Annotated in this window: 33 protein-coding genes; 26 read left to right on the top strand and 7 right to left on the bottom strand. The window is 42.2% G+C overall.

Annotation, left to right across the window (positions count from 1 at the left end; translation table 11 throughout):
* Positions 1-268 precede the first annotated feature (268 nt).
* The 6 genes from COJ96_RS27575 to COJ96_RS27550 all read left to right on the top strand — a co-directional run bounded on the left by COJ96_RS27575 (position 269) and on the right by COJ96_RS27550 (position 7,334).
* Positions 269-955, top strand: a complete 687-nt coding sequence (locus COJ96_RS27575; protein ID WP_098576824.1) for a response regulator transcription factor — start codon at positions 269-271, stop codon at positions 953-955.
* On the top strand, positions 930-3,041 hold the full coding sequence (locus tag COJ96_RS27570; RefSeq protein ID WP_098576823.1) for a HAMP domain-containing sensor histidine kinase: 2,112 nt from the start codon (positions 930-932) through the stop codon (positions 3,039-3,041). The genes COJ96_RS27575 and COJ96_RS27570 overlap by 26 nt, the downstream gene beginning before the upstream one ends.
* Before the next feature lie 169 nt (positions 3,042-3,210).
* On the top strand, positions 3,211-3,537 hold the full coding sequence (locus COJ96_RS27565; protein WP_098576822.1) for a hypothetical protein: 327 nt from the start codon (positions 3,211-3,213) through the stop codon (positions 3,535-3,537).
* 137 nt (positions 3,538-3,674) lie between these two features.
* Positions 3,675-4,364 carry a phosphotransferase gene (locus COJ96_RS27560; RefSeq protein ID WP_098576821.1) on the top strand — a complete coding sequence of 230 codons (690 nt, stop codon included), beginning with the start codon at positions 3,675-3,677 and terminating at the stop codon, positions 4,362-4,364.
* A 327-nt stretch (positions 4,365-4,691) separates the two neighbouring features.
* Positions 4,692-5,726 (top strand): UDP-glucose 4-epimerase GalE, encoded by a 1,035-nt coding sequence (gene galE, locus COJ96_RS27555; protein ID WP_098576820.1) that lies wholly within the window; start codon positions 4,692-4,694, stop codon positions 5,724-5,726.
* Positions 5,727-6,224: 498 nt separating this feature from the next.
* Positions 6,225-7,334: an FtsZ/tubulin family protein gene (locus COJ96_RS27550; protein ID WP_098576819.1), complete on the top strand. Its 1,110-nt coding sequence runs from the start codon at positions 6,225-6,227 to the stop codon at positions 7,332-7,334.
* 48 nt (positions 7,335-7,382) lie between these two features.
* Here COJ96_RS27550 and COJ96_RS27545 read toward each other — a convergent pair whose 3' ends face one another.
* The 3 genes from COJ96_RS27545 to garR all read right to left on the bottom strand — a co-directional run bounded on the left by COJ96_RS27545 (position 7,383) and on the right by garR (position 11,220).
* Positions 7,383-8,702, bottom strand: coding sequence for a gluconate:H+ symporter (locus COJ96_RS27545; RefSeq protein ID WP_098576818.1), 1,320 nt, complete (start codon positions 8,700-8,702; stop codon positions 7,383-7,385).
* Between the two features lie 184 nt (positions 8,703-8,886).
* Positions 8,887-10,323 (bottom strand): four-carbon acid sugar kinase family protein, encoded by a 1,437-nt coding sequence (locus COJ96_RS27540; protein WP_098576817.1) that lies wholly within the window; start codon positions 10,321-10,323, stop codon positions 8,887-8,889.
* A gap of 3 nt (positions 10,324-10,326) precedes the next feature.
* Positions 10,327-11,220 (bottom strand): 2-hydroxy-3-oxopropionate reductase, encoded by an 894-nt coding sequence (garR, locus tag COJ96_RS27535; protein ID WP_098576816.1) that lies wholly within the window; start codon positions 11,218-11,220, stop codon positions 10,327-10,329.
* 310 nt (positions 11,221-11,530) lie between these two features.
* On the opposite strand from garR, the gene COJ96_RS27530 reads away from it, so the two are divergent.
* A complete protein-coding gene (locus COJ96_RS27530) occupies positions 11,531-12,151 on the top strand; it encodes a GntR family transcriptional regulator (protein ID WP_373561753.1) in 621 nt (206 codons plus the stop codon).
* A gap of 61 nt (positions 12,152-12,212) precedes the next feature.
* Here the strand turns inward: COJ96_RS27530 and COJ96_RS27525 are convergent, their stop codons facing one another.
* The 3 genes from COJ96_RS27525 to COJ96_RS27515 all read right to left on the bottom strand — a co-directional run bounded on the left by COJ96_RS27525 (position 12,213) and on the right by COJ96_RS27515 (position 14,014).
* Entirely contained in the window at positions 12,213-12,401 is a 189-nt protein-coding gene (locus COJ96_RS27525) for a hypothetical protein (protein WP_098576814.1), read from the bottom strand.
* Between the two features lie 59 nt (positions 12,402-12,460).
* A complete protein-coding gene (locus COJ96_RS27520) occupies positions 12,461-13,318 on the bottom strand; it encodes a dimethylarginine dimethylaminohydrolase family protein (protein WP_098576813.1) in 858 nt (285 codons plus the stop codon).
* A 192-nt stretch (positions 13,319-13,510) separates the two neighbouring features.
* A complete protein-coding gene (locus tag COJ96_RS27515; protein WP_098576812.1) occupies positions 13,511-14,014 on the bottom strand; it encodes a hypothetical protein in 504 nt (167 codons plus the stop codon).
* Positions 14,015-14,629: 615 nt separating this feature from the next.
* Between COJ96_RS27515 and COJ96_RS27505 the strand changes: the two genes are divergently transcribed.
* From COJ96_RS27505 to dgoD, 4 genes are read left to right on the top strand one after another with little or no spacing between them, the layout of a single operon-like run.
* A complete protein-coding gene (locus COJ96_RS27505; protein WP_098576810.1) occupies positions 14,630-15,379 on the top strand; it encodes an IclR family transcriptional regulator in 750 nt (249 codons plus the stop codon).
* 15 nt (positions 15,380-15,394) lie between these two features.
* Positions 15,395-16,348, top strand: coding sequence for a sugar kinase (locus COJ96_RS27500; RefSeq protein ID WP_098576809.1), 954 nt, complete (start codon positions 15,395-15,397; stop codon positions 16,346-16,348).
* A 25-nt stretch (positions 16,349-16,373) separates the two neighbouring features.
* Positions 16,374-17,003, top strand: coding sequence for a bifunctional 4-hydroxy-2-oxoglutarate aldolase/2-dehydro-3-deoxy-phosphogluconate aldolase (locus tag COJ96_RS27495; RefSeq protein ID WP_098576808.1), 630 nt, complete (start codon positions 16,374-16,376; stop codon positions 17,001-17,003).
* 28 nt (positions 17,004-17,031) lie between these two features.
* Positions 17,032-18,180: a galactonate dehydratase gene (dgoD, locus tag COJ96_RS27490; protein ID WP_098576807.1), complete on the top strand. Its 1,149-nt coding sequence runs from the start codon at positions 17,032-17,034 to the stop codon at positions 18,178-18,180.
* Positions 18,181-18,330: 150 nt separating this feature from the next.
* On the opposite strand, the gene COJ96_RS27485 is transcribed toward dgoD, so the two are convergent.
* Positions 18,331-18,765, bottom strand: a complete 435-nt coding sequence (locus COJ96_RS27485; protein WP_098576806.1) for a CBS domain-containing protein — start codon at positions 18,763-18,765, stop codon at positions 18,331-18,333.
* Positions 18,766-19,129: 364 nt separating this feature from the next.
* On the opposite strand from COJ96_RS27485, the gene COJ96_RS27480 reads away from it, so the two are divergent.
* From COJ96_RS27480 to COJ96_RS27410, 15 genes are all read left to right on the top strand, one after another.
* Entirely contained in the window at positions 19,130-21,799 is a 2,670-nt protein-coding gene (locus tag COJ96_RS27480; RefSeq protein ID WP_257148655.1) for an endo-beta-N-acetylglucosaminidase, read from the top strand.
* A gap of 282 nt (positions 21,800-22,081) precedes the next feature.
* Entirely contained in the window at positions 22,082-24,787 is a 2,706-nt protein-coding gene (locus tag COJ96_RS27475) for an alpha-mannosidase (protein ID WP_098576805.1), read from the top strand.
* A gap of 11 nt (positions 24,788-24,798) precedes the next feature.
* Positions 24,799-26,118: a glycoside hydrolase family 125 protein gene (locus COJ96_RS27470; RefSeq protein WP_098576804.1), complete on the top strand. Its 1,320-nt coding sequence runs from the start codon at positions 24,799-24,801 to the stop codon at positions 26,116-26,118.
* Positions 26,119-26,142: 24 nt separating this feature from the next.
* Entirely contained in the window at positions 26,143-26,754 is a 612-nt protein-coding gene (locus tag COJ96_RS27465; RefSeq protein WP_098576803.1) for a YesL family protein, read from the top strand.
* A 197-nt stretch (positions 26,755-26,951) separates the two neighbouring features.
* Entirely contained in the window at positions 26,952-28,832 is a 1,881-nt protein-coding gene (locus COJ96_RS27460) for a beta-N-acetylhexosaminidase (RefSeq protein ID WP_098576802.1), read from the top strand.
* A 25-nt stretch (positions 28,833-28,857) separates the two neighbouring features.
* A complete protein-coding gene (locus tag COJ96_RS27455; protein ID WP_098576801.1) occupies positions 28,858-31,968 on the top strand; it encodes an alpha-mannosidase in 3,111 nt (1,036 codons plus the stop codon).
* Between the two features lie 495 nt (positions 31,969-32,463).
* Positions 32,464-33,393: an ABC transporter permease gene (locus tag COJ96_RS27450; RefSeq protein WP_098576800.1), complete on the top strand. Its 930-nt coding sequence runs from the start codon at positions 32,464-32,466 to the stop codon at positions 33,391-33,393.
* Between the two features lie 159 nt (positions 33,394-33,552).
* Complete coding sequence (locus tag COJ96_RS27445) at positions 33,553-34,431, top strand: carbohydrate ABC transporter permease (protein WP_098576826.1); 879 nt, start codon at positions 33,553-33,555, stop codon at positions 34,429-34,431.
* A 23-nt stretch (positions 34,432-34,454) separates the two neighbouring features.
* Complete coding sequence (locus COJ96_RS27440; RefSeq protein WP_098576799.1) at positions 34,455-35,912, top strand: ABC transporter substrate-binding protein; 1,458 nt, start codon at positions 34,455-34,457, stop codon at positions 35,910-35,912.
* A gap of 108 nt (positions 35,913-36,020) precedes the next feature.
* The gene (locus COJ96_RS27435) at positions 36,021-37,823 is read left to right on the top strand and encodes a sensor histidine kinase (RefSeq protein WP_098576798.1); all 1,803 of its coding nucleotides are present in this window, start codon (positions 36,021-36,023) and stop codon (positions 37,821-37,823) included.
* Positions 37,816-39,324, top strand: a complete 1,509-nt coding sequence (locus tag COJ96_RS27430; protein ID WP_098576797.1) for a response regulator transcription factor — start codon at positions 37,816-37,818, stop codon at positions 39,322-39,324. The genes COJ96_RS27435 and COJ96_RS27430 overlap by 8 nt, the downstream gene beginning before the upstream one ends.
* Before the next feature lie 17 nt (positions 39,325-39,341).
* Positions 39,342-40,754: a glycoside hydrolase family 1 protein gene (locus COJ96_RS27425; RefSeq protein WP_098576796.1), complete on the top strand. Its 1,413-nt coding sequence runs from the start codon at positions 39,342-39,344 to the stop codon at positions 40,752-40,754.
* Positions 40,755-40,756: 2 nt separating this feature from the next.
* A complete protein-coding gene (locus COJ96_RS27420; RefSeq protein ID WP_257148654.1) occupies positions 40,757-41,704 on the top strand; it encodes an ROK family protein in 948 nt (315 codons plus the stop codon).
* A 17-nt stretch (positions 41,705-41,721) separates the two neighbouring features.
* Complete coding sequence (locus COJ96_RS27415; protein WP_098576795.1) at positions 41,722-42,588, top strand: ROK family protein; 867 nt, start codon at positions 41,722-41,724, stop codon at positions 42,586-42,588.
* A 285-nt stretch (positions 42,589-42,873) separates the two neighbouring features.
* Positions 42,874-44,299 (top strand): ABC transporter ATP-binding protein (locus COJ96_RS27410; protein ID WP_098576794.1); only part of this gene is annotated, 1,426 nt, incomplete at its 3' end.

Below are 44,299 nucleotides of genomic sequence, written 5' to 3'. Positions count from 1 at the left end.
TTAATCGACAGTCTCAAATCTCCGCTTATTACATTTGCTGGTTACTAGATGAAGGATAAGACTCTTATTTAAAAAGGAATGCAGCTCTATAAATAAAACTCGCCAAATTTACTTTGGCGAGTTTTATTTATATACCCATACCACTAATACACGTGTTAAGAAAATCTTAAGATTTTCATCATGTGTTTGTTAAGATTTACTTGATATGATTCTTTTTGCAGGCATACTAAAAGGTAATAGTAAAGGCCAGAGTGGGGGGTGAATTTCCATGAACGTGTTGGTTTGTGATGATGATAAGGAGATCGTCGATGCGATCGGAATTTATTTAGAAAATGAAGGATATCAACTATTTAAAGCGTTTAATGGTTTGGAAGCCATGAATCTCATCAAAGATCATGAGATTCATCTGATTATCATGGATATTATGATGCCAATGATGGATGGGTTAAGGGCCACGATGAAGATTAGGGAAGAAAATAATATCCCGTTGATTATGCTTTCTGCTAAATCGGAGGATTCGGATAAAATTCTCGGTTTAAATTTAGGGGCAGATGATTATCTCACCAAGCCGTTTAATCCCCTGGAGCTGATTGCAAGAGTTAAGTCGCAGCTGCGGAGATATACCACATTGGGAAGTCTTGAAACGAAGCAGAATGTCTTTCGGACGGGGGGGCTGGTCATTGATGATGAAAGTAAAATCATCACAGTCGATGGGGAAGTGGTCCATCTTACACCGGTGCAGTATAAGATTTTGAAATTGCTGACGGCTAACGCCGGAAGAGTTTTTTCGATTGAGGATATCTATGAAAGGGTATGGAATGAAACCTCATTTAGTCCGGAAAATACCGTATCCGTACATATTAGAAAAATAAGAGAGAAGATTGAAATCAATCCGAAGGAACCGAAATATTTAAAGGTGGTGTGGGGAGTTGGATATAAAGTTGAAAAAATATAGCCACTTATTAACAACGAAAATCATTGTTTTGATGATTGCAGTCGTTTGTTTGACAGGGGTCATCAAAGCGGTGATTCAGGTGGAGGTAGTCCATGATGGTTATTTTGGCATGGTGATGGAAGAGGACTATCTTTCAAGTAATGCATATATTCGAGAAAATGAAAAGATTGTGGACAATCTTACCACCCTTCTTAGGGAATATAAGAGTGAGGACAATATTTTAAAAGGCGGGTCGATTGGTGAAGAGAGGTTAAGGATGGAGACGATGGAGTTATATTCCGATTTTGAGCTCTCTTCTAAGGACTATCGGCCGGAATTAAGGGAAGCGGAGAACTATTCCACCTTTCAAACAGAGTATGCTGACAAGATTGCTCAGGTTAAGGAAAGATTGATAAAGGAAGATTTAAGAACTTATCATAGATTATTGCAAGAGCTCACGGAGCAGAGAAATCCGTTGTTTTATGCAAGTGATGGTGTAAATGTTTATACGAACACGACAATGAAAGAAAAAAGCCAGTTTAAAGAGTATCCTGCATATCTGGTGTTTGGGGATTATAAGAGGGAGGTTTATCCGAGCGAAATCGAAGAGAATGAGCAATTTCGATTTATTACAGATCCAATTGAGGAATTGAACCAAGACAAGACGGTGTTATATATTGCGTTTACCGACGACCTTTTAAGCCGGAAAATAAACGAGTGGAATCAAGATAAAGCACTGGTCACAAAGAACCTTTCTATTCTAGCCGCATTTTTGCTAGGTTTCCTCCTTTCCTTTGGTTATCTCCTCCTCGTTACAGGAAGAAGGTCATTTAAAGATGACCATGTACATCTTCATACAGTAAACAGACTATACAATGATATCAATATCGCGCTATGTATTAGCTTAATGACCATTTGGGGAACATGGATGGATAATGTGGCACAACAAAACATTGATAAAATCGCCATTCCTATCACGATCCCGATTTCAGCCGTCGTATTTGTGCTGATTCTCTCATTGGCTAAACATATTAAAAATAAAACGTTCTTTAAACATACCTTGATTTTTGCGATCATCCATAAGCTTATCACTATTGTAAGAAATGTCTATGAGTCAGGAAATGTCGCGGTTAAGACGGTATTAATCGTCATTGGCTACCCATTATTGGTTGCGGTAACGTTTTTTATGTTCCCGGTTACCATTGGTTTGGCAGCCTGGTTTGCTTATAAAAAAGTGAAGAGTTTTCAAGTGATCCAGGATGGAGTGGAAAGGATTAAGGCGGGAAATCTTCAGCACCGAATCGATGTGGCGGACCGTGGGGAGTTTAAAACCCTTGCGAGCAACATCAACAGCATCACGGATGGATTAACTATGGCTGTCGATCGTGAACTCAAAAGTGAACGTTTAAAGACGGAGTTAATCACCAATGTATCTCATGATATTCGAACACCGTTAACCTCCATCATTACGTATGTGGATTTACTGAAAGGGGAGGAGGTCACGCCAAGAGCTGCCGAATATATCGAGATCTTGGATCAAAAATCAAAAAGACTAAAACTACTAACGGATGATTTATTCGAGGCGGCTAAAGCGACGAGTGGAAATATTTCCGTTGATTTTGAAAAAATTGATATTGTGTCCTTAATTACCCAGGGGCTTGGCGAAGTAAATGATAGAATTGAAGCCTCCCACTTGCAATTCAAGCTGAATCATCCCAAGGATAAGATGTATATTAAAGCGGATGGAAAATTACTTTGGCGATCAATTGAAAACTTATTATCGAATATCTTTAAATATGCGCTCAGCGGTTCCAGAGTCTATATCGATATCGAGGCTGACGATCGTGAAATTCAGCTTAGCTTTAAGAATATTTCCGCCTATGAGTTAAATATTTCAGCAGAAGAATTAATGGAACGTTTTAAGCGGGGAGATGAATCCCGATCCAGCCAGGGCAGCGGGCTGGGATTATCAATTGCAAAAAGCCTCATCGAAGCTCAAAAAGGTAAATTTAACATCCACGTGGACGGAGATTTATTTAAGGCTGTGATTACTTTCCCTATGGTGCCTGACACCCACACGAAAGATGTGACCGATCATCCTTTTTAAACCGTTTTACAGCAAAACTCTGTACTTGTTACAGAGTTTTTTTATTAAGGGCGCTGCGGTGGCCTATGGTTACGCGTTGGGGAGACTTAGGTTAGGTACCCTGCCATCGGTCAATACATATAATAAAACCTACAGGAAGTTTATTGATTTAATAGAAGGAGAAAATTTTATGCTTACCGAAGCGGATGCATTTAGAAAAGACGGCTTTATAACTGTAGTCCTCTTTGGGCGATTGCCCACACCGTGTGATGAAGTAGTAGTACTCGGATATTATCCAGCAAACGAATTTGGTCCTGCTCGAGTTTTTCTTAGAGAAGGCAGAAAACCTGGAATGGAAAATATGTTTTGTATACAGACATTAGGGAAAATATGGAGTATCAATCGGATCATTCCTGACCGATATTCTCCGATTGTTGAGATTTATATCAATGACCAACTGGTTAGGGAAATTCGGGTGATAGAATTTACAGAATTGGGATTCCATAACCTGCATTAAATGATATATTTAACACGACTGATGATCATTTAGTTTGTAACTACCTGAAGCCAAAGTTAAATCAGAGCTGCCGGTGTGCAGCTCTTTTTTGTACGAATGGGGCAGGATAATATTCAAAAGGAAGAAAAGGAGAACGGATGGAGATTAATAATAGGATTACTGCTATATTGAATGATAACTATGGAATTGAAGCAACTTCAATAGAACAACGACCAGGCGGCTGGTCGGCTTTAGCATTCTTCGTGGAAGATAAGTGTGAAAAGTATTTTTTAAAAGTATATGACAAAAGAAAGCCGTCCATTGTTCCGTGGATTGAGGCAATTGATAGATATACTCCCTTAGTAAAGTGGATGTATAACCATACTGATTTAAGAAACAATCTTGTTAATCCAATCTTAACCAAATTGAAAAATAATAAATGCGAGGACGAGCAGTACGTTTATTTACTTTCAGAATATATTGAGGGAACTACAGTTGCCGACCAACAGCTAAGTCAAAATCAGGTAAATGAGCTGGCTAAGATTCTTGGAATACTTCATAATAACACTTCTAACATCCCTTATGAATTAAAACAGCAACAAGTAAACGAAAGTTTCGACATAGATTTCTGCGAAAACTTATCTTCTTTTATTCATTACGATTTGGATCATACAGATGATAACGTTTTAGAAATTGTGAAGCCTTATACAGGCACTTTATTAGATAAGATTAACAAAATGAGGTATTTATCTAATAATTTGAAAAGAAAACCGTTTCTAAAGTCGGGCCTTGATTCCTGCACAAGAACTGAGAGCTTTCGGTCGGACATTCAAAAAGTCTTTAATTAAAAGGTAAACTAAATACTCTAGTTGAACTAGCGGTGCCTGACACCACCCCGTTTAAAGTTCACCTGAGTCATTAATAGATCAAGTGGAAAATCCCCTATCATGAGCAGATAGGGGATTTATTATGTAATTAATAAATTTTTTAAATAGTAACTAGTCTATGTTAGAGCTGATTTTTCAAAAAATTAACAAATTAGGAAGCCCTAATGAGTAATTTTTATGTATAATAAAATTAGAATATTCCTATTTTTGTATTTATTTAAGTTGAATTAAACAGCTGCATCTTATGCATTTTGAGTAAATAAGTGCTTATAAAAGGAGAGTTGGTCAATGGCGATTTTGGTAACAGGCGGTGCTGGATATATTGGAAGTCATACTTGTGTAGAGCTGCTATCTGCAGGCTATGAAATTATTGTTCTAGATAATTTATCAAATAGTAAACCTGAATCACTAAGTAGAGTGAAAGAGATAACTGGTAAAGACTTTTTGTTTTACGAAGTTGACTTGCTTGACCGAAAACGACTTGAGGATGTGTTTTCAAACCATTCGATCGAAGCTGTTATCCATTTTGCAGGACTCAAAGCGGTTGGGGAATCCGTTTCGATCCCTCTCCATTATTATCATAATAATATCACTGGAACGCTTGTTCTTTGTGATGTGATGAAGAAATATGGTGTGAAGAATCTTGTATTTAGTTCATCTGCAACTGTGTATGGTATGCCAGAACGGGTACCTATTTCTGAAGATTTCCCACTAAGTGCAACCAATCCATATGGCCGGACTAAGCTTATGATAGAAGAAATCCTTCGTGATCTACATATTGCAGATGATAGCTGGAGTATTACCTTATTGCGTTACTTCAATCCGATTGGAGCTCATGAGAGTGGCAGGATTGGGGAAGATCCCAATGGTATCCCTAATAATTTAATGCCTTTTATTACTCAGGTGGCTGTTGGGAAAAGAAAAGAGTTACAAGTGTTTGGAAATGATTATCCAACGGTGGATGGCTCGGGTGTAAGGGATTATATTCACGTCGTTGACCTTGCACTAGGCCATTTGAAAGCGCTTGAAAGAGTAAAGTCTTCCATTGGTGTGGATGCTATTAATCTTGGAACCGGAACTGGTTATAGTGTAATAGAAATGGTAACAGCTTTTGAAAAAGCAGCTGGTGTGGAAGTTCCGTATAAGATCGTGGAGCGCCGGCCTGGAGATGTGGCCGTTTGTTATGCCGATCCTTCAAAGGCAAAAAATGTACTAGGATGGACTGCTGTAAGAGGAATTGAAGACATGTGCAGAGATTCTTGGAGATGGCAGGAAAATAATCCGAATGGGTATGAGACGAATATAGTAGTAGAATCAAAGTGAATGTAAACTGAAGGAAACAGGTACATACCGAATATGGTGTGACTGTTTCCTTTTTTATGGGGAAAGTTGACATTTTTCTCAAGTGTCCTAGGGAAAAATCTAGGGATGATGGGAGCTGAAGTAACTTTTAATTAAACGTTTGTGTAGTTTCGAAAATGTGAGGTTTTAGTAGAATCATGTAAGTTGATGAGAAATCCATCTGATTTTGTTAAAAGATGGGTTATTTCCTGCGAAATAATAAATTATTTTCGACATTCTTTTTGTCCATTTTGCTGAGGGAATACATATATATCAGTACTTGTAGAAGTTTTAACCAAACGTTTGAATAGTATAGCCTAAATGGTTTTTTGGCGAAAGAGTGTCGGTTCACGGCGTTGGCCAAGACCCTGGGGACGGCTTTCATGACCCTCCACACGAAATTAAACACCATTTTTAAAATGAAAAAGTCTAAATTCATAAAACTTGAGTATTATCATATTAGGATAAGGAGGCGATCTGGTGAAATCAATTGGAATCTTGGGTGTAGGTCAAGCAGGCGGTAATATAGCTGAGATAGCAACAACCTTGGGCTTTCAAACTGCCCTCATCAACACGAACCAACGTGATGGGATAGTCAACACCAGGGTGGAAAGAAAGTATTTTGTCCCTGGTTATAATGGTGCTGGTCAAGATAGATCCATAGGATTAAGAGCTGTTAAGGAAAATTATCGAGAGTTGATTGACTTTGTAAAGGGGTCCTTTAAAAACATAAGGCTGTTATTGGTGGCCTTCTCAACTGACGGTGGTACTGGATCAGGAATGAGCCCTTTATTAATTGAGATGTTATTAGATCACCTGCCTGGTGTTAACGTTGGGGCGATTGCTATTTTACCTGAGCGAAACGTGTTAGCTGGAAACCGAATCAATGCTTCTGAATGTATTGAAGAGATTTCCAAAATTGAATCGATCTCTTCAGTATTCCTAGTAGACAATGATCAGATGCGTAAGCTTAACCCACAGTCCAGTAAACATCTAATCTACCTTTCTTCGAATCAACAAGTCATGGAAGCCATAAACAATGTCCTGCGAGTCACAAATAAGAGTTCATTTTATGGTAACTTTGATGAGTCGGACCTAATGAATATTCTTAATACCAGAGGAGTAACGATCATCTCTTCCGCCACGATCACAGACGCGAAGACGATGTCTGACGCATCTAGAGAAATTCACCAATCTTGGATTAACTCCATATTCTGTCCTGTTGAATCAGCAGGTGTCATTCGAGCTGGTTTAATCTATGAAGGACCAGAGAATATGTCGAAGCTCATTAATATACCATCAATCTTTGAAAGGATTGGAGAGCCCTTACAATTATTCGAAGGAACATATTTCTCAGAAACCGACCCTACGATAACAACCATTCTGGCGGGCTTTTCCTTCCCAACCCGGCGTCTGCTATCACTAGAGGATTCCCTCGAAAAGAACAAAGATCGTTTACAAAACCTAGTCATCAAGGAACAAAGTCAGCGGTATGAGTCTAAAGTATCCTGGGCATCCGGCCTAAAAGCAAAAAAACCTGATAAACAGGCAGGACCAGTGGCGTCCAAGTTTCCAAAGAACCAGAAATAACGAATCATGCAAAAAGACGAATCCGTGTGGATTCGTCTTTTTTACATGTTATATAAACATATCCAAGATTAGGACACCAGCAAGTCCAACTAAAGAAATAATCGTTACCATGATAGACCATGTTTTAATGGTTTTTCCAATGGAAAGATTAAAGTATTCTTTGTAAATCCAGAAGCCTGCGTCATTCACGTGTGAGAAGGTAACACTTCCCGCACCAGCAGCTAGTACCATCAATTCTGGGCTTGCACCAGTTGAAGCGACAAGAGGTGCAGCAATACCAGCGGCTGTCATACCTGCTACTGTTGCAGAACCTACAGCAATCCTTAGGATTGCGGCGATTAGCCAAGTTAGAAGCAGTGGTGAAAGATTAGAGCCAGCCATAAGATCGGAAATATATTTGTCAATGTGGCTGTCAATCAGTACTTGTTTGAACGCACCACCTGCTGCAATGATTAAAAGAATCATACCAATTCCACTTACAGATTCACTAAGAGATTGCATTATTTCCGGCATTTTCTTACCAAGATTTAAACCGAATGTAAAGATGGCTACAATCACAGAAATTAAAAGGGCAATATTAGCATTCCCAATAAAATCAGTTACCGGTGCAATGGCTGATTCAGGGGCAAAAATTTCTACAATCGCTTGTAACGCAATTAAAATAACAGGTAAAAGGGCTGTGAAAAGACTGATTCCGAATTTAGGAAGTTCTCCTTCTTTAAATTTCTTTGGATTAAATAGACCTTTTGGAATTTCAATATCTAACGATTCTTTTTTAAATAATTTTGTATAAACGGGACCTGCAAGAATAAAAGCAGGAATTGCAATGATGATTCCCAAAATCATCGTTAAACCGATATTTGCACCGAAAACGTTTGCAACCGCAGTTGGACCTGGGTGCGGAGGCACAAATCCATGCATGGTAATCAGGGCAGCAATTACGGGCATACCAAGATATAGTACTGGCACTCTAGCAGCTGTGGCAATGGTAAATACTAATGGAATTAAAACCACAACTCCAGTTTCAAAGAATAAGGCGATTCCAACAACAGCGGCCGTAATAACTGCAGCCAGTTGAACTCTTTTTTCTCCGAAGGCATTAATCAAAGTTGTCGCGATACGCTGCGCACCGCCTGAATCGGTCATTAACTTACCAAGAACGGCACCCAAGATAATAATCATGGTAAGATGTCCAAGTGTTCCACCTAGACCAGCTTCAATGGATTCGACTGCCTTAATCGGTGTCATTCCTTCAAGAATTCCTACCGCCAGCGAAACAATAATTAATGATAAGAAAGCGTTTAATTTAAAGGCCATCATTAATACTAATAACAGTGCAACCCCTATAGTAACTGAAATAATTGGCATTTTTTCTCCCTCTTCCCCTTTGTGGTTTCATAAAAGGAGGCCGCCTCCGTAAGGAGTTCACTCAAACTCTATCATCTGATTCTTGATGATGGTTCATTCTTGCTGAAAGACGACTATATGATGAGTGTTAACTCCTTACTTCAGGGCCAAACCATTTTTTAGAAAAATTGATTCTTTTTATGGATTACTTTTTACTTAGCATTTCAACAACTTCTCTTAAATCTGTTTTTGTTCCAACGTTTCCTGGGAAGATAACATAGGAAATTCCCGGGAACTTGCTCTCGCTGCCTGTTGTCCAGACAGGAATTCCAGGCCGGATTTGACCTGCTACTGTTGCTCTTTTCACTTCAAGACCGTTTGTCCCAATATCACTAGAGGTAATACCGCCTTTAGCTATAATATAGGAAGGTCTTACTTCTAACCGTTTTACGATACTTGTAACGGCATCGGAAATTTTGACAGCAAGCTTTAGTTCTTCTTCTTTCTTGCCTTCTCCGAGATCCAATCTTTCTCTTCTTGTATAAACAGCCACATTTTTTCCTTCAACAATGAGCTTATTTGTTGTCTGTATTACTCTATCAAGTTCTTTTTCGAATTTTTCAGGCTCAAGTACTAAATGAACATTGAATTCGATAAATGCAACGGCATTAGACTTTTTCAGTTCTTCAAACTGTTCTGTTGTCTTTTTAACATGGGATCCAATAATGACTAACCCGCCATTGTTGCTGTCTTCACTCATGATTTCCTCACGAGTGAGCAGATTTTTATCGCTTACGCCTCCGATTACTTTCGTTAGTGCGGCTGCGCTTCTGAACATGAAGTTCTTTCCTTTATTCATTGCTCTAATTAAAGCAATGGTAAAGATTTTGACATCCGCATAATCAACTGCATTCACAATGATTTTATTAAAGTCTTTCACTTTCAGAAGCTGCTGTTCAATGGTGTCAACATCCAGTGCACGCAGGCTTTCAAGCGAAATATAGGTCATATTCTCAGCTTGATATTTACCATTAGATTTTTCTTCGGCCCACTCGCCTAAATGTGATTTGGTATAACCGAAGGTGCGGTCTTTCGCAAATTCAGTTTCCCCTGCAGGGACAAGATACTCATCATATTGAACAAAGTGGATATTATCGATTGTGAAGCGTCCGCCTTCTTTAAAGAAGGGAAGGATTACCTCGCCATCAAATCTGTCATCTGAGTTTGCTTCAACCGTTTCTTTTAACACTTGAGTTTCTAGTGGATAATGGCCTCTTAATGTTGAATCACCACGGCTGATAATGGTGAATTGGCGATTGTTTCTTTTTGCTGCCTCCACAATATTAGCGGCAATTTCTTGATGCGCTTTTGTTGTTTCTGCGGCAGTAAATCCACGTGAATTTGTTAAGATAAAGAACATGGAGCTGTCTTCTTGGAAGCCTTTGTCGATACTTTCCAGAGACCAATCTGTATAAACAGAAACTCCATGAACGGTTTGAACTCCGGTTGGGTCATCATCGAGTACGATGATTTTTTTATTTAAATTCTTAAGTTCCTTTTCAATCATTTCATTCACAAGGCTTGTATCAACAGAAGGGATGCTGTTAAAAACTTCTTCTACTAATCTTCTATTTGAATTCATTGATTAAGAACCCCTTACTTCAACATTTGCTAGTTTTTCATAATATTGAACGATACCGCCGTGATCATCCATTAATTTTCCATCCACTTTTAATGCATGGAAGATTTCTAAAAGATGGCTCGATAATGGAAGCGGTACGCCAATTTCATGAGCTGTATCCATTACGTTAGTAATGTCTTTCATATTGATGGCAATGGTTCCGCCTGGCGCAAAGTTTCTTTCAAGAATTAATGGAACTTTTGCATCAAGCACTGCACTTCCTGCTAATCCGCCTCTGATGGCTTGATACATTTTTTCAATATCAATTCCAGCTTTAGCTGCCAATACCAGTGCTTCAGACATTGCTGCAATATTCAGGTTTACAATGATTTGGTTAGCTAATTTGGCTGTAACTCCGCATCCGCTGTCTCCAACTAATGTAACCGCACTTCCCATATCGAATAGAACTGATTTTGCCTCTTCGAAGACGTCTTCCTTGCCGCCAACCATGATCGCTAAAGTACCATCAATTGCTTTAGGCTCGCCGCCGCTGACCGGTGCATCCAAAAAGCCAACGCCTCTTTTTGCTGCATCTTCCGCTAGTTCCTTTGAAACAGCGGGAGTAATGGAACTCATATCAATAATAATGGAGCCTTCTTTAGCCCCTGCTAAAATTCCATTGTCACCTAAAACAACAGATTTTACATGTTTAGATGCCGGAAGCATAGTGATGATAATTTCACTGTTTTCTGCTACTTCTCTTGGTGAATGAGCTTTCTTTGCACCCGCTTCCAATAATGTTTGTAAGGCATCTTGATTAAGATCATTGACTGTTAATGTATGTCCTGCTTTAACAAGGTTTAATGCCATAGGTTTTCCCATTATGCCTAATCCGATAAATCCAATCCTCTTTGTCATGCTGTTTTCCTCCTAATGCATTATGTTATGAAATGCTGATACCCGCTTGAAAAATGATTTTCTACTTTTATCATCTTGATTGGGTCATCCGCTTTGAAATTGAAAGTTTGCAAGCAATCGCTTACATATGTGTTTACGTTTTAAATTGTATACTAAAAAATATTTTTTGTATACATTTTTTATTTAAAATGTATACATTTTATGAATTTCTGTATGCGAAAAGTGAATTTTACTTGTTACTTCAGTGATTTTATTAAAATAATTTGGTACTATGAATATAATTAGAAATTGAAAAACTGGGGTGGATTTTGTGTTTGAAAGTAACAGCTCACGACCGGCGTATCACCATTGTTATGAAATTCTTCGCGATAAAATTTTAAATGGTGAGCTTTCTGGCGGTACTAAGATCGTTGAGGAAAAAATTGCTGCGGAGCTTGGTGTCAGCAGAACACCGATACGAGATTCGATCCGAAAATTAGAATATGAAGGACTAGTAGTGAAAAAGAGAGTGGTAAATCCAACGGAGAAGGATTTACGAAATATGTTTAGTGTCCGGATCTTGCTTGAAGGGTACGCAGCCCGTTGTGCGGCAAACTTCTTAAAAGAACCTGAAATTGAAAAACTATACGAATATGTTGAGATTGGCAGAAAGGGCACCAAAGAAGAAATTATGTCTGCCAATGAAAGTTTCCATAATGATATTGTGAATGCAAGCAATAATCCAGTCATGATTGATATCATTGATCGGATGCAGGCAATTATTTATCTGTTTAGAAAAACGGTTGTTATTTATAATCGTCCGCATCTAATTGATGAGCACGAAGAAATTTATGAAGCAATCAAGGCAAGAGATGGTGAAAAGGCTGAAATCCTGATGAAAAAACATTTAGAAACGGACTTGAACTTTTATCTTCATGTCATGAGTAAATGAGTATCGTTATTATGAAACAAAAGGTGCCCTTAACAACATTTTAAGGGCACCTTTTGTTCTTTTATTTTTTTGATAATAAGCGGACAAATTTTGTCATTACTGGCTCCATTGCTTGCTGCATTTCTGCCATGATCGTAGATAGATGTGCCATTTGTTGCTTTTCGGTACATGTTTGAAGGTAAGAGACAGCAGCCATCGAAACTTCTGTATTGACATTTACTTGTGAAACCAGCACGAATCGCTCTAACAATGGATTCCTTTTCATTCATTTCTATATACTTTTTGTTATGGTCATTTTTATATTTTCTTTTACGATTCTCGTAAAATAGGAAGGGTGCAACAACGGAAGGAACCGCCAGATTTAATGATTTCTGTGATATCCACCTCAATAACTTCAAATCCCCGGTTACGAAGCTGTTTGTTTACATTCCCATTAACCGGCAGACTAAAAACCCGTTTGTTGCCTATACTTAATACATTTGTGCCCAATTGAAATTGTTCTTCTTGCGAAACCTCAATTAATTCATAGCGTGAAGCAAAAAAATCGATGTCTTTTTTCCTTAAGGCATTTGGGTAAATAAGGGCCACTTCAGGTGAAACGACATTAAATATACAATCTAAATGCAGGTATTTATCTTTAAATGGGATGGTAATGACCTTGAATTGAGTCAACAGACTCTGTAAATGTTCAGCTGCTTTTTGGTCCGTCCGATTGCTGAGCCCCACGTAAATTGTTTCTCGATCAATCACAACATCTCCGCCTTCAATTCGTTCCTCGTATAAATTATAATAAGAGATTTCTTCATCCTCCAGCCATTGTTTTAAAATGTCTTCCTCCCCTGCACGAACATCCGTTGCCATCTTGGCAACAAAGATTGTTTGCCCTAGTGTAAAACCAATATCCCGAGTAAATACTTGTTCAGGATATTTTTTATGGTAAGGCAATAAACTAACTTCGATATCATGTTTCTTCAGTGTTTTGACAAATTCACCGTGCTGTTCAAGCGCACGTTCAATATGGATCCCTTCATTTTTAAAATGCTCTTGCGTTTCATTAATTACTTCGCGGATTGTCATATATTGAGGCTGACAAAGGATTACTCGTCTTAATACATCGTACTCACTCATGCAAAAAGTCTTGTTGTTTGTTATTGGGCTTTCTGTCATTTTTTCGCCCTCCTGTATGCTCTTTTTAATCTAGGTTTTCCTAAACGTTCGTTATTATTTACAAACCAACAGTAGGTAAAAACTCTTTCACTATAGAATCTTTGATTAAAGAAATTTAGTCATATATGAACAAAAGTGCCTGACACCACCCTCATTATTCAAGGGGGGTGTCAGGCACTGTTTTTTTGGTTATTAAATAAACACAAACATATGGAAAAGAAATACTCCTAGAAACACAAATGCTGTTATGAGATGGAATTTGCGACGGAAGCCTGATGCTTTTTTGTGACGTAAATAACCAGCAAACAGTGTGAACAGAAGGCATAAAATTGCCAGGTATCCACTTAATAGCTTCAGGTGGTTAAATCCAATCACTGGCCCTAGTTCAAAGAGGTTGATTAAGGCATGCCCGAAAATGACCGTTGTCCCGTAAAGGGCAATCTTAATATGCCACTTCATTAGAAATCTAGAAAACTTTGCAAGGCTGATTTTAACCTTCCGCAGAGAAGTCTTTCGTATAACTAGAAAAATAAAATACATATTGATATTTATAAGAAATAAAATGACTCCAATTTGAGATAAAAACTGTGCGGTTATAAGGATGGAGCTATCGTGAGGACGTAAAAACCAAATATATACAATCGAAAGGATGATGGCAGCAATGTTCGCAAATATCCAAAGCTTATGGTGGTGCATATTGAACCCCCCTTTGCTATAGCTTACCAAGGCCGGAATCCTCCTTCAAGCGCAATGGATAAAATATATTAGGAATCACCGCCAGCTGAGAGATACTTAGGGCATATTTACCCTGGTGCCTGACACCACCCGCTTCTTGGTTGGGGGAACATGTTTAGGCACCCGACTAGATTAATAGGCGGAGAATTTCCGCTTATTTTGGAATTATCATTAAAAATAGCTGAAATAGACGGAGAAATTCCGCCTATTTACTCGAAAAGTATGAAAATGGGGGGGTTGCACTGCATAACCGGAAAAACTTCCCTTATTTCCCCCGGAAGCGAGCTCCAATCTGCTATTAACCGGAAAAACTCCGCTTATTTTCCTTTCGCTGGTTCCTTAATGAAGGGCAAACAATGGGCGCTAGATGAAAACCATAAAACCATTAAACCAAAGGTGCCTGACACCACCCTCCCGATTGTCCCCGAAAAGAACATTCCTATTGTTTTTTTTTTTTTTTGTAAACGGTTGCAAGAACGCCCTTGACGGAGGGATTGAGTGGTGCTATTATGTGTCTACGATAATCACATATAGGATTTAACATCACATATGTGATTTATAAAAAGGAGGGAGAGTATGTCGGTAAAATCGGCTGAACGAGTTCTCCAGGTATTTGAATTACTAGCCCATAATCCTGATGGGTTATCGATTAAAGAGGTTAGTGAAAAACTTTCATTTCCGCAGAGCAGCACATCGAACCTTATTGCCACTCTTTTAAAACAAGGGTATTTAAGTTTAGACAACATGAAGAAATATAAGCTTGGAGCAAAGTTAGTTCACATTGGCACCATGGCTATGGAGAACTTAGATATTTCTCTTCAAGCGAAGCCATATCTTGAAAAATTAATGCACAGTGTTCAGGAAACGGTATTTATGGCAACGCTGTCTGGGGAAGATCTGGTCTATCTTACTAAAATAAACAGTAATCGATCGATTCGAACGACCGCTCAAACGGGATACAGTAAACCGCTTTATTGTACGGGGTTAGGTAAAACTTTTTTAGCGAATATGGCAGAGGAGGAAAGAAAAAGCATCTTAGATCGGATTGACTTAGTACCGATCACCGCGAAAACCATCACCAATAGGGAAGAGTTAGAGAAAGAACTGTATCAGTATTCATTAATTGGCTACACCATCGATGATGAAGAAAATGAAGAAGGATTATATTGTGTGGCAGCTCCCATCTTTGGCGCAGACCGAAGGATTCAAGCTGCTATTAGTGTGGCAGGTCCAAAAGAACGGATGCTAGCTCAAAAAGCAGAGGTAGTGGAACGCGTCCTTTGGACATCAAAGAAAATTTCTGAAAGTTTGGGATGTATTTTATAAGAAAAGGGTGAGTACATGGATGTTATTAGCATTGGGGAAACGATGGTTTTACTAACCCCAAATACGCCTGGAAAAATGCGCTATTCCAATCAGTTTACCTCGAAGATAGCTGGTGCAGAAACGAATACACTTATTGGGCTGGCTAAGCTTGGCCATAAGGCGGGGTGGATTAGCCGGTTAGGGAGAGACGAATTTGGAGCTCAAATCTTAACTGCGATTCGCGGAGAAGGTGTAGATATTAGTCGAGTGGCCTTGGACGAGAATGCTCCAACAGGTGTATTTTTTAAAGAAATTATCAATCAAGATCGGGTTAATATTTACTATTATCGAAAAAATTCAGCAGCGAGTCTGCTCACCCCTGCTGATCTTGATCAGGAGTATATCGCTCAGGCGAAATTCTTATATATATCAGGAATTACTCCCGCTCTAAGTCCATCGTGTAGAGAGACCGTCTTTTATGCGATTGAAATAGCTAAGGGTAACGGGGGAAGAGTTGTGTTTGATCCAAATATTCGCAGGAAGCTGTGGGAAGATGACGAAGCAAGGGCAACCATCTTAGAAATTGCAGGGAAATCAGACATTGTCTTACCTGGGATTGGTGAATGTGAATTTTTGTTTGGTACAAGGGATTGTGAAAAAGCAGCTCGTTCCTTCCTTGCTTTAGGTGCAGAGACCGTTGTCGTCAAGCTTGGCGAGAAAGGTTCTTATTATTCTACTTCAGCTGAAAAAGGATATATTGATAGTTTTACAGTTAGTAACGTAGTCGATCCAGTTGGAGCAGGAGATGGTTTTGCTGCAGGAGTACTTTCTGGATTTCTCGATGGCCTATCTATTGGAGATGCCGTGAAACGAGGCTGCGCGATTGGTGCTATGGTTGCTACCATAAACGGTGATATAGAAGGACTACCGGACAGGCGTGAATTGGAGAAATTTACTCAGTCAAACGTAAGGGACGAAGTTAATCGTTAGTTTTTAAAAAGGAAGGGAATGTCTAATGAGTACATTGCAAAAGATCTTAGATCACAAATTAATCGCTATTATACGCGGAGCACACCCTGAGGATACATTAAGCATTGTTCGATCTTTATATGAAGGGGGGATACGAGTCGTTGAAATCACGATGAATTCCCCGAAAGCGCTATCTGCCATTGAGATGGTTGCTGATAAATTTGGTAAAGAAATGGCCGTAGGTGCAGGAACTGTTTTGGATCCAGAATCTGCTCGCAGTGCCCTTCTTGCAGGTGCGCAATTTATTCTATCTCCGACGATGAAGCCTGAAACGATTCGGATGACAAAAAGATATGGTGCGGTGAGTATTCCTGCCGCATACACTCCGACTGAAATTTTGGAGGGTTATGAACAAGGCGGGGATATTATTAAAGTTTTTCCGGCAACGACTTTAGGTCCGCAGTTTATCAAGGATATTAGGGGACCACTGCCGCAAATTCCTTTATTGCCAACAGGCGGTGTGGGCTTAAATAATATGAAGGACTATCTTGCTGCCGGTGCTGCAGGCCTCGGAATTGGCAGTTCTCTTGTGAATACAAAAGAGGAAATAACAGAGGAGTATTTAATGCGTTTATCTGAAAAAGCAAAGCAATTTACATTAGCAGCCAATAACTAATACTACTATTAAATGGAGAGTGTTCATTATGAAAATAACAGGTTATGAATTATTCACAGTCCAACCACGCTGGTTATTCTTAAAAATTGAGACAGATGAAGGTATTGTTGGTTGGGGAGAGCCGGTCATCGAGGGTAAAGCGGCAACAGTAAAAGCTGCAGTTGATGAGATGATGACTTATTTAGTAGGTAAAGATCCTTTAAGAATTGAAGATCATTGGAATGTTATGTACCGAGGTGCCTTTTACCGAGGTGGCGCTATTTTAATGAGTGCTATTGCTGGTATTGACCAAGCTCTCTGGGATATCAAAGGTAAATATTTCAATGCACCAGTTTACCAGTTACTAGGAGGAGCGTGCCGTGATTCGATCAAGGTGTATTCATGGATTGGCGGAGATCGCCCAAGTGATACAGCCCGAGCTGCGAAGGAATGTGTAGAAAGAGGGTTCCAAGCGGTTAAAATGAATGGAACCGAAGAATTACAATACATTGATTCCTATGACAAGGTTGATAGATTACTAGAAAACGTGGCAGCTGTTCGTGATGCCGTTGGTAGAAATATTGGAATTGGTATTGATTTTCATGGCCGTGTACATAAACCAATGGCAAAAGTATTGGCTAGAGCCCTTGAAGAATTTAATCCTATGTTTATTGAAGAACCAGTCTTGCCAGAGAATAATGAGGCACTAAAGGAAATTGCTTCGTTAACTTCGATTCCGATTGCAACTGGTGAGCGTATGTTCTCTAGATGGGATTTTAAACCGTTATTACAAGGTGGATACGTAGATATTATCCAACCTGACTTATCCCATGCAGGCGGTATTACCGAATGTAAAAAAATTATTAGCATGGCTGAGGCATATGATGTTGCCGCTGCTCCGCATTGTCCATTAGGCCCTATCGCTTTAGCTGCATGCTTACAAGTAGATGCCACTGCACATAATGCGTTTATCCAAGAACAAAGCTTGGGAATTCACTATAACCAAGGCAGTGATTTATTAGACTATCTAAAGGATCGAACTGTCTTTGATTATGAAAACGGTTATGTGAAAATTCCACAAGGACCAGGTCTTGGTATTGAAGTGAATGAAGAGTTTGTTCGGAAAATGGCAAAAGAAGGTCACCAATGGCAAAATCCAGTATGGCGCCATCGTGATGGCAGCGTAGCTGAGTGGTAATTCTCTTTTTTGAATGGGTTGAAAAATGTTCTAGTCTGATCCACTATCAAAAACCATGCTGTTGTCCAGCATGGTTTTAATGCGTCTGGTATGATTCCCTGATACGCTGCCATCAAGGTATGAGTCTGTGCTAATTAAAAGGACCCCTGACTATTGTTGAGGTGCGGAAGGAGTTGAAATACTTTGTAATGCCTGTTCTGCCTCATTTGCATATTGATTTTGTACTGCAAGATCCCCTAAAGCAACCATTCCCACTATTTGTCCATTTTCAATTACCGGCAATCGGCGAATTTGCTGCTGTGCCATCAAATCTGCTGCTTGATGAACATCCATATCAGGTGTACCTTGTACGATTTGCTGTGCAGTCATGACTTGAGACACTTGTGTTTTTGCATTTTCTCCCTGTGCTGTCGTACGAAGGGTGATATCCCGATCCGTTACAATTCCAACCATTTGTCTGCTGTTATTTACTACTGGAATCGCTCCAATATTATATTCGCTCATTAACGCTGCAGCTTCCTGTACGGTCTGTGTTTCGTTAACTGTAACAATATCTGCTGTCATAATATCTCTTAATTGTGCCATGGAAATACCTCCAATTATATTTCTCCTCTATAGGATGGGGAACATTAGCGAAATTATTAATGGTATTTTTATACAAATATTGATTCAGTTGCTTGTCATTTCCAGTCACTCACATCATGGGGATTTTTAATGGAAAAACCTTAGAGATAATGGAAAAACTAAACCATATTTTGTGCATTCGTTGACGGAGCAATCTGCTCAGAATAAGATGTGGAAAAAAGGGTCAAATCGGAATGACTGACGGAAAAAACATCATCGAAGGCAATTTTGACAGCGCTATCATTGTATCGTCCCATTCAGGGAAAGGGGAAGCAAGCTTACATAAGCTTCAATATAAAAAATAGATGGAGAGCGAGGAGAAACAGTGAAAAACGTGAAAAAGGGATTTTTGTGGCTGGTTTTCTTTTTGGGCATCTTTGTAGTGGGGGTATCACCTAACACAAGCTATGCCAAACAGCCAGAATCATCTTATTGGTATCCCGAGCAATTATTGAATTGGACGCCGGAGAACGATCCGGATGCTGTGTTTAACCGCAGCCAAGTTCCATTGGGCAAACGGGACGTGTTATACAAAGTCAATGATCATGCCCAGTCAGAAGCAAAGGTAGTCGCTTTGTCTGCACTCAATCCCACAACGAGTGGCGTACCGTCCCAAGGCGGGAAGGAATTTTTGGCGAATACGTTCAGTTATTGGCAATACGTCGACATCATGGTGTATTGGGCAGGTTCTTCCGGTGAAGGGATTATCGTGCCGCCAAGTGCGGACGTCATTGACGCTGCCCATAAAAACGGCGTGCCGATTTTGGGAAATGTTTTCTTCCCTCCAACCGTCTATGGAGGAAAGGTTGCGTGGCTGAACCAAATGTTGACGCAACGGGAGGATGGCTCTTTCCCTGCGGCGGACAAGCTGCTTGAGGCGGCACGCTATTACGGATTTGACGGCTGGTTTATTAATCAGGAAACCGAAGGCGGAGATGCCAAGACCGCTCAAAAAATGAAGGAATTCCTCATCTATCTTCAGCAGCATAAGAGTGAAGGCATGCATATCATGTGGTACGATTCGATGACCAAGGACGGAAGGGTTAGCTGGCAAAATGCGTTGACCGATCAAAACAGCAGCTTCCTGCAGGATGGAGGGTCACGTGTTTCCGACAGTATGTTTTTAAACTTCTGGTGGCGCAACCAGCAGTCTTCTGTTAATAAAGCTCAGGAAATCGGCAGAAGCCCGTATGATTTGTTTACTGGGATTGATGTGGAAGCAAATGGGACAAGCACGAACGTTCCTTGGGATGGGATTTTCCCTGAGGGGAAAGCGCCATTAACTTCATTAGGCATTTATCGCCCGGACTGGGCCTTTAAAACGGCTGAGACCATGGAAGAGTTTTATCAGAAGGAAAATGAATTCTGGGTTGGAAAGTCCAAAAACCCTGCAGCTACAAGTAATAACGGGACATGGAAAGGGATGGCCCACTACTTTACCGCTAAAACCGCGATCGAGGAGCTCCCTTTTGTGACGCACTTTAATACCGGAAGCGGCAAGTTTTTCGCTGCAGATGGAACGACAGTAAGCAATCAGTCCTGGAATAACCGCAGTCTCCAGGATCTCCTTCCGACCTGGCGCTGGCTGAAAGAGGGCGGGCAGGCTGTTGACGTCGATTTCGATTGGGATACAGCCTATTACGGCGGCAGCTCGTTGAAGCTTTCAGGAACGATCGAGGCAGACAACCCAACACATATCAAGCTTTATAAAACCAATCTGCCGATCCAAAAGGATACGGAAATCTCGCTGACATACAAAACAGATTTGAAAAAGCCAAACATGAAACTGGGAGTCAGCTTTACAGACAAGCCCGACCAATTTGTGTTTTTTGATGTGAAAAAACGAACGGATCAACCGTGGACGACGGATTCATTCAAACTAAAAAAATACAGCGGTAAAAACATCGCAGCCATTTCGCTTTTGGTTGAAAGTGACCAGGATGTGAAAGATTTTACGACCCATATCGGAGAAATCAAGGTTTATAACAAACAGGAAAAGCACAATTCCATCCATGCTCCGAACGATGCAAAGGTAAATAAAGTCGAGTTTAAGAAAGGAATCTACGCGGACGTTGCCCTTGCTTGGAAGCCGTCTGATTCCGATGTGAGCCACTATGAAATTTATCGCAAGCTGCCGAACAATGAAAAAGAGTTTGTTGGTGCTACCCCTAACAAGGTGTATTACTTATCCAATCTGAAGAGAAGCGAGAAGGAAAGCAGCACCACGTTGGAAATTGTTGCGGTGAACAAAGAGTTCAAGCGCAGCGAGCCGACAAAGGTTACCTTCGATTGGCCGTCCTATCCAAAGCCGGAAGCTGATTTCGGTGCCGATCAAACGGTAGCGGCTCCGGGGAAGGAAATTCATTTTCTTAATCGTTCATCCGAAGTAACAGAAGAAGTGGAATGGCATTTTGAAGGTGGAACTCCAGCAGTGAGTAAGGAGGAAAATCCGGTCGTCACCTATGAAAAAGAAGGCGTCTACTCGGTTACCCTGATCGCGAAAAACAGCGAGGGTGAAAGTGTCCTGACAAAAGAAGCGATGATTACCATTTCTGAAGCAGCCAAGGACATTAAAAATGTGGCATTGAATAAGACCGCGATTGCCAGCGGACAATGTGCTCCGAGTGAAGCGGCGAAGTATGCGTTCGATGGCAAGGACAACAGTAAATGGTGTGCATTGGGGAATGCTCCTCATTGGCTGCAGGTGGATCTGGGCGACCAGTTTGCCCTTTCCAAGTTTGTCATTCACCATGCACAAGCGGGCGGGGAACCGCAAGCCTTCAACACTCAAGCCTTTAGGATTGAAGTAAGCACGGATGGAGTTAATTGGACGGAAGCTGTCAAGGTGACCGACAATACAGCGGCGGTTTCAGAACACAGCATCGCGTTAACAAACGCACGCTATGTCCGTTTATGGGTGGACAAACCAACCCAAGGCGGCGATACGGCCGCAAGGATATTTGAATTTGAAGCCTATGGATTTCTGAATCCATAACCATGACCAAGTGGCCATGGGGACGGTTCCGCTGGCTTTTTCCAGGTGAACCATTGGCGAAAAGTTATAAGAACCGTCCCGGCGACTTAAGGGGGCAGCCCTCATTGCAGAGAAAGCAATGATGTCTGCCCCCATTTTTCATGAACTATTTTTAGATACACTGTAAAATCCATAGGACTTACTAGTAATCTATTGCTCGAAAATCCTAGCTTGTTAAAATGAAATCAAAGAAAATGATAGCGTTTTCGTAAAACTGAAATAAAGGAAAGCGGGTAGGATTCAATGAAAAAAACTGCACATATTATCTCCCATTCCCATTGGGACAGGGAATGGTACTTGCCTTTTGAACAGCACCGTTACTATTTTATCAAGCTGATGAATGAGTTGATCGACCAGTTCAAAAAAGAAGGAAATGATTTTCAATCGTTCCATCTCGATGGCCAGACGGTTCTTTTAGAGGATTACTTTGCCGTTCATCCGGAAAACCGGGAGATTGTCAAACAATTAATCGAACAGAAAAAGCTGCATATCGGACCATGGTATGTGCTTCAGGATGCTTTTTTAACAAGCTCTGAAGCCAATGTCCGGAACCTGCAAATCGGTTTACATGATAGCAAAGCCTATGGGCATGTCTCAAAAATTGGCTACTTTCCTGACACGTTTGGCATTTATGGGCAGGCGCCCCAGCTTTTAAAGCAAGCGGGGATTGATACGGCGGCCTTCGGAAGGGGCGTCAAACCGACCGGCTTTAATAACACCGTGTCGGATTCTCCTGATTATGAATCTCCTTATTCTGAGATGATCTGGAAAGCACCGGACGGCTCGAACGTATTAGGTATTCTTTTTGCTAATTGGTACTCGAACGGCAATGAAATCCCGGCGGATGAAGCGGAAGCGAAGAAATTTTGGGATGTAAAACTCCGCGATGCTGAAAAGTATGCGTCCACCCATCAGTTATTGTTTATGAATGGAAGCGACCACCAGCCACTGCAAAAAACGATTCCGCAGGCGATTGAAACGGCAGCCAGTTTATATCCTGATTACACCTTTAAGCATTCCAGTTTTGATGAATATACAGAGGCGTTAAAAGAAGCACTTCCTGAGAAGCTGCAGGTCATTGAAGGCGAATTGCGCAATCAGCGGACCGATGGCTGGTCGACGCTTGTTAATACCGCTTCCAGCCGGATTTATTTGAAGCAATGGAACAACCACTGTCAAACCCTTTTGGAAAAAATCGCCGAGCCGCTCGCGAGCATGGGCTTTTTAGCAGGCGGGATCTACCCAAGGGAATATCTCCGCTTCATGTGGAAATCCTTGATGAAAAATCACCCGCATGACAGCATTTGCGGCTGCAGCGTGGATGAAGTACACCGTGAAATGGAGACCCGCTTTGAAACAGTTTCGCAAATGGGCGAGGTGTTTGTATCGGAGCAGGCAGCAGAGCTTGCCGGTAAAATTGATACCTCGGGCGCACCAGAGGGCGGAATTCCCCTTGTTATCATGAATACAACGGGGTGGAACAAGGAAGAAGTCGTCACAAAAACAGTGGATCTGGAAAAGGTGTATTTTTCACAAATGCATTTTGAAGACATTCCAATCTATTTACAGGATAAAGAATTACCGGCCTACAAGCTGACCGATCAAGCCGGCCATACTATCGAAAGTCAGCTGGAAAGCCCTGTGGTGGAGTTTGGCTATGATTTACCGGATGACAAATTCCGCCAGCCGTTTTTTGCCAAGCGGGCTAAGGTTTCCTTCTTTGCAGAAAATGTACCGGCTTTCGGCTACAAGACCTTCTATCTTATTCCGCAAGAACAGCCGGCCGGAGAGCGTCCAGAACACGCGGCGGAAGGCGGCATGGAAATCGAAAATGAATATGTTCACCTCCTGTTTCATGAGGATGGTACCTATGATTTAACGAATAAAGCAACCGGCAGGACCTTCCATCGTCTCGGTATTTACGAGGACACAGGGGATGTCGGCAATGAATATATGTTCAAGGAAGCAAAAGGACAGGAGCCGATGACGACAAAGGATGTCCCGGCCGTATTCCGTTTCCTTGAAAAATCACCGCTTCGAACTGAGCTTGAGTTTACGCATACCTTAACCATTCCGGTTTCAGCGGACGACCGATTGGCGATCGAACGGAACCGCTTGATTTGGCATAAGGAAAGGGAAGCAGGCAGATCGAAGGAAATGACGACTATTACACTAAGTACCGTTGTGACTCTCGAAAAAGGAATGAAGGGGCCGGCTTTCAAGCTGACCATGGACAATCAAGCAACGGACCACCGCCTGCGTGTCCTTTTCCCGACTGGATTGCAGACGGAAACACACCAGGCCGACAGTATTTTTGAGGTTGTGACCCGCCCGAATACACCGGAAAAAGAATGGGAAAATCCAAGCTTCTGTCATCATCAGCAGCGCTTCGCCAGCATTAATGATGACGAATTGGGCTTAACCGTGGCCACGGACGGCCTTCAGGAATATGAAATCCTTCCAGCGGATGGAACGATTGCCCTCACCGTCCTTCGTTCGGTTGCCGAGCTTGGCGACTGGGGCTACTTCCCGACACCGGAGGCCCAGTGCATCGGGATGCAAACAGCCGAGTGGCAAGTGCTCATGCATGAAAAAGATGTGATTGCGTCAAACGCCTTTGTGGAGGCGTATCAATATAAAGTTCCCCTTCAGGTTATTCAGACCAGCGCCCATGAAGGGACCTTGCCAGCTGACCATCAGTTTGTGAACCGGGAGTCCGAGGGCCTTGCATGGTCATCGATGAAAGTGGCGGAAGAATGTGATGACGTGATGATTCGCTGGTTCAATCCGGCGCCGACTAGTAAAAGTTTTACGGCATCCATCCCCGCCCAGACGGAGTTTACATCTTACAAGAGTACGATCCTTGAAGAACAAACCAATGATTCTAGCGAGCAGTATGAAGTCGCAGGCTATGAAATTATTACACTAGGTTTTCAACATAAGCGATAGGAGAGGGAAAAATGACAGCAGTAATTCCAGAATCGATGCAAAAACTGATCCAACATGTAAAGGAATGCTTTCCTGGGGATGAAAAATTACACGTTATGTTTGAGCAATGCTTTGTTAATACGTATACCACGACACTGAAAAAGCTGGAAGACGGAAAAACCTTTGTCGTCACCGGTGACATTCCGGCGATGTGGTTAAGAGACTCTGCAGCACAAGTGCGCCCCTATTTGCTGGCTGCAGAGGAGGATGAGGAGCTGGCCGAATTACTCGAAGGAGTGATTCGCCAGCAATTCGCCTTTATCCTGCATGACCCTTATGCCAATGCGTTTAATGAAACGGAAAATGGCAGGGGGCATCAAACCGATCTAACCGACATGACTCCCCATATTTGGGAACGGAAATACGAAATAGACTCGTTATGCTATCCAATCCAGCTCGCTTATCTGTTTTGGAAGTCAACCGGCCGTACGGCTTATATAAAAGAAACGTTCCAAACGGTTTTGGAGACGATTATCCAGGTTTGGAGAACGGAGCAGGATCATGAAAATAAGTCTCCTTACCGGTTTGAACGGGCCGATGTGCGCCAGTCCGATACCTTGACCCGTGAAGGAAAAGGAGGGCGTGTGGTTCCGACCGGAATGACCTGGAGCGCCTTCCGCCCAAGTGATGATGCCTGCACATACGGATACCTGGTCCCGGCGAATATGTTTGCCGTTGTCGTGTTAGGGTATGCGGCGGAAATGTGTGAGATGGTGTTACAGGATTCTTCCTTAAAAGAAGAGTGCTTAAAGCTTCGTGAGGAAATCAGGCAGGGGATTGAACAATATGCGAAATTGGACCATCCGATCTATGGAGAGATGTATGTCTATGAAACCGATGGGGAAGGCCGCGTTAACTTAATGGATGACGCCAATGTGCCAAGTTTGCTTGCGGCGCCGTACTTAGGGTATCAGTCATTTGAGGATGCGACGTATCTCAATACAAGAGAGTTCCTTTTGAGCAGGGATAATCCTTATTTTTACGAGGGTAAATATGCTAACGGCATTGGCAGCCCGCATACACCGGATCACTATATTTGGCATATTGCTCTTGCCATCCAGGGGATGACCGCGGTAAGTGATGCGGAAAAACAGGAAATTTTGGCTTATTTTAAAAACACCGATGGCGGGACGAATTTTATGCACGAAGGCTTTAACGCCGACTGTCCGGAGGAATTTACAAGAGATTGGTTCGCGTGGGCCAACACGATGTTCAGTGAATTCGTGCTGAGTTTAACCGGGAAAGCTGTTAAAGGAAGTCCGCTTTATCATCATTTAATGAAAAATAACTAGTTTTATTGGAAAGGGTGGTGCCGTATGAAAAATGGTTCATGGATGATTGTTGTTTGTGAATGGATATGGAGGGTGATCACAGCAAATCTATGCTGGATTGCCTTAACCGCCTTGGGACTCGGGGTATTTGGCTTTTTCCCGGCAACGGTTGCCCTGTTTACGATTGTCCGTAAATGGCTGAGAAAAGATACCGATGTACCTGTTTGGAAGACGTTTAAGCAGGTGTATTTTAAAGAATGGAAGAGAAGCAACGGAATAGGCCTTGTTTTTTACAGCATCGGCCTTTTTCTTTTTATTGATATCAGGATTACAGAGTCCTTCATGTCGGGTGTGTTTGCCAGCTTCCTTTCGGTTATCCTGTACATCCTGTTGATCATCTTACTATTGGCAGCCGGCCATTTTTTTGCCGTCTATGTCCATTATGAGCTTTCAAGTCGGGAATACATCAAACAGTCCTTTCTCGTCACCTTAACAGGGCTGCCTTCCATCATCTGGATTGGCGCTGGTTTTTTTGTGATTGGCTACCTGATCAATCAGGTTCCCGGCCTCATCCCGTTTATTTCTGCGGTGGCTCCTGCCTATTGGATGATGAAGGTTTGTCTTAACCGGTTTGCTCGTTTGGAAAGGGTCTGTTAAAGGTAAATGGCCGCGGCGATTTCCGATTCGCTGATAAACGTGTGAAATTCGCTGATAAAAGCGCCGGATTCGCTGATAAAATCCAAAAATTCGCCGATAAAACATAAATATTCGCCGATAAATCTATCAAACTAGTTTTTCTGGTGCTTTTATTTCGCAGTTTGTAGTTAAAAACAAAGAAAAAAGGGGAAATACAAGTGGAACTGTACCTCAAGGGGGACATATCTGCGGTCACGGATGGTCTCGAGCTTGTTTCTAAACGATTAAAGATTCAACTTTCTACTGATGGATACCCAATACAAGTCAAACATCAGCAAGGACCGTTAAGGGTTGTGAATAAAAACGGCCACGGAGAAATTTCATTCGAAAAGCCGATTCATTTTTTCCGGGCGCTTGGCTTGTGGCTGGAGAATTTTCAAAAAAACAATGAATTCGATATCACCGAGAATCCCCAGTTCAACATGAGCGGCGTGATGCTGGATGCGTCAAGAAATGCGGTTCCTACCGTTGCTGACGTAGAGAAGCTTCTCCAGCACATGGCCGTCATGGGATTAGACACCCTCATGCTTTATACGGAGGATACGTACGAGGTGAAGGAATATCCTTATTTTGGATATATGCGTGGAAGATATACATTTGAGGAGCTGCGGGCCTGTGATGAATATGCCGAAAAGCTCGGGATTGACATGATCCCTTGCATTCAAACCTTGGGCCACTTGCGGGAAGCTCTGAAATGGAACTATGCCGCAACGATCAGAGACACCGATGATATCTTACTCGTGGATGAGCCCCAAACGTATGAGTTTTTAGAGAGCTGTCTAAAAGCGGCTTCCGGGCCATTTCGAACCAAACGGATTCATATTGGGATGGACGAGACGTTTCAGCTGGGCCTAGGAAAATATTTGGAGAAGCATGGCTATGAAAACCATATTGAACTTATGAACCGGCATCTCCAAAAGGTGGTCTCCATTACCGATAAGCTCGGTCTGAAACCGATGATTTGGAGCGATATGTACTTCCCGCTGTTTGCCGAAAACAGCCCTTATAAGGATGAAAACGGCCGCATCCGCCAAGAAATTCTTGAAGGGATTCCGGATGTTGAGCTTGTTTATTGGAACTATTACCGGAAAGAACAAGAAGTATATGAACGAGATTTTCAACATCATAAGCTGCTCGGCTCCACGCCGATTTTTGCCGGCGGGGCTTGGACATGGAATGGACTGGTGCCGAACTATGGCAAGGCGATTGCGACCACGGTGGCGGGACTGGCCGCCTGTAAACAGGAAGGGATCGGCGAAATCTTTGTCACATTGTGGGGGGATAACGGGGCCGAAACGCCGTTTGCAACAGCCTACCCGATCTTGCAATTATTTGCCGAGCACACTTACCAAAAGGACGTGTCTATTGAAAAGGTGGCCGAGCGTTTTGAATTTTGCGGTGAGGGGCATTTTGCCGATTTTATGAATTTGAAATTATTGGATGAAACACCGGGTGTCATGGAAGATAACATGAATACCTCGATGACGTCGAAAGTCCTCTTATACCAAGATAGTTTAATAGGTTTATATGACGAGAATGTCCGCGGCCTTTCTTTAGGGGAGCACTATCAGCAGCTGGTACCCGTGCTTGAAAAAGCCAAACGAGAAAATCCAGCTTGGGAAGCTCTGTTTGATTTTTATGAACAGCTAGCGAGGGTGCTGGCTGACAAAGCGGAAATCGGCCTCAAGATCCTAGCAGCGTATCAGAACAACGATTTTGAACAAATGAAATCCATTCTTATGATTGTGGATCGAATCCAAGTGAATGTGGATCTATTAAGGCAAAAGCACCGAGATATTTGGTTTTCAGCGTATAAGCCATTTGGCTGGGAAGTAATCGATATTCGTTATGGCGGTGTGATGACCCGGATGGATTCTGTCAAATACCGGATTCAGGAGTGGCTTGAGGGAAGGATTCCCCGGATCGAGGAATTGGAAGAAAAACGGCTGCGCCATGATGGGCCATGGGAAATCGTGGAGGGGCTAGTAGGCGGTAATGTCTACCATCGGATCGTCACGGCTGGCAACTTTTCATTATAAAAACTAGTGATAACGAGGTGAAAGCATGTTCTTAACAGAAAGAAAATTTGAAGAGCGCATCAGGGAGTTAGAGGGTTACCGGTACCGGGACTTGACGGCGATCAACTCATTTTTCGCCCAGGAGGATGATGGTTCGATTGGTGCCTATCCACCTACTGTGTATGATGAACAAAAGGTGATGAATATCGGCGACTACTGGAAAGGCCGCGATCGCTATATTTGGCTTCATGCTGAGATCGATACTCATTTGTCCTATGCCGATCAGCAGATTGTCGGTCTATTCTCGTTTGGAAAAACGGGCGGGGGCAATAATTCAGGCTTTGAGTCGCTTCTATTTGTCAATGGCAAACCCTATCAGGGGGTCGATTCCAATCATGAAGAAGTGCTCTTCGATGACGAAACGGCCAAGGGGCCGATGAGTTTGGATTTCAGGCTCTGGTCAGGACTTGAGGGTGGAGGAATTCCGACAGAAAATGAATTTAAACTGAAAATGGCCGCGATTGGCTGGCTGGATCGCCGGGTAGATCATCTCTATTACACCCTTTTAGCCGCGTATGAAGTATTAAAGGAAACAAGTGAATCAGAATCCGCCTATACTGTTTTGAAAAAGTTGATTTCAGACGCGCTTCAGTTTATTAATTGGACCGAGCCCGGCAGCCCTGAATTTTATCAGTCCTGTTATGCGGCGGAGGAAAGTCTGACGGAGGCGATTCAGTCCTTCACCAAAACTTCAGACATCACCATTCATACTGTCGGCCATACCCATATTGATGTGGCCTGGCTTTGGCGGTTAAAAAATACACGGGAGAAGTCTGCTCGTTCTTTTTCAACGGTCTTGCATTTAATGAAGCAATTCCCTGAATATTTATTTCTGCAAACACAGCCTCAGCTCTATGACTATATCAAAACGGATTATCCTGAGATTTACGCTCAAATAAAGGAACGGGTGGCAGAAGGTAAATGGGAAGCCGGCGGCGCGATGTGGCTTGAGTCGGACTGTAATATTCCGAGCGGCGAATCGCTTGTCCGCCAAATCCTGCACGGGAAGAACTTTTTTAAAGAAGAGTTTGACGTCGATTGCGAATATTTATGGCTGCCGGACGTGTTCGGCTACAGCTGGGCGCTGCCGCAGATTTTAACCAAATCAGGCATTAAAACCATGATGACGACGAAAATTAGCTGGAATCAGTATAATCGGATGCCGCATGATACCTTTTACTGGAAAGGAATCGATGGTTCCGAGATTTTAACGCATTTTATTACGACGCCGGAGCCCTGGAATTCTCCGGACTCTTGGTTCTATACGTATAATGGCTTTATTACCGCGAAAACGGTGAATGGCACTTGGAAAGGTTATCGTGATAAGGATTTATCGAAAGATTTGCTTCTATCTTATGGATATGGTGATGGCGGCGGCGGTGTTAATCGGCATATGCTTGAAATGCGCCGCAGATTTGATGCGCTCCCAGGAATGCCGAAGGTAAAAACGTCGACAGCCGGAGAATTTTTTGAAAAGCTTCACGAGAATGTGGCTGAATCGGATGGCTATATCCATAAATGGGATGGCGAGCTGTACCTGGAGTACCACCGGGGCACGTATACCAGCCAGGCGTTTATGAAGCAGATGAATCGAAAATTGGAGCTCCTCTACCGACGGGCTGAATTTCTTACTTCATGGCTTTCTGAAAATGGCCAATGGATGGGAACAGACGAACTGAAAAATGGCTGGAAGATCATTTTGCGCAATCAATTCCATGATATTATTCCCGGCTCCTCCATCCATGAGGTGTATGAGGATGCCAAAGAAGAATACAAGGAAGCGCATGAGCTAGTTCGAAACGTGGAATCCCGTATCATTGAGCACGGAATCGAAAAGGATGACCGCTCTGTCGTGCTCTTTAATGCCACTCACCACCAGGGGAAGAAAAATGTGGCGGTCCAGCAATTTGCTGATTTTGCCGGAGGCGTTTGGAAAAACAGCAAGGGAGAAATTTTAACCCATCAAAAACGGGTTAATGGCTGGCTGATTGAAGTTGACACCCTTCCATCCTTTGGGGCGAAGACGTTATATTTTGAACCGGCGGCAGCCGTTCAGGAAACGAATTCGAATTTCAACTATCAGGACCGGAAATTGGAAACCCCGTATTACTTGGTTGAATGGAATGAATTTGGTCAACTGACGTCCCTCTTTGATAAGGAAGCAGGCCGTGGGGTTCTCGCTGAGAATCAAAAGGGGAATATCTTGCAAATTTTTGAAGATAAGCCTCTTGCCCATGATGCTTGGGATATCGATCTTTTTTATCAAGAAAAAATGGAAGAAATTCGTGATTTAATCAGTTTTGAAGTCTTGGAAAATGGGGAATTGGCGTTTACGATTCTTGCCCAGTGGACCTATCACCATTCTGAAATCACCCAGCGGATTGTCTTTTATCAAAATGACCGCCGCATTGATTTTGAAACAACGGTGGACTGGCATGAAAAGAGAAAACTGCTGAAGGCTGCCTTCCCAGTGGATATTCGCGCCACCGAGGCCACGTATGATATTCAATATGGAAATGTGAAGCGCCCGACTCATTGGAATACAAGCTGGGATATGGCTAAATTTGAAACGGTCGGCCATCAGTGGGCCGACCTGTCAGAACCAGACTATGGGGTAAGCCTGCTGAACGATTCCAAGTATGGCTACGACATTAAAGAACATATCATGCGGATTACCCTACTAAAATCAGCCATCCATCCTGATCCACAAGCAGATCAGGGAACCCATTCGTTCGTTTATTCGCTTTACCCGCATATCGGGGACTGGCGCAAAGCGAAAACGGTGGAAGCAGCGTGGGATTTGAACGATCCTGTTGTGGCTTCTGAAGGGAAATGGGCAAAGGAAGAGTCCTTCCTCGAAATGGATTCGGACCATGTTTGGATTGATGCGATTAAGCCGGCTTATGATGGCAACGGAATCATTATCCGCCTTCATGAATATGAAGGACGCAGGGGCAAGATTTCTTTGGATATTCTCGCAGGCATCAACACATGGGCAGAAACCAATTTGATGGAAGAACCTATTGGAGAGGCATCGGCATCGCCGATTGAGTTTGAAATCAAACCGTATGAGATTAAGACTTTTCGAGTTTTATAGGATTAGGCTGTGTTAATGGTGCTTCGTTATTAAAAGACACAAGAATGGACGTATGAATTGGCATACGTCTTTTCTTTATTTATCAAGGTTTCTGAGAAATCAGAGGGTCCGCCCGCACTTATCGATTGGTTTGGAATCAGGTTAATCACCCGAGTGGATAAATAGGCGGAAAAATTCCGCTTAATTCGTAATTATGATTAAAAAAGGCTTAAATAGCCGGAGAAATTCCGCCTATTGATTCGAAAAACGTGTCAATATGAGATTTTTCATTGCATAAGCGGAAAACCTTCCCTTATTTCCCCCAAAACGAGCTCCATTTTGCATTTAACCGGAAAAACTCCGCTTATTTTACTTTTACCAGGATCTTTCATCTGATTGTACTAAATTCTAAGATTTTTGCACTTAATCCCAAATTAGTCAACTATAATTAGGTCTCCTTTCCCTATAAAATAAAGGTATGGAAGTGCTTACATAACACTTGGAGGGAGGAGAAACATGAAAAAGATATTTAGCGATCTCTATAAAAATCGAGTTTGGCTGCTTATGGTGTTACCGGGAACAATTTGGCTGCTTCTATTTTCGTATTTGCCGATGTTTGGACAGGTATTGGCCTTTAAAAAGTTCCGAATTGATCCCGATGGATTTTTTGCCAGCGTCATGAATAGTGAATGGGTTGGCTTTGACAACTTCAAATATTTATTCAGTACAAATGATGCCTGGATCATTACCAGAAATACCATCCTCTACAATCTTGTCTTTATCGTATTAGGGCTGATAACGGCGGTTGCAACAGCCGTCTTGCTCAGTGAGTTAATCAATAAGAGGCTGTCGAAGGTTTACCAAACTTCTATCTTGTTCCCGCATTTTATTTCATGGGTTATCGGCAGTTATTTTGTCTTCACTTTCTTAAGTACGGAACATGGTTTGTTAAATCATATTCTGGGCTGGTTCCATGTTGACCCTATATCGTGGTATAGCGAATCGAAATATTGGCCAATCATTCTCGTATTCATGAGCATGTGGAAGGGCGTTGGTTACGGCAGTATCGTTTACTTAGCCTCCATCGTCGGGATTGACCGGACGTATTACGAGGCAGCGATGATTGATGGCGCTTCAAAATGGAAGCAGATTAAACATGTTACCCTGCCAATGCTTAAGCCATTAATGATTATCCTGACCATCATGAATATTGGGCGGATCTTCAACTCGGATTTCGGATTGTTTTATCAAGTGCCAAGAGATTCGGGAGCTCTCTATGGGGTGACCAATGTCATTGATACCTTCGTATACCGGGGTCTGATGAATCTGGGGGATATCGGCATGAGTACGGCTGCAGGTCTATACCAATCGGCTGTTGGATTTATCCTCGTGATCATTACCAATTACATTGTCCGTAAAGTGGATGAGGAAAGTGCCTTGTTTTAATGTTCATTTCTTTAAGAAGGGAGGAAAAGTCGCCCGGCGGCTATTGATATGCCAAAACTAGAACAAACCCAATCAACGCTTCTTGTTTCAAAACCAGTAGAAGAAATTAACGAGGGGAAGCCTAAGGTTGTTAGGAAGAAGTATCGGAACCCTCAACATATGCATCCAGCCGCAAATGCTATTATTAGTGTGCTGCTTGGGATTCTTGCATTTACGTGTATCTTTCCTTTTATCTATGTCATTATCATTTCGTTTACAAGTGAGGAAAGTATCGTCAGGAACGGTTTTCAATTGATCCCGAAGGAATGGAGCTTGGATGCTTATCATTATCTCTGGGGGATGAAGGAGTCCTTTTTCCGCTCCTATGGTGTCACGATTTTTATTACCATTGTCGGTACCATCATCAGTGTATTCATGATTACCTTTTATGCCTACGCGATTTCAAGACCGCAATTTAAGTATCGCAGATTTTTCACATTTCTCGCATTCTTTACGATGCTTTTCAGTGGCGGACTGGTGCCGACTTACATCGTGGTCACCCAGTTCCTGCATTTGAAAAATTCCGTTTGGGCACTGATCCTGCCCCTTGCGATGAATGCGTTTTATATTATCATTATGAGAACCTTTTTCTTAAAATCCGTTTCTGAATCGATTTTGGAATCGGCAAGAATCGATGGGGCAAGTGAATGGAGAATCTTCTTCCAAATCATCTTCCCACTTTCTTTACCGGGAATTGCCACCATTGCCTTGTTCAGTACATTGGGTTATTGGAATGACTGGTTTACGGCCTTGCTTTATATTGATAATCCTAATCTGGTGCCGCTTCAAGCTTTACTCATGAAAATTGAGGCAAATCTTGAATTTATGAGAAAAAATATGGATGTCGCTATCATGCAGTCAAGTTTATTTGATACGATTCCGCAAGAATCAGCCAAAATGGCTATGGTTGTAATCGCCACCTTACCGATCGCAGTCTCGTACCCGTTCTTCCAAAAGTACTTTATTAGCGGACTGACGATTGGCGGCGTTAAAGAATAATCAACAGAAAGAGGAGAAGAGGAATGAAGAAAAAGAAGTTAGGCATTATGCTCGCAACCCTACTGGCAGCCGGAACCCTTCTATCTGCCTGCACCAGCAAAGACAGTTCCACATCAGAAAAGGGCGGTAAAGATGGACAGCCTTATGAAATTAATTGGTACACGATTGGAACTCCGCAAAAAGATACTGAAAAAGTTTTTGCAGAAGTCAACAAGTACACAAAGAAAAAAATCAATGCCACAGTGAAAATGACGCAAATTGACTGGGGAGATTGGGATCAAAAATCACAGGTGATGATCAATTCAGGGGAACCGTTTGATATTATTTTTACCAATGGGACCTCTTACGTTCAAAATGCCCAAAAAGGTGCCTTTAAGGACATTGACGGTATGTTAGAAAAAGAGGGAAAAGAGCTTAAAGCAGCTCTCAACCCGGCCCTGTTAGAAGGAATTAAGGTCAATGGAAAAATTTATGGCGTTCCTACGAATAAAGAGGCTGCCAGACAATCGGTTTATACCTTTAATAAACGCCTTGTAGACAAATACCACTTTGATCTTTCCAAAGTAAAAAGCTTGGAAGACCTTGAACCGATGCTGCAAACGATTAAAGAGAATGAACCTAGCGTCACGCCAATGGCAACATTCAAAGCCTATCTGCCATACGATTATATCTTTAATAATGAAATGCCATTTGCCTTTGCGATGGAAGGCGATCGGGACCATGTGATTAATCAATTTGAATCTAATTTAACTATGAAAACCTATAAAACTATGCATCAATATTATAAGGCTGGATTCCTTAAAGAAGATGCAGCGACAAGTAAAGACAGCTGGCCAATGGATGTAGAAAACTGGTTTGTCCGCATGGGTGATTCTCAGCCATATGCTGATTTATTATGGTCTCGCTCGGCTAAGTATGATGTGGTTTCTGTTCCGGCGGAAGATCCGATTACCATTAATGATTCTGTATCCGGTTCCATTCAGGCCATCTCAGCCACATCTAAGAATCCTGAGAAAGCAATGGAATTCCTGACACTGCTTAACACAGATCCATACCTACGCAACCTTGTTGACAAAGGGATAGAAGGCGTACATTACGAAAAGAATGACAACGGAACGATTAAAGACCTTCCAGCACGTATCGATCGTTATAATGTTCCATCTTATTCACTTGGAAACTTCTTTGTTTTGGATTTGTATGAAAATGACCCTAAAGATAAGTGGGCTAAATTCGAAGAGTTTAACAAATCTGCCAAAACTGCGCCAACCCTTGGTTTCCATTTTAACAGCGACCCTGTAAGATCTGAGCTTGCATCCATTACGAATATATCAAAAGAATTCTATCCGGCATTGGCAACAGGTTCTGTTGATCCAGAAGAGTACTTGCCAAAATATAATAAGAAGTTAAAAGAAGCTGGAATTGACAAGGTCCTAAAAGAAATTCAAAAGCAATTTGACGATTGGAAGAGCAAGCAAAAATAAGCACAAAAAAGTCAAGCTGGGTGGGAAATCTCAGCTTGATTTTATTTGAAACCGTAGTTTCCGGTGGTAGACTAGAAAAAACAATAAGTATCATTTGAGGACATCAAAATGGGATTAAGAAGAAAAGGACGTTTTACTCAAAGAATATTTAATAAACTATTCTTGGCATCATCTATCACTATTATTTTAACCATCATTGTTTTAATCGTTACGATTACGAACTATTACTCGGAAGTGATTGTTCAAAAAGAAGTGAACGTCAATACCAGAACGATGGAGCGGGTGGAGGATTATTTTTCCGCTAAAGATGCAGATATTAATCGGTCCAAAAGGGATTTTTATGTGAACGGGGAAGTCATTGATGATATGTCCTTTGCCCTTCAAAATGGGTATGCGAAATATTTGGAATACCGTCTCGACAAATTTTCGGAGGGCAAGTCCTTTGTACCGAATAATATTGATACGTATTTCAATGCCTATTTCGGTCAAGATAGCGATATTAATGCGATCAGTCTGCGTTCGTTGGAGACCCCAACTGTCGAATACCTGCTCATTTTTCAAAATTTACGATGGAATAAAAGCATCATCGATCCTTCCGGGCATTTAGGCAGCCTGTATCTATCAGAAGAAATTCCTAATCTTGGCAGGCATGGTATTCCACGAAGCAGGCAGCTAAGAGATACGTTTACCAAAAAGATTGTCGTTAACAATCCTGTGACCTTGAAAAAAATTGGTGAGATTACTATTTTTTATTCTACCAATCGTCTAGAAAAAATGGTCAAAAAGCGTGATGGAGTGCCTGCTTCCTTTTTTATCATGGATGCGGAAGGCGAAATTGTTTATTCCGTCAATAAGGGGGATGTTCCCTTAGACATGATCAAACAGATAAAGCCGGAAACCAATGAGAAAAAAATAAAGTGGCGAAATGACCATTTCTATATCAGTACCATTGCGAACCAGGGGGATTATTCGTATATCAGTGTGATTCCCGATCGAGGGTGGCAAAAGCTGACCATTGTCAGAGGAACGATGTGGGGGGTCATTATCTTCTTCATCAGTATTTCCATTTTAATTTCCTATTCGTTTACTCGAAACTATTCCAGGCGTATTAATAAGATTGTTGCGATTATTCGGCAGGTGGAGAACGGAAATCTGGATGCCAGGATACCGGAATCCAAGCATGAGGATGAATTATCCAGGATTGCTGTTAATATCAATTCGATGTTAGATGAATTGAATAATTATATTGAACAATTTTACTTGCTAAATTTAAAGCAGCAGCAAGCGGAATTAAAAGCACTACAGGCCCAAATCGATCCTCATTTTTTATTTAATACGTTAGAGGCGATCCGGATGGTGGCTGTTGTAGAGGGTTCAAAAACGTCTAGTAAAATGATTTTCCATTTATCCAAGCTATTCCGCTACTCGTTAGAGTCAAAAGACACGGTGCCTTTGTATACAGAAATTGAATATGTCAATCAGTATTTAAAATTAATGCAATTTAAATTCCCAAACAAACTACAGGTTGATATTCATATACCTAGTGACGTGGAGCAAACACCTGTGCAAAAGCTCATTTTGCAGCCGATCATCGAAAATTATTTTGTTCATGGTTTTAGAAAAAACCGTACTGACAATGAGTTACACATTCGTGCCACTCAGCTTGGAGAAATGTTGGAAATCACAGTGGAGGATAATGGTAAGGGGATAACGGAGGAGGATCTTGCGATGATTGTCCAGCATCTTAATTGTGAAGAGGGAGATGAAATGGATTCCATTGGATTAAGAAATATCCATCAACGTTTAAAACTGAAATATGGAGATACATTCGGTATTTCTGTGAAAAGTATTAATGATAAGGGAACGATTGTGACACTCTCTATTCCAGTAAGAGGGACCAGCCATGTATAAGGTGCTTCTTGTGGATGATGAGCCATTAATTACGATCGGCCTTCAAGCCCTCCTGGATTGGGAGGACTATGGGTTTGAAATTGTGTCGCGTGCCGAGAGCGGGGAAGAGGCGCTTGCTTATCTTAAAGAACATCCAGTCGACCTCCTTATTACAGACATATTAATGGGAGAAATGTCCGGTTTAGATTTAATTGAGGAAGCGAAAAAAATCCAGCCGAAGGTGAAATGTATTATTTTAACGGGTTACCAAGAATTCGAGTATATTAAGCAAGGTCTGTTATTGGGGATTGAAAACTATTTAGTCAAACCAGTGGATGAGGAAGAATTATTAACGACCGTACAAAATGTAGGCCGGAAAATGAATGCCGTGTCGGGCGGTAATCAGGCACAGGAACCGTCCACCCTATTGGATAATACCTTGTGGCGGTTTTTGAATGGCGAGATTGAGAAGAACGACTGTCTGGAAAGATTGTCATTATATGATATCCAGTTTACTCAGCCGTATTATTCCGTTTCGATTTTAAGCTTTGAAAACTATGACAGTGTGGAGATTTTAAAGGAGCTCAGAACCTTTATTGAGGAACATTGCACAGCTGTTTGTTTATTCAGTCCCAATCAAGACTTGGTCATTATTTTAGGGAGCGAAAAGGAAAAGGACCTATATCGATATAACCAAGGTCTGGTCGAGCAGCTAAAGGATGAAGAAAGAGGGGCCGGTTTATTCTATTTAGCGATGGGAAAGCCGGTAAAAACGGTAGACGAATTAGAAGAAAGTTATATGAGAGCAAGGGAATATAGCTTATTGCAGTTATATTCATCCCCAAATGTACTTCTTTCCGAACATTTGACGATTGATAAGCATGAAGAATTAAAAAAACAGCAAGAATTTAAAGAAACGATTGTCAAGCAGCTATTAAAAGCAGAGGGAGAAGTTTTACAACGGATTGATTCATTTTTTCAGGATCTCACCAAGAATTCTAGCTTTATCTCCCCGCCAGCTGCCAGAAAATATATCTTTGATTTACTTTCTTATATCCATTATTCGCTGCAGCCGAACGATCTCTCCTATCATACAGCTGCCATCGAAAGAATCGCGTATAGCTCTGATATTGACGAGATGAAAGCCATTTTGAAGGAATATTGCCAGGAATTAATTTTTTCGATCCACAAACAAGTCAATAATCGAAGTCCGATTGTTCAAAATGTCCTTGATTATATCCATGCCCACTATGATGAAGGGATTTCGTTAAAAACATTGGGCCAGCAGTTTCATGTGAATGCCATCTATTTAGGGCAATTATTTCAAAAAGAAGTAGGGGCGGTTTTTTCAGAATACCTAAACCGATACCGATTGGAAAAGGCAAAGGAGCTCCTCAAAACCACCCATTACCGTGCAGGTGAAATTGGCAAAAAAGTCGGGTATTCGGATACGGCTTATTTCTATAAACAGTTCAAAAAAAGTGTGGGAACGACACCAAGTGAATGGAGAAAAATTAAATAACAGGATGGTGATCATCAATGATTAATCGTTTGCAAGAAGATAACCTTACCTATCGTTTTCCAACAAACTTTTGGTGGGGAAGTGCCGCTTCAGGCCCGCAAACGGAAGGCGCAGCGCTGGTGGATGGAAGAAAGCAAAGTATCTGGGATTATTGGTACAGCATGGAACCTGCTAGTTTTCATCATGGGGTGGGCCCGGAACATACATCGGATTTCTATCATCGGTTTAAAGAAGATATCCAGCTGATGAAAGAAACGGGCCATAACTCCTTTCGAACCTCGATTCAATGGTCACGTTTGATTCCGGATGGAACGGGTGAAGTAAACGGGAAGGCCGTTGCCTTTTACAACCAGGTCATCGATGAATTGATTGCTCAAGACATCGAACCATTTATGAATTTATACCATTTCGATATGCCGATGTGCATGCAGGAAAAAGGCGGCTGGGAAAGCCGGGAGGTCATCGACGCCTATGTGAATTATGCGGAGACCTGCTTTCGCTTATTTGGCGACCGTGTGAAATATTGGTTTACCTTTAACGAACCGATCGTCCCGGTTGAGGCCGGGTATCTATATAATTGGCATTTTCCAAATATAGTAGATTTCAAACGGGGGGCAACGGTTGCCCACCATACCATTGTGGCCCATGCGAAGGCAGTAGAAGCCTTTAGAAAAATGAATGTGGACGGAAAAATCGGCATTATCCTCAATCTCACCCCCTCTTATCCACGGAGCCAGGATGCCGAAGATGTGAAGGCTGCCCATATTTCGGATCTGTTCTTTAATCGCAGCTTTCTTGATCCGGTCACAAAGGGGGAGTATCCCCGTGATTTGGTTGATATTTTAAAAGAAAGAGACCTGCTTCCAGCCGTGGAGGCCGGTGATTTGGAAGTGATTAGAAATCATCCGATTGATCTATTAGGCGTGAACTACTACCAGCCGCGCCGTGTGAAAGCGAAAGAGAAGCCTGAGCCGGAGAATGCTCCGTTTATGCCGGAACATCTTTTTGATCCGTATATCATGCCAGGCAGGAAAATCAATCCGCACCGTGGTTGGGAAATCTGCGAGGAAGTGATCTATGATATTATGATTGACCTCCGTGACAACTATCGTAATCTGCCATTCTTTATTTCGGAAAATGGAATGGGTGTGGAAGGGGAAGAAAAGTTCCGTCATGCGGAAGGGTTTATTGAGGATGATTATCGGATTGAATTTATTCAGGAACACTTGAAATGGGTGCATAAAGCGCTTGAAGAGGGAGCGAATTGCTTGGGATATCACCTATGGACCTTCATGGATAACTGGTCATGGACGAACGCTTATAAGAACCGATATGGATTAGTGGAAGTAGATTTAAAGAACCATTTAACACGAACGGTTAAAAAATCAGGGAAATGGTATAAACAGTTATCTGAAAACAATGGGTTTTAACCATGAAATGGGCAGTGGATGAAAATGAGGTGAGTCGGATGAAAGCGTACATGGTATTCGATGTGGGCGGCACCTATATCAAATATGCTGTGATGGATCAAGAAGGAAAGAAATTAGAAAGTGGCAAGTTTCCGACTCCTTGTGATGGATTAGAAAGCTTCTTGCAGAAACTCAGCCAAGTAACAAAGGAATGTTCGAATTCATTTGAATTGCAAGGCATTGCTTTAAGTTCACCTGGTGCGGTAAATGGTAAAACGGGGTTTATTGGTGGTGCCAGTGCAATTCCATATATCCATGGAGTTTGTATGACTGACCTCTTAAGGGAGCGAACGGGTTTCCCGGTATCGATCGAAAATGATGCCAATTGCGCCGCTTTGGCGGAAGGATGGTTAGGTGCGGCAAAAGGCACGGGATACTATATTTGTATTGTCATAGGGACAGGAATTGGCGGCAGTATCGTCATGAACCAATCGATCTTACGCGGGGCTTCACTCCACGGCGGGGAGTTCGGTTACATGATTATGGGAACAGAGTCTAAAAATCCGCTTGATCAAACCTGGAGCAAGACCGCTTCGACCCATGCTTTAGTGGAGGAGGTCACCAGGAGAAAGTCACTGGCAAAAGGAACGTTGAACGGGGAAGAAGTATTTCGTTTGGCCGAAGAAGGGGACCCGATTGCGAAGGAGAGTATTGCAGAATTTTATAAAAAGCTTGCGATCGGAATTTATAATTTGAAATATGCCTTGGACCCGCAAAAAGTCCTCATTGGCGGCGGCATTAGCAAGCGGCTGGAAGTGATTGACGGGATCAATCGTGAATTGAAACGGTTAAAGGACGACATTTCAACGTTACATATAGAAGTACAAGCCTGTCAATTTGAAAACGATGCCAACCTAATCGGGGCATTGTTTCATTTCCTCAAGGACACAGGCCGGTTTGAAGAATTATAGATTAGGAGGAGCTGCGAATGCTTGGTGGAATTGAAGCTGGCGGGACAAAATTTATTTGTGCCGTTGGAGACAAAAAGGGAACGATTGTGGACCGAATTCAAATCCCGACCACTACCCCGGATGAAACGATTCCGAAGGTCATTGAATTTTGTAAAAAATATCCGATTGAAGCGATTGGAATTGGGTCGTTTGGTCCGATTGATGTTAACCGGGAAAGTCCCACATACGGGCACATCACGTCTACCCCAAAACCAGGTTGGAAGGATTATCCGTTTGTGCAAGGGTTTGAGGATGAATTTGGGGTTCCCATCGGATTTCATACCGACGTGAATGCCGCCGCGTTAGGCGAGGCAACTTTTGGTGCAGCCAAAGGGATGGATGGCTGTTTGTATATAACGGTTGGAACAGGAATTGGAGCAGGTGCACTCGTTCAGGGGCAGATGCTTCAAGGGCATTCTCATCCGGAAATGGGGCATATTTTGGTTAGGCGTCATCCGGAAGATCTATATAAGGGGCGGTGCCCGTACCATGGTGATTGTCTGGAAGGATTGGCGGCCGGTCCTGCCATTGAAGGGCGCTGGGGGCAAAAAGGAATAGAGTTAGTGGACAGAAAGGAAGTATGGGAATTAGAAGGCTACTATATCGCCCAGGCACTGATGCAATATATTTTGATTCTTTCACCGAAAAAGATTATCCTGGGCGGCGGCGTCATGAACCAGAAACAGGTATTCCCGTCGATCTACCAGCACTTGAAGGAATTTCTCCGTGAGTATGTTTCATTGCCGGAGCTGTCAGAATATATTGTAAGCCCTGGTTTAGGCAATGATGCCGGGATTACAGGGGCGCTTTTGCTGGCCGATCAGGCATTGACTAAAGAGCCATAAATCATATTAATAGAAGAAACGTGCCACCACGTTAAAGGGTGGTACGTTTTTTTGTTGCGGAAAAAGACTTTATTTTAACCAATGAATCTATGGTTTTGCCAATAGGAGGGAGGGAATCGTCCTGCTAAACTATTGGAAAGGCTTACATGGATACCGGTTTAGGACACGAAAGGGGGTGGAGGTTTTCAAAAATTTAGAGAACCTAAACGATTTTCGAAATATTTCTCACTTTAATCTATATAAATGTAAGGTATGTAAATTTTTAGGTTACATAAGGAGGAAAAAATGTTCGTTTTTAAAAAGTTGAAGTTGTTTTATCTTCCTTTTAAAAAGGATTTTATCTGGTCGTTGCTCTTTATGCTGCTTGTCGCTGCGATTACCGTCATCTATCCGGTCATTTTGCAGGTAACCATTGATGATGTCGTGCTTGGGCGGAAATATGACTGGGTGCCGTGGATTGCCTTGGGATTTATCGTCATCATGGGGGTAAAAGCCTTCTCAACCTTCATTCAGCATTATTTGGCAGATATGTTCGGTATTAAATCCGTGTACCTGCTCCGAAATGCTCTCTATGAAAAGCTGCAGCGGCTATCCTTCAGCTATTACGATAACGCAAAGACAGGGGATTTAATGTCCCGTTTGACTGCGGATGTGGAAGGTTTTCGCTTTTTTGTATCCTTCGGCTTTAGCGAGGTTCTTCGCTTTGTCATTGTCGTGGGGACCAGTCTTTGTGTGATGTTCTATTATTCCGTTTCCTTGACTTTGGTCACGATGATGTCCCTGCCTTTTTTAAGTGTGGTGGTTTATAAGTTCGATCGTGCCGTCCACCCGGCGTTCCGTGGGATTCGCGAATCGTTCGGCCGCTTAAATACCATGGTGCAGGAAAATATTAACGGGATTCACACGGTTAAAGCCCTGTCAAAGGAAAAGGAGGAAACGAAGCGTTTTAACTCCTCCAATCAGGAGTACAGGACCAAGCAGCTGGCTACGTCGGTGGTATGGTCGAAATATTTTCCGCTGATGGAGCTGATCGGCAATATTTCCGTTGTCGCCTTGCTGGCCTATGGCGGATTTCAAGTGATCAGTGGAGCGTTAAAGCCCGGGGAGCTAGTCGCCTTTTACAGTCTTGTTTGGTATATTATTTGGCCGATTATGAACCTGGGATTCACCATTAATATGTTCTCACAGGCAAAAGCTTCCGGCGAAAGGCTTCTTGAAGTTTTGGAAGCAGATGAATCGATTATGGATGGCGATGACATCAGACATAGCGGCAGAATGGCAGGAAAGGTGAACTTCGATCAGGTCACGTTCCATTATCAATCGGAAGAGGCGGCCGCACTTAAGGAAATCACCTTTTCCGCGCCTCCCGGAACAACGATTGGGCTTATTGGCGCAACTGGTTCTGGGAAAACCAGTATGATTCAGCTTCTGTCCCGTTTTTATGAACCGACGGCAGGGACGATTGTGATTGATGATCAACCGATTCAGGAATACGGGTTGAAAATGCTGCGTTCGCAAATTGGCGTTGTCTTACAGGAAACCTTTCTGTTTTCATCCACGATCAAGGCCAATATTGCGTACGGAAGACCAGATGCGGCGCTGGAGGAAATTATCGATGCGGCCAAACGGGCCCAGGCTCATGATTTTATTATGGAGCTGCCTGATGGATATGACACGAAGCTGGGGGAACGGGGAATGGGGCTCTCCGGGG

The sequence above is a fragment of the Bacillus sp. AFS073361 genome, from assembly GCF_002567005.1.
Classification (GTDB): domain Bacteria; phylum Bacillota; class Bacilli; order Bacillales; family Cytobacillaceae; genus Neobacillus.
This window is presented reverse-complemented; position numbering and strand designations above follow the sequence as displayed.

Coding starts and splice junctions, on each gene's coding strand:
- COJ96_RS27435 (WP_098576798.1), top strand. CDS start 36,021: ATGGGATTAAGAAGAAAAGGACGTTTTACTCAAAGAATATTTAATAAA.
- COJ96_RS27575 (WP_098576824.1), top strand. CDS start 269: ATGAACGTGTTGGTTTGTGATGATGATAAGGAGATCGTCGATGCGATC.
- COJ96_RS27515 (WP_098576812.1), bottom strand. CDS start 14,014: ATGCACCACCATAAGCTTTGGATATTTGCGAACATTGCTGCCATCATC.
- COJ96_RS27455 (WP_098576801.1), top strand. CDS start 28,858: ATGTTCTTAACAGAAAGAAAATTTGAAGAGCGCATCAGGGAGTTAGAG.
- COJ96_RS27475 (WP_098576805.1), top strand. CDS start 22,082: ATGAAAAAAACTGCACATATTATCTCCCATTCCCATTGGGACAGGGAA.
- COJ96_RS27465 (WP_098576803.1), top strand. CDS start 26,143: ATGAAAAATGGTTCATGGATGATTGTTGTTTGTGAATGGATATGGAGG.
- COJ96_RS27430 (WP_098576797.1), top strand. CDS start 37,816: ATGTATAAGGTGCTTCTTGTGGATGATGAGCCATTAATTACGATCGGC.
- COJ96_RS27425 (WP_098576796.1), top strand. CDS start 39,342: ATGATTAATCGTTTGCAAGAAGATAACCTTACCTATCGTTTTCCAACA.
- COJ96_RS27565 (WP_098576822.1), top strand. CDS start 3,211: ATGCTTACCGAAGCGGATGCATTTAGAAAAGACGGCTTTATAACTGTA.
- COJ96_RS27415 (WP_098576795.1), top strand. CDS start 41,722: ATGCTTGGTGGAATTGAAGCTGGCGGGACAAAATTTATTTGTGCCGTT.
- COJ96_RS27545 (WP_098576818.1), bottom strand. CDS start 8,702: ATGCCAATTATTTCAGTTACTATAGGGGTTGCACTGTTATTAGTATTA.
- garR (WP_098576816.1), bottom strand. CDS start 11,220: ATGACAAAGAGGATTGGATTTATCGGATTAGGCATAATGGGAAAACCT.
- COJ96_RS27500 (WP_098576809.1), top strand. CDS start 15,395: ATGGATGTTATTAGCATTGGGGAAACGATGGTTTTACTAACCCCAAAT.
- COJ96_RS27420 (WP_257148654.1), top strand. CDS start 40,757: ATGAAATGGGCAGTGGATGAAAATGAGGTGAGTCGGATGAAAGCGTAC.
- COJ96_RS27505 (WP_098576810.1), top strand. CDS start 14,630: ATGTCGGTAAAATCGGCTGAACGAGTTCTCCAGGTATTTGAATTACTA.
- COJ96_RS27470 (WP_098576804.1), top strand. CDS start 24,799: ATGACAGCAGTAATTCCAGAATCGATGCAAAAACTGATCCAACATGTA.
- COJ96_RS27485 (WP_098576806.1), bottom strand. CDS start 18,765: ATGGCACAATTAAGAGATATTATGACAGCAGATATTGTTACAGTTAAC.
- COJ96_RS27540 (WP_098576817.1), bottom strand. CDS start 10,323: ATGAATTCAAATAGAAGATTAGTAGAAGAAGTTTTTAACAGCATCCCT.
- COJ96_RS27495 (WP_098576808.1), top strand. CDS start 16,374: ATGAGTACATTGCAAAAGATCTTAGATCACAAATTAATCGCTATTATA.
- COJ96_RS27520 (WP_098576813.1), bottom strand. CDS start 13,318: ATGACAGAAAGCCCAATAACAAACAACAAGACTTTTTGCATGAGTGAG.
- COJ96_RS27440 (WP_098576799.1), top strand. CDS start 34,455: ATGAAGAAAAAGAAGTTAGGCATTATGCTCGCAACCCTACTGGCAGCC.
- COJ96_RS27445 (WP_098576826.1), top strand. CDS start 33,553: ATGCATCCAGCCGCAAATGCTATTATTAGTGTGCTGCTTGGGATTCTT.
- COJ96_RS27450 (WP_098576800.1), top strand. CDS start 32,464: ATGAAAAAGATATTTAGCGATCTCTATAAAAATCGAGTTTGGCTGCTT.
- dgoD (WP_098576807.1), top strand. CDS start 17,032: ATGAAAATAACAGGTTATGAATTATTCACAGTCCAACCACGCTGGTTA.
- COJ96_RS27560 (WP_098576821.1), top strand. CDS start 3,675: ATGGAGATTAATAATAGGATTACTGCTATATTGAATGATAACTATGGA.
- galE (WP_098576820.1), top strand. CDS start 4,692: ATGGCGATTTTGGTAACAGGCGGTGCTGGATATATTGGAAGTCATACT.